The following is a 57,671-nucleotide window of genomic DNA, read 5'->3' as shown; positions in this document are numbered from 1 at the left end:
ACATGGTGAGGAAGTTGCCCCACGCTACATCACTTATTTGCTTTGCTAACTTACGGTTTTTTACCATTCCCTTAATATTTAGACTTTCTGCTGATATTCTTTGGTTCTCGGATACCAGTTTCAGACTAATTTTGTGTTGGTAATCTTGCCGTTGATTAGCCACTTTTTCATGAATTTTAGCTACAACTAATCTAGCTTTATTGCGATTACTAGAACCTTTGGTTTTTCTACTTAATCTCCTTTGTCTAATCTTGAGTCGGCGTAAAGATTGTTGAAAATACTTAGGGTTCTCAAACTTCTGACCTTTTGATGTAATTGCAAATTCCTTGAGTTCCAAATCTAAACCAATCTTGTCACCATTCAAAGGTGCATGAGGAATATCTTGCTCAGTTACTATTGATGCGTAATACTTCCCAGATGGTGTCTTGGATATGGTGATATTTTTTGGTGTTCCTAGTATCTCCCGATGAATCACCATCTTGATAGGTGTCAACTTAGGGAGCTTAAGAAACCCATTGGTATCTATAGAGAAGTGTTGTGGCACTCTGAACGATTGCCGATTACTTTTCTTTTTAAAGTTTGGGAATCCTCCTAACTTTTTAAAAAATCTGACAAATGCTGACTCTAATTCCTTAAGGGTTTGCTGTAGTGACTGAGAATTAACTTCTTTAAGCCATTCAAATTCTGATTTTAAACCTGTTAATAGTTTTGCCCATTCTTTGTAACGCAGAGACTTTTTAGACTCGGCGTAAATATCTGTTGTGAGTCTCAAAAAATGGTTGTACACAAATCTGGAACAACCAAAACACTTTGCCAAAAATGCTGATTGCTCTTTGTTTGGATACAGCCTGAATTTGTAAGCTTTGTTTCCCATAGTGCTTAATATACAATACTTATCCAATTTAAGTTAATTAGTTAAGTGCTACAGACTTTGGCTTTGCTTTCATGAGGCAGTGCGTTGCGGGGGTTCCCCCCGTTGTAGCAACTGCCGTCCCCCACACTCCGCTACGCTGCGTATGGGGTCTTCCCGCAAAGATGATAAACTAAACTGTCAATTTCTATAGCGAAAGGCAAAAGAAAAAACGCACCAAAACCTTTGGAAGGTACGTTACGCTGTCGCTAACACACCCTACTTGCTTGCCACGCCACTACGTATATTTTCAGAAATAAAACCTGATTTATTATAGATAATTACACAATGGGAATTTCAATTACAAACTCAGTTCCTTGTCCTAGTTGCGAATAACTGGAAAGTTTTCCATTATGCTTTTCAGTGACAATTTGATAGCTAATAGCTAAACCTAAACCAGTACCTTTACCAACAGGCTTTGTAGTGAAAAATGGATTAAATAACTTGGAGCGTACTGCTTCACTCATGCCAGAACCGTTATCTTTAATACTAATAGTAACAGTGTTACCTTTAGCCACCGTCGAAATTTGAATTACACTGGGCTGGGCTTGAATCTCCTCTAATGTTCGCTGGCGATCGCACTCCTCCAATGCATCAATGGCATTGCTGAGAATATTCATAAATACTTGATTCATTTGACCAGCGTAGCACCTTACTAAGGGTAACTTTCCGTACTCTTTAGTTACCTGGATTTCGGGACTATCTGGTTTTGCTTTTAAGCGGTTATTTAAAATTACGAGCGTATTATCTATGCCCTCATGAATATCAACTTCTTTCACCTCTGCTTCATCTAAGCGTGAGAAGTTTCGCAATGACAGTACAATTTCACGAATGCGGTTCGTTCCGATGCGCATCGACTGGAGTACCTTAGTTAAATCCTGTTCCAAAAAGTCAAAGTCAGTTTCGACAAGTTCTTCGGCTATTTCTGCTGGAGGTTCAGGCAAGTACTTTTGGTAGAGTTGCAACAAGCGTAATAAATCCTGAGTATACCCATCAATATGAGTGAGATTGCCATGAATAAAGTTAACTGGATTGTTAATTTCGTGGGCAACGCCTGCTACCATCTGACCAAGAGCTGACATTTTTTCACCCTGCACCATCTGCGCTTGGGTATGGTGCAACTGAGCTATTGTTGCTAAAAGTTCACTCGTACGTGTTTCTACCCGCTCCTCAAGATCCGCGTTAGCCTCTTCCAATTTTTGGTTCGCTGTTTCGAGCGCTGTAAAAGATTCTTGCAGTTGCCTAGCCATGTGGTTGAAGGATTTTCCCAGTATCTCCAACTCCTCAATTCCTTTTACTTCTACCGAACGATCTAAGTTTCCCGTGGCGATCGCCTGACTTGTCTGAATTAGACGTAAAATTGGTTGGGTAATCCAACGAGATGTGTAAATACCTGCAATAGATGCTACTCCTAAAGTTAGCAGGCATAAGAAAAATGTAGTGCGGGTATTGGCGTAGATTTGCCCCATGAAATCAGATTCCGGCACACTCACAACCACAAGCCAATCCAAACCGAAGCGATCGCGCCAAGGAGTAACTTTAACAAATTGGCGATCGCCCTTGAAATCAAATGTCAATTGCTGTTGGTTTTGAATCTTGTCAAAATCACCCAGCTTTTGCAGTAAATACTTGCTAGTTACTTGAATCAGGCGATCGGGGCTGTCAGTTGCAGCCAATCGTTTAGTTTTACCGTTAACAATCACATAGGGTTTTTGGGAACTAGAATTTGCAACTAATAACCCATTACGTTCAATAATAAAAACACTACCATTTTGACTAACGTGAATTTGGCGAAGAAAATCACTGATACTCGAAAGCAGTACATCAACGCCAAACACAGCAATCAACTTACCACTTTTTTCATAGATGGGATAACTGGCGGAAGCGGCGATATAATCAACCTCACCATCCCAAGTACTTATACCACTCCAAATTGGTTTACCAGCTTTTACTGTTTCTGTATACCAAGGTTGTTCAAAACTGTTGTAATCATATGTATTAACTAGCTTTGCCTTATTCCCTTGGGCATCCGTCACATAGGAAGAAACTTTAGAAACTCCTTTGACAGCTACAAGAGGATACAGTTCTATTGTGGTAGATTTGCTGCCCGGATAATTTGCAGAGCCTGCCCCTTGCCCTGTCACGAGAGTATAGCCGTTGTAAGCTAAATTTTTATAGAGCTGTGTCTGTTTCCAAAAGAATTTTCCTGCTCGCTCAAAGTCACGTAAATCGAGAATTCCCGTTTCTATAGCATCTGCGTTTAATTGATTAATTTGATGCGGCATTGCCAAATAGATATTCAAATGCTGATTTACCAAATCGCTGCTTTTATCTATCACCTGCTCGGCTAGATTGTTCACTGCCTTCTGTCCATTTTTGAATGATAAATATCCGACTAAACCAACCGAGATAGAAATTTGAGCGACGAAGGGAACTATTAATAGGGCGCGTAAAGGTATTTTTATAAAGCTTCTGGAAGTAAAGCATTTCATATTTTGTAAACTTAGTTATACAAATTAAACTAGTTGTACAAATCAAACTAGTTGTTAAAGTTAGTTTTCCCATATTCGTCAGTCAAAATTGATTTTGTAAAAACACAGTTCCCCAATTTCTCTAGAAGTCGGGTATATTACAGAGCTTTCATGTTTAGTTGACACAAGACACAGATAGCTTCAAAATTCGACACAATATAAATAACTAACTGTTTGCTTTCTAACCTTGACTCAACTCAACGAAGTGCCAAAGAACCTACAAGAAACTCACCTCAATCGTGCTCGTGCTAGTCTTAGACAAGCACTCTCTTGGTATGGCAATCTCCGTAAACCCGGACAAGCATCATCAAATCCACAGTTAGCGGGTTTAGTTAAACCGGAATTAGAAGTCTTAAATGCTACACTTAATAAACTAGACTATAATGTGATTCGGATTGCTGCCTTTGGTTTGGTTAGTCGTGGCAAGTCAGCAGTTTTGAATGCTTTAATAGGGCAAAAGCTTCTGCAAACAGGCCCCCTTCATGGCGTAACTCAGTATCCTCGTTCTATAAGTTGGAATCCTGCTGGCAAAGTACAAGTAGAACTAATTGATACACCTGGATTAGATGAAATTGCGGGAGAAGCGCGATCGCAAATGGCAAAAGAAGTCGCACGTCAGGCAGATTTAATTTTATTTGTCGTTGCTGGCGATATCACTCGCACTGAATATCAAGCTTTATGTGAATTGCGCTATAGCCAAAAGCCTCTAATTCTGGTGTTTAACAAAATAGACTTGTACCCAGATACAGATCGAGCAAAAATTTACCAAAATCTCCAACAACTTGGTGCGGGTAATCTGCAAGCAAAACCTCTACAACCTGATGAAATTGTTATGGTAGCGGCGGAGCCAGCACCCCTTGAAGTGCGGGTTGAGTATCCTGATGGCAAGGTGGCTTATGAATGGGAAGCACCATCGCCACAAATAGACGAACTCAAACAGACAATCCTGAAAATTCTCAACCGCGAAGGGCGATCGCTTTTAGCTTTAAACGCACTCGTACAAGCAAAAGAAGCCCAAGAGGCGATCGCGTCGAAAACTGTCGATATTCGTAATCGAGAAGCAGAAGACTTGATCTGGCAATTTACAAAGTACAAAGCTCTAGCTGTAGGATTAAATCCCATCGCTTTTTTAGATGTATTGGGCGGAACTGTAGCCGACTTGGCATTAATCCGCTCTCTTGCTCGGTTGTATGGCTTGCCCATGACTGGCTATGAAGCGAGTAAGCTTTTGAGAACAATCTTATTAAGTTCTGGTGGTTTGCTGCTCACAGAACTAGGCAGCAGTTTTATTCTAGGTTTAGGTAAAACTACAGCTGCTGTCGCCTCCGGTGATAATCCTAGCAATATTACCGCTTTTGCTGGCAGCGCGATCGCACAAGCTGGGATTGCCAGCTATGGAGCATACAGCGTCGGCAAGGCTGCCCAAGTCTATCTCGAAAAAGGTTGTAGCTGGGGGCAGTTGGGCGCTAGTACGGTAATTGCAGAAATTCTTGCCGAAGTGGAACCCAACACTATTTTGTACCGTCTGCGACAGGAATTGGGACAAAATTTGGGAATAATAGATGACTAACTTAACTTAAATATTCGCTTTAGCGCTAATTTTCCTTGAATATCGAAGTCAAACGCTTGTGGTTTCCTAACCACTCTCTGCAAACGTCTTCAGCAAGTCTTATTTCTTCGTCAGTTAAAAACTGTTCTGACATCTCAGATACCAAAATCTTAGCGACTTTAGCAGCTCTTTGATAATCTACGCCATACTTGACTAGTTCTGTGTGAAAAAACTTCTCTTTTTCGTTAGAAAACATTTTTAAATCAGTGACTAGGTTTGTTAAGGTTGATTAAGTTATGTGTATATTTTCTACAAATTATAAAGCGAGTGCTTCTAGCTGGGGGCAGATCGGTTAATAACTTAATCTTTTCTTTATTCCTTTTGGCGATCGCTTTATAATTGCCTCTCTCGTTTGAATCAGACCAAAAGATAATATCTCAGATCATAGTCAAACTATTTCTTGTTCGTCAAATCTGAAAATTTGGTTTTTATTTTTTAACCTTCAAAATAACATCAAAAATTACACTAGTTAAAGCAATAAAAATTAAAATTTTATTAATTATTTATAGTTTGTTCATATACAACCAATTTAAAAAAATAAATAGTTAATTATTACTATTTATTTAATTTATAAGTTAATTAGAGCTAATCACCTCATCCACAAATGATTATTTTGATTACTACTTTATTTTAAAAAGCCTATATAAACTAGAAGTGTAAGCTCATGAATTAATCTGAGCTTTCAGCCAACTTATATTGCATTATGCAAAACATAAAAACAATGGCAAAAAGTTTAGATGTAATCCAAACTTCTGTACCTTTTGATATTGAGCAAGCTATTGCCCAAGCCGTTGCTCAAGCCCATACAACCTGTGAAGTAAAAGGAAATCACTCTACTAACTGCGCTGTGGCTTGGGAAATTGTAGAGGAACTACAAGCCGAGAAATTTCATCAATTGATGACAGCAAAAAAGAAAACTGCACTAGAAATTTACTGCGAAACTCACCCAGATGCAGCTGAGTGTCGGATTTACGATGTTTAATTTTCTCTAATCTCAAGTACTGCTGATTTCGTAATTTCTTGAATAGTTTCTAAATTAGGTGATGAAGTTTCACTTTCCATTCCTAGCCACAAAAGATACTCAATATTTCCAGCTGGCCCGGTAATAGGTGAGTAAGTTAAACCTTTGAATTTCCACCCTAATTTTAGAGCGCTTTGCAACACCTGAAAAATAGCATCAGCATGATCTTTAGGATCGCGCACAACACCTTTTTTACCTACACGATTTTTGCCAACTTCAAACTGTGGCTTAACTAACAAAACCGCTTCACGGGGAGGTTGTAGTAAAAGCGACAGTGCAGGCAAAACTTTAGTTAAAGAAATAAACGACACATCTACCACTCCAAAATCAGCGTAAACTCCCCCTGTTTCTTCAGGGGGTACACCGTATAACTCTTCAGGCATAAGATGTCTTAAATTAGTGCGTTCTCGTAAAATTACTCGTGGATCGTTACGCAACTTCCAATCCACTTGCCCGTAGCCAACATCAACCCCATAAACTTGTTTTGCCCCAGCTTGCAACAAACAATCAGTAAAACCCCCTGTAGAAATACCGCCATCCAGGCAAATACGCCCTTTTACAGAAATAGTAAAAGTTTCTAACGCCTTGGCAAGCTTTTCTCCACCACGAGAAACAAAACGCGATCGCTCTTTGACTTGAATTTGAGCCGACGTTTCAACTTCTGTTCCTGGCTTATCCAACACCTGCTGATTCACAGTTACCTCACCCGCCTGAATTAACCGTTGTGCTTGCTGACGGGAAGTACACAACCCCAAATCTACTAACAAAGTATCTAATCGCTGCTTAACCAATTTTCTGTTCTACGAGTGTTTTTGCTTACTGTCTCATGTATTTTCTAATTATCACTTGTAGAAGGCAGAAAGCAGAGGGCAGAGGAGCCAGCGCGTTGCGGAGCCAGTGCGCCCTTGCGGGTTAAGCGCGTTGTAGCACCTGGCGTCGGGTTAAGCGCGTTGTAGACGCCCAGAGGGCGGCTTCCCGCAGGGTAGCACCTGGCGTCACCAAAAGACGACGGGGAAGCCCGTTCCTTTAAGGGGCGCTCAGAATCGTCGTCCGTCGTCTTGGGGCAAGGGGCATTCATGCATTGGCCAATGCCCAATTCCCAATTCACTTCGGCCCGCTTTCATCCCCCCGACTGAAGTCTGGGGGATGAGCTTAACTGGCGTCGGCTTAAGCGCGTCGAGTGCGACTGGCGTGGCAGAAGGAAGTATTATGTAGGGTGTGTTAAGGACTCAGTCCTAACGCACCGAAGCATTTAGAGCGTGTGTTACGCTTCGCTGGCACACCCTACCACATATTTCAAAAATAAAATCAAATACAAAATATAAGTCCTATAGGAATGAAGTAATTAATTTTTAGTATTAAAAAAAAGTAAACGCACCTTGTCAATCAAGCCAAAGTGCGATAGATCAATTTTTTTAGATCTGGAATTGACTACTGCAAAGTGACAGAAAGAACTAGATAAAAAGCAGATTATATTAAGCATTAAAACTTGCGTTCTCTTGCCTTTTGCCTTTTGCCCTCTGCCTCCTGCCTTCTTGCACTAAATATCCTGCTCGCTCAATTCTCTAGTCATATAGTCAAATGGCTCGTCTACAAAGCTAGTATCAGCAATACCAGCCGCTTGTGCTTGCTCCTTCGCAATATCCTTCATAATCTGAATACCACGGACTGTAGGGCCAATGGGAACCCCCAGAGAATTGTAGGTTTCCCGCAAACCTTGCAATACTCGCTCATCTAGCACATCCATACTACCAGCTACGATCGCATAGGTAGCATAGCGCAAGTAGTAGTCCATATCGCGCAAACAAGCTGCATACCGACGAGTAGTGTAGGCATTGCCGCCAGGACGAATCAACTCTGGCTGTTCTTCAAATAATTGAGAACCAGCCTGCTTGACAATTGCTGAGGCATTAGAATTGATAGCTCCTGCTGCTTGCACGCGCTTCGTGCCACTTTCAAAATAAGATTTGAGGCTGTCGATCGCATTCCGGTCAAAATAGCGCCCAGCAACGTCATAATTCTTAATTAAGCTTGTGACTGCGTCCCGCATTCCTTTTTCTCCCAATCTTTCCTATCTATGGTTTGATATTTATTTGACTGTTTTTAGTAAGCTGCTAATTTTTGTGCCAATAAATATTTTTTTTAAGAAACCCAGGCACAAAAACAATGTATGCGCTAATTAAGGATTCTAAGCCAAAGTTGTCCCTATGAGATGAACTGTCAAGTTTTGTAGAGTTGGTTAGCAAAGGTTAATATAAGCTGTAAACTTCAAAACCGTAACAAATAATACAAAATGCACCTATTTTATCTCCTTAGGATATTGCAGGGTGTCTCTAGATTTGGGTTTATCCGAATAGGGTCAGCGTGCATTAACATTGTGGTTTACTGTACTAAAACGGTACTAAAACGGTAGAGAAGGAGTAGCCATGACAACCCCACAAGAAGTCCTGAAACAAATTCGGGACAAAAATATTCAGATGATTGATCTGAAATTCATCGATATGCCAGGTATTTGGCAGCACCTGACAGTGTTCCACAACCAAATCGATGAAAGTAGCTTTACAGACGGTGTACCTTTTGACGGTTCCAGCATTCGGGGTTGGAAAGCCATCAACGAATCAGATATGGCAATGGTTCTCGATCCAAACACTGCCTGGATCGACCCTTTCATGCAGGAACCGACTCTCAGCATTATTTGCAGCATCAAAGAACCCCGTACAGGGGAGTGGTACAGTCGTTGTCCCCGCGTCATTGCCCAGAAAGCGATAGACTATCTGGTTTCTACAGGTGTTGGTGACACAGCGTTTTTCGGCCCGGAAGCGGAATTTTTCATCTTTGACGATGTCCGCTTTGATCAAAACTCTCACGAAGGCTACTACCATGTAGACTCAGTAGAAGGTCGTTGGAATTCCGGTAAAGCAGAAGGCCCTAACTTGGGTTACAAACCACGTTATAAAGAGGGTTACTTCCCAGTTGCTCCAACTGATACTCTGCAAGATATGCGGACGGAAATGCTGCTGACGATGGCAAACTGTGGAGTACCAATTGAAAAGCACCACCACGAAGTAGCAACTGGTGGGCAGTGTGAATTGGGTTTCCGCTTTGGTAAATTAATCGAAGCAGCTGATTGGTTGATGACATACAAATACGTCATCAAGAATGTAGCTAGTAAATATGGTAGAACCGTTACCTTTATGCCCAAACCAGTCTTCCAAGACAATGGTTCTGGGATGCACACCCACCAATCCATTTGGAAAGACGGGCAACCTTTATTTGCAGGCGATAAATATGCTGGCTTGAGCGAAACCGCACTGTACTACATCGGTGGTATTCTCAAACACGCACCTGCATTGTTGGCGATTACCAACCCTACCACCAACTCCTACAAGCGCCTCGTGCCTGGTTACGAAGCACCAGTAAACTTGGCTTACTCCCAAGGTAACCGTTCTGCTTCGATTCGTATCCCTCTGTCTGGCACTAACCCCAAAGCCAAGCGCTTAGAATTCCGTTGTCCTGATGCTACATCTAACCCTTACTTGGCATTTGCTGCCATGCTCTGTGCTGGCTTAGATGGTATCAAGAACAAAATCGAGCCTGGCGAACCTTTGGATAAAAACATTTATGAACTCTCCCCAGAAGAACTGGCGAAAGTTCCTTCTACTCCTGGTTCTCTAGAATTGGCATTAGAAGCGCTAGAGAACGATCATGCCTTCTTGACTGAACCAGGCGTATTTACAGAAGACTTCATTGAAACTTGGATTTCTTACAAGCTAGATAATGAAGTTAACCCCATGCGGTTACGTCCCCATCCCTATGAATTTTCTCTTTATTACGACTGTTAATTGGAAGGGGCTAGGGACTAGGGACTAGAGGCTAGTAGTTCATCGCATTAATTACGATGGTTGTATTAATTTCGTAGTAAGGACTTTAGTCCATGAGCGTGTGCATCGCTTACTACGAACACCTCAAAACAATGCGATAGCTTACTAGAAACTAACATTTTAACGCTGACGGCAAAACTAGTCCCAATCAATGCATAAATTTAGCCACCCACTAAGGGTGGCTTTTTTGGCTTTTTATTTGTTGGTCGTTGGTTGTTCATAACAACTACCACCTTTCAACTCCCAACTATCAAACTCTGACTATCTAGCTCATAGCCGCGTTGCTGCGATCATAAGTCATCCGAGCATTAGGATCTATTTTCCCTTGAATCGGATTCCAGTAATGGGATACTTCTCCAGGAAGACCGATTTCTTCGCCTGTGCGTTCTAACATCGACTGTTGACGATTTTTAATCAGTTGATAATGACGCATCATTAAAGCACGAGCTCTTTCTTGAGTAGACATAATCTAACTTCTCCCTGCTGTTCTAGTATATTTTTTCCTCTATCAATAATCTATCAAATCAATTCTGTATCAGTTGTTACGGATTGATACATTTTAACAAAAATTAATATTGTATATGATTGCGAGCCAGCACGAATGGAATAGTGGGGGTTGATAGCCTAATTAAAATCATTGAAAATCTTCCCATTTTGCCTAAAAGCAAATAATGAATAACATCCCTCTTGAGATTCGTTTCACTTAGGATATAAATCCTTCTTAAGGTGAATGATTTATCAGTAAAAAATATTAAATGTAGGTAAATAAAAGTAAATCAAAATTATATTATTTCTATCTCTGATATTTTTATTAAGCTGAATTCAAGAAGCTTGTCAGCATAGAAAATCTACTATCAAGTTTGTCACAAAATATTAAGCTGAGATTTGAGAAATTAATTTTTTCCTACGTTAACATTAGAAATAAGTTTTACAAAACTTCATAAAAGCAGATGACTGTTGCTTATCCACGGAAATTTCAGAACGCTTTGAGTGCGAGGGACATTTTGAAAGGAGTGATCGGCGATCGCGAACTCCATCTCATCACCCTCAACCGTTATCGTTATAGCGAACAACGCAGTTGCAAAGATCTCACAGAATTAATTGAAAAACTCGACGGCAAGCCAGTTGAACTGGTACGAGACTTGTCTCACCACATTAGTGACGAAGCTCGTCATGCTATGTGGTTAACTGATGTATTGGTTGAATTAGGAGCCAATGTTGGTAATCCTCCGGGAAATTCATACATAGATGAATTTGAACGGCTGCTTGATCACGAACAAAAAGATCCAGCCAAAGACCGTGACGATTTTGTAATTTCTGCCCTTGCTGCCATTAACGTCACAGAAAAACGCGGTTGTGAATATTTCTCTGCCCACATTTATGCTCTCAAGCAGGGGCCGCAGACAGAAGAAAATATTAAGATTCGCGAAACCATAGAAAAAATTTTGCCAGAGGAGGCAGGACATGTTCGCTGGGGCAATCGTTTGTTAGGGCAGCTGGCAGACAAAAGTCCAGAACATCGACAAAAAGTCGAACAAGCCAAGCGTAAATATACTGCGATTGAACAAGCAGCATTTGAAGCCGGCATGGATATCACGCTGGGGGCAGAACTTCGACGACTAGCTAATTTAGTAGAAGTAGCAAATACAATGCCGCTTTGGCAGCGCCCTCAATACCTAATAGAGCGCTTACCCAAAACTTTGCTAGCTCCTGAGTTACAGTTCACCAGAATTGAAGTAGCACAAAGAGTTTGGCAGCGAGATCCACAAGCTTTTATCGAAAAGTTTGTGCCAATGTTTTTGAATGGCTTAAAGCCTAAGGACTACAACCGTGAGAAAACAACTGCTTAAAACAGGCAGAACTAATATATTCTTTTGACAGTTCACAGGTGCTCAGAACCCTGACTTGTTTGAAAATTCGGGGTTCTACAGCCTCTAATAATTTGTGTGGTGGACTACTCAATAAGGGCTGACGCGGAGAAATTCTCTGCGTCTTTTTCATTTTTCAATCAAATCGTAATTAACCTAGATCCTGAAATATTTGTTTAGCAATTAATATTTTCTACTAGCAACCAGTTACCTGCTTGATTTAAACGTCCGTATATTTTAAGCGTTTGTTGGTTGTGGAGACTATTTTGTAATTGCTCATTTATAGGCGATCGCAAAGTTACAAGCTGCCAAGTTTGCCCTTGATATGGGGCTGGCGTAGTAATAGTAAATCTGTAATCTTGCGGAGCCAATTTGTGTAAAATTCCGCTAAAAGAGTTAGAGTATTTTTCTTGAAAGTACTGAGCAGGTAATGAATCAGGACAATTGCCACTCACTGGATAAGTCTCTGGGTTGTCTAGGTAATGTAGTTGCCATTGCAACCACTGAGGATGAAGAGGTGATAAGTTAAATAATGGAATAATTGCTGCGGGCGATCGCCGATCTCGTAGTAAAGCTTCCTGCAAGACTCTTACAGGTAAATCCCTCGGTTGACAATTCAACTCTACACAAATAGCAGCAGCCATTCCCACCGCTTGACCGATACCCATTACTACAGGTTGCAATCTCGTTGCTCCATTAGCAATATGAGATACAGAAATATTCTTTTCACATACCAATAAACCATCAGTCTCTACTGGAATGAGACAACGGTAGGGAATTGTAAAAGGAGTACCCGTCCAACGTCCACCCCAGCGAATGGATTTTGGTTGCAACTCAAACTTTATACCCGGATAATGATGGTCGTTAGCGTAATTACCAATAGCGATCACATCTTCTTTTAGCGCTGCAACTCTAGCTCCTGTTATTGGTAAAATATCTTGTTCTGTAACAGTTGTTAGCCCTACTAAGCGGCGACTTTCCCGGTAGTAAGGATAAAGTGCAAAAGCGCCTGTTTGATTTGAAATTTTGGGAAAAATATTATTTGCCAAACCAAAGCGACGACCTAATTGAGATTGAATATAACAGGCAAAATTTTGACTATGATAGAGGCATTCTGTTTCAAACTCACGTCGTGTCGTTTCTGACTCAATTAGTCGTGATACTCCTTCACCATAGTCATTACCACAAATAGGCCAATTCATCATAAACAGGCCCCCTGGTAATCGCCCATAATTTAAAAATGCCTCTGCACCATAGTTATCCCAAGCGCCAGCAAACAGTGACGGTTCGTAATTAGGTGCAGCCTGTATTTCTGGGGCAACAATCTCACCATAATCTTGTAACAAGACTACCCAAGTAGGAGCCTGCACGGGATATTTTGCTGTTAAAGCATTAAAACTAACTGGAGCGCTGGGTTCTCCCCACTCAGATTGTAATTCCCAACCCCAACGGTAAGGTATCTCAGCCAAAGCCAACAAATCCCCCAATTCCGTTCCATCAAGAATTACCTTAGCTTGAACGGTAAAATCTTTAAACTCAACAGCAGTTACACAATTTCCTTCCCGAACAACCGAGCGCGGTACTTGTCCAGAAATCCAAGTCAGATTCGGCAACTCTCGTACCCAATCTGCAAAAACCTCCGCACCAACACGCGGATCGTAGCTAAAAAAGCTTACCCAACTGTTATCTAATCCTCCTGATTGTCGCTGCTGCAACTCCCTTAAAAACTCACCCCATAAACCTGTTTGAAAAGCTTCTAGCTCATTGCCATCAGGTGCAGATACTCCAGCAGAAGTTAGCATTCCTCCTAACCACGGAAATTCACTCACGAGGATAGTTTTTGCTCCCCGCCGCGCTGCTTGAATAGCAGCAGCAGTTCCCCCTGCTCCGCCACCGACAACTAAGACATCAGCTGTGTATGTCTGATTCATCATCTCTTTTCTTTGTGCGTAAACCGTCAAAACATGACAATGCCGTATCAAATTGTACTAGACACTAACGTACTACTAGCTGGTCTATACTCCAGCCGTGGCGCATCCTACAAGCTGTTAATAATGCTTAACGATTCTCGTTGGCAGTTAAATATTTCTATCGCCTTAATCTTCGAGTACGAAGAAATTCTCAAACCGCAGAAAAATTTGGCATTTGAGTATTAACTCCTAAAGAATTCTTACAATATGTAGGAGAGATATCATGAGCAACTTAAACGTACAAATTCCCGATTCTTTATATAAACAAATTGAAGCCTTAGCAGCCAAAGAAAATATGTCCCTTGAACAACTTGTAGCGATCGCCCTACCGGCACAAGTTTCAGCATGGATGCCCAAAGATTATATAGAAGAAAAAGCAAAACGCGGTAGTTGGAATAAATTTCAGCAAGTTTTAAATAAAGTTCCTAATGTGGTTCTGAACTTTTGCAAAGATGCTCAATAAATTCTGGGTAATTCTCTAAGTCTTCGACTGACTGCAACGGTGGCATTTCAATCCAAGTAGCCTCTGCGTGTAACTTGTCTACATAGGCATAAAAGGCTTCTTGATCGTCTCGGTGAGCAAGCACGTAGGCGTGTAAATCTTTCCGGCTCATTGCTTTGAAGTCAGGCTTACTCATCCTACATACCTCCACTTTCCGTTAGGAAATATCTCAATAATATTTTCCTCACCCGCCAGAAAGAAGACGTTGCCTGTTCGCTCATCTATGCGAACTAGATTGATAGGTAAGTAAAGCTTGCTAAACCAAACACATAGTATTGAAGCACTGGGTTTTCTGCTCTGAAGTGGGAATATTCGACATTTTTTACCCAAATCAAGTGTTAGCCTTCTGCGATCGCCTTACTGATGGGAAGAGACAACCGCAGCCATAATCTACTCAAATGCTAACTTTTAGACAAGCAACCCTAGTTTTTTCTTCTCGAACTCTTCATGGGTAATGATTCCAGCATCTCTAGCGTTCTCAAGCTGCTTAATTTTTGTAGCAAGTTCGGATTGCTTCTCTATCGCAGCCTTCTTGCTTTCATACTCCTCTTGTGTCAAGACTCCCGCAGCAACAGCGGCATTGAGCTTAGAAATTTGAGCATCCAATTCTGAATTAGAAGACTCTCGCATCAATTCAGCCTTTTTCATCTCAAATTCACCCTGGCTTAAAATTCCTGCATCAAGTAAGCCCTTGAGTTTCATAAGTTTTTCTTCAGTATTAGCATTCTGCTTACTAGCTTGCATCTGTCCTTCCATTTCCAGCTTTTTGGTGTTGTAAGCAACTTCATCAATGAAGCCCTGTTCATAGGCATCTTGAAGCTGTTTTAGTTTCTCTTCCAAAGTACTTTGAGCCTTCATGACAACCAATTCTTGAGTAGACTTGGCTTTTTCACCAAACATTACCTTCTGATCGATGAAATTCCACAAATCACTCTCTATTTTCTTTGACCAGCCTGCTGTAAAGCCACTGATAAGCAGAGTAGCACCACCTGTCAAAACTGCTGCAATGCCGCCAGCAGCTAGATTTGATGCCCATTCACCAGTGCTAAGTTCCACAGAAAAATCATTCGTTTGTCCTTGAATCAAAACGTTGAATGCTCTGGATGCACCAACCGCCTTCCGCCACATCTCGGTTTTTGCAGCTTGCAAGAACCAAGCTCCGTCTGTTCTATTAGTTTGTGTCTGATAGCCCTGTTCAGTGAACCAGGTTTCAATATCTCTAAACAAAACATCTAGATCCCGATTTTTGTTTTGGTAAGTTTTTTTAGCCATATTTGTCCCTTATAAATACTTGCCATGTACGCAGAATTGTGAAATCCGCCTCTGCTTATGATTCCCTATGTCTAAACTGGATTAACTTTCTGACGAAAAATAACTGGTCTTTACTAAAAACAAAAAAATTATTTATTTCTTGTTTTTCGATTATTTCGTTTATGTAATATGTAATATGTTATTCTGGATAAGCTAGAAGTATTTTGTCTCTTAAAAGCATCATGTTAAGGCCGCCAACAGAGTCAGTAATGGCTAAACAGCAAGAAGTGGAATCCATCAGACAATTGGCACGCATACTGACACATGAAGGCTCCCAAGCAAAACTTGTAGGAGCTAACGGAGAAGAGATTTACATTCCTGAAAGTATTTGTCAAGTGCTGCGTCAAGTTGTCAATGCGATGGCATCTGGTAAGGCTATATCTATAGTCCCCGAAGAGCAGGAGATGACAACACAGCAAGCTGCTGACTTTCTCAATGTTTCACGTCCCTATTTAATCAAGTTATTAGAACAAGGGGAAATTCCTTACATCAAGGTGGGTTCCCATCGGCGTGTGCGCTTAGAGGATTTGAAGAAATACAAGCAACAGCGATCTCAAAAACGTAGCCAATTTTTAAAGCAATTAGTCGAACTTAGTGAAGAAGCAGGTTTGTACGAGGACGAGTAATTACAACAGTAAAATTACTATGCTCAAAGTTCTCTTAGATGCCTGCGTGTTATTTCCTATGTATCTACGCAATACTTTGTTATCGACAGCTGAAGCGGGTTTATATATACACTTATTGGTCACAGAAAATTTTAGATGAAGCATTGGGCAATCTTGTTGTGAAAGGGAAAATTTCTGCTGAGAAAGCTACAATCCTTGAAGAGCTAATGAAAGCAGCTTTTCCTGAAGCAATGATTCAAGTACCAGTAGGGCTTGAGCAAGCTATGACAAATCACCCTAAAGATCGTCATGTTCTTGCTGCTGCGGTAGTAGCGAGGGCTGATATTATTGTTACTAAAAATCTTACAGACTTTGATGCCCAAGCTTTAACTCCTTGGAATATTCAAGCACAGTTACCAGATAATTTTCTGAGTGACCTATTCGACCATTACCCTGAAGAGATGGTTCAAGTAGTGCGGAAACAGTCTCAAAAGTATCGAAGACACTCCCTGACTGTTACAGAATTACTTGCTTTATTAAATAAGCCCGATGGAGCGAATTTATCAAAATTTGTAAGTAAAATTCGAGAGCTTGGCTTTGATGATGTTTTATAGTCACAGCAGCATTACAAACAAAATATCTCAAAATTCATAGCTTAAAGAACGCCTGTAGTGTTAAATCTAAGATCGTTGAGCGGTGAGAGATCAACGTGAAAGCACAGGTATTTAGAGGCGTCAATCAACTTTCTTACGAAGAGATTCCCGAACCCACACTCCAAGCAGATGAAGTGCTGGTACAGGTGCGGGTAGTGGGGTTGTGTCAGTCGGATATTAAAAAAATTCGTTATCCCTTATATGAACCGCCGCGCATCTTTGGGCATGAAACTGCGGGAACCATTGCAGCAGTGGGTGCAGAGGTAAAAAATTGGCAAGTAGGGCAAAGAGTAGCAGTGATGCACCATATCCCTTGTATGCGTTGCGATTACTGCCTAAATGACAATTTCTCGATGTGCGATACCTATAAAAATATCTGCACTACAGCAGGATTTGCACCCAGTGGCGGCGGTTTTGCCGATTATGTGAAGGTTCCTGGTCATATTGTCCGCAATGGTGGGCTAATTCCCATTCCCGATAATATCAGTTTTGAAGAAGCAAGCTTTGTTGAACCAACGAATTGTTGTCTCAAGGCAGTGAAAAAAGCGCAAATTGCTCCTGGGCAAACGGTTTTGATTACTGGGGCGGGGCCAATTGGGTTAATGTTTGTGATGTTGGTAAAATATTTTGGGGCGAAAGCGATCGCTACCGATTTAATTCCCTCCCGCATTGAAAAAGCTTTGGCTGTGGGTGCGGAAGCGGCGTTTGATGCTCGTGATGCCGATTTACCAAACAAAATTAAAGCACTCACTAACGGTATGGGTGTAGATGTCACTCTGCTTGCCGTGCCTAGCGAAAAAGCTTTCTTTCAAGCCCTCGACTGTACTCGCAAAGGTGGGAAAATCCTCTTTTTTGCCGAGTTTCCCGATGAAGTGGAAATTCCTCTCAACCCAAATATTCTCTACCGTCGAGAAATAGACTTGATTGGCAGTTACAGTTCATCTTACCGCCTGCAAAGTCTATCGGCAGACATTGTCTTTAATCGCCGTATTAACGTGCAAGCATTAATTAGCGATCGCTATCCCTTGAAAGATTTATCTCAAGCTGTAGAGCAAGCGATCGCACCTACGCCGGATACGTACAAGATTTTGATTTATCCACAATAATCTAGGTATTGGGGATTGGGGATTGGGGATTAGGAAAAAACGCGGAAGGGGAAGGATTGTGACTCACGTCTTCTCCCCTTGTCTCCTTGTCTCCCCTACTCCTTGTCCTCTTACTAGCCCCTAACCTCTAGCCCCTATGCTCATAGTAGCCTTACTAGCTTTCTACCTCGCCTTCAACCTTGGCGCAAATGATGTTGCTAACGCAATGGGAACATCTGTAGGTTCCAAAGCTGTTACTCTCAAACAGGCATTGATAATTGCTGGTGTATTAGAATTTACAGGTGCAGTTCTGTTTGGGCATAAAGTCTCGGAAACTCTAGCAACAGAAATTGCTAATCCCAGCTTATTTGTCGATACGCCACAAATGTTAGTTATTGGCATGGTGACGGTGCTGATAAGTTGCGGTTTATGGTTGCAAATTGCTACCTCACGAGGTTTACCTGTTTCTTCTTCTCATGCTACCGTTGGCGCGATCGCTGGATTTAGTTGGGTAGCTTTTGGAATCAGTGCGATTGATTGGTCATCGATTGCACTCATCACTCTCGGCTGGATTGTCACACCATTAATCAGCGGTACAATTGCCGCTTTATTTTATAGTCAAATTAAACGCTGGATTTTAGAGCAACCGCATCAATTAAAACAATTAAATGAGTGGATTCCCTGGTTAAGTGTTATGTTACTAGGGATATTTGGCATTATTGTTTTACCATCTGTCACTCAACCAATCGCCAATTTTTTGATTGGGGAAGTAGGAATAAAAATACCTGCCCATGACATTCCATTATTTGTGGGAGGAATTGCAGCAGTTGGGCTAAGTCTTTACAGTTGGCGGCAGCTAGAGGGAGAGAAGGGGAAAGTAGCACAAAGCCAATCCAAATTTCAAAATCCTGTTGAAGGTTTATTTGGAAAATTTCAACTTTTGAGTGCTTGCTTTGTTGCCTTTGCCCACGGCTCTAACGATGTTGGCAATGCGATCGCCCCTCTAGCAGCGATCGCTTACATTAATGCTACTGGTAGCGTACCCATCAGTGGCATTACTATTCCCATCTGGATTTTAATTTTAGGCGGTGTTGGTATCGTTACCGGCTTGGCTATCTGGGGCAAAAAAGTTATTGCCACAATTGGGGAAAGTATTATTTCCCTGCAACCGAGTAGTGGATTTTGTGCCGAACTTGCAACCGCTACCACAATCTTACTCGCCTCCCGTCTAGGGCTACCTGTTTCCACTTCCCACGCTCTTGTCGGTGGTGTAGTTGGTATTGGATTGATACAAAATCCTCAGTCAGTTCAATTGAAAACTCTTCAAGGTATTGCTGCTGCTTGGCTTGTGACAGTTCCTGTTAGTGCCGGGTTAAGCGCTCTTATCTTCAGTATTGCCAGGATTTTAGATTGGTAAGACTTTGGGTTAGAGGTTTTACTGCTTTCGGAGCGGAGAATCTCGCGTTCTGAACCAAGCATTGCTAGACAATCTTAATCACTAAGTACAAAGGTAATTCTAGTGAATTCGGATTTGTGCTACTAAAGTACGGGCAAGTTACGCAAGTATTTCTTACCGATCATTATTTTTTTCAATCAGTCTTGATACTTTCACCAATATCGGAAATAACTGTATTCAAAAATACATTATTACTACCCAAGATTCATGTGATTGCAGCTCTTTTCTATAATTGCCATAAAAAGAAGAGCTATTTTTGATAGGAGCCAGTCCTGGTAGATTATTCAAGACGTAAGGATTAAAATAGTGAGTAATCTTTCAATAATCGCATGATAAAAATAATACTTTGAAATTCTTATATATCAAATTATAAAAATCATGGATTAATGTGATATTTTTTATCATAAAAAACAATCTAGAGTAATCGTTGATTTTAACTAAATGATTTATCTGACACAATACGGGAAATATTTAAGAAGCAAAAACGGCAACTAAGTGAATGAAAAGCTGCTTGACTGTTAAGGGTCAGAGGTAAAAAACCAATGGGGCGATTTGAGAAGCGATCGGAAAACTCACGAATACAAGGTGATCCATTTGGAGAAGCAGATACTGCTTTACGGGCTTTAACTGATGAATTGCAAATTATTCAGCGGACTTTACTCAAGTCTTTGCGGGAAGATGTCAAACAACTGCAAGGGGACAAAATCCGCCTCAGCGAGGATGTCAAACGTCTGCAACAAGAAAAAGAAGAACTGCTTCAGGGTTTGCAGGCAAGTGAAATGCAAGGATTATTGCGTCAGTTAGCTCAAGTTTTAGCAACTCATATTTCCTCGCAACTCCAATCCTCACTAGAAGCTTTCGCAAGCCAAGCTATTGAACCAAGTAGTGAGGGCAGTAATAACTCCATAACCGAAAACGAAGTCAGACAACTGCTTGGATCATTAGATGACAGTCTCACCATCACTTTTCACACTCTCCAACATGAGTTGAAGAATTATCAAAGCAGCCTTTCCCGACAATTGTCTCAGATGTCAATGCAACAACAACAAGGGGAAGAAATATTAGCAGAATTGGTGAATCGTTTACGCACAGAATTAGAAAAAACCACAACAGAATCTCTCCCAACTGTCATCCAAGCAGAATCAGCTATTGAGAATGAATTTTTTCAAAAAGGGCAGCAAGGTGGCTTTGAGGCTGTGACAAAGTTGCAGCAAGACACCATAATCATAGAACCTAATACTCCACAAACAAGTCTGTCATCCACACCTTCCACTGCTAGTTCTCTAGTACCAAGAAAGCTGCAAAAAATCGACAATATATCGCCTTCATCTTCTGCACTAACCATTACACCATCCCAATCGCCATCAGTACCAAAGCAAAAAGTTACACCTGCGCCAGCACCTACATCCTCAATGCCAGTGACAACAACATCGTTGTCAGTAATTGGTGTTTGCTTATTAGTTTTATCTACGGTGGTTTCATCGCTATATAACATAGCTATTAAAGTGATTTTTCATTCAGATACTCAGATATTTGGAGTATTTGATGTCAAGCAACTGTTACTGCCAACACTGGGTAATATCTTGCTAATTTTAACACTAAGGATGCTAGTAGTTGTACCAATGATGTTGGTGTTAGCTCCGATGCTACACTCCCAAGTATGGGAAGACTTGCAAAATTTGATCGAGTCCTCACAAAAAAAGCGCTACAAGACTCATAACAAATACAAGCAAGTATTGTTTTTATCCGTACTGAGTGGATGCTTTTTATTTTTATCACAAGTATTAATCTATTCTGCTGTTAGTCAACTGCCTACAGGGATGGCGATCGCCTTATTCTTTATTTATCCAGCAATTGGTGGGCTATTGGGGTGGTTTTTATTTCGCGATCGCCCTACTTCTGCCCGCTTGATTGCGATCGCTTGTATTTGCTTGGGGCAGATGTTGGTTTTAGGAGGCTCTACAAGTATCGGTTCAGATGTTACTGTTGGTGGAATTATAGCGATCGCCTCAGGAGTGGCTTTTGCCATCTACGTGATTCTGACTCGTATCTGTGCTGCAAAAATACACCCAGTAACTTTTACATTGATCAACTTCGCTACTATGCTCCTACTATCCTTCGTTAGTTTGATACTCACACTACCGACTAACTGGAGCCTCCAACTTCAATCCAACAATTTAATCGAATTGATCCTCAGCGCTTTTATCTTAGGTGTATTTACTCTGTGTGGTTATTTGTTTAATAACGTTGGTATTCGCAAAGTAGGAGCTTCGCGTTCAGCACTTTTAGGTGCAACAGTTCCTGCTTTAACCACGATTTTCGCTGCGTTGATTATTCAAGAATCTTTGCAACTAGTACAAGTCTTAGGAGTTGTGTTTGTCACTTGTGGTGTAGCCGCTTTTAGCTACGAAAAAATCCGAAACAATACCAAAACGTCTCAAACAACTAGCTAATCGAAATCTAAAGAAAAACTCAAATCCTCAGAAAAATCTTTGAGGAGAAACATAAAAATTGCACAAAGCTGAGATATGAATAGAGGTTTCAGCCACTTTAGAAAAAAAGTTTTAACCAAAAAAGCAAATTTGTAAATGTTTTTACATATGGGGTGAATGGAAATTGCTAAGATGACCAAAAATCTTTATAAAAGACTCAAGGTTTCTTCTGCGTTGAATCACCACCTTAAATTTGAGGACTATGACTTTCCCTCAAGATCATCCACCTTACAATCAAAACTTCACCATAATTTTGGCAATCCAAAACAGTTCGCGATACATATTGTGTTCTGTTATTGGCCAAAAGTATTAATGGCAAAGAGGTGGACAACTCGCAGTTTAGCGGGAATGGGAAATTTCTTGTTGTTGTATCCTCACACTTGACCAAATTGCTATGATTTTCTGACAAAAAAATTGCTTCTTCAGAAGCATTGTGAGCCTCCAATTACACACATTGCCCAAACACAGACGTTTGGGCAAAACTTGCTTACAACGCTACCAAAAGAAGAATTTGAATCAGGTAGACAATTCTGCCAAATTGCCAGAAAATACTGATTAAATCACTATTATGACTACCAATAATTCACATTGTTAAAGCATAATAGATCATCTGAGTAAAACATCGCTTTCAGTCGGGTGTATATCACATAATTTTTATTGACTGAAAACTGTAAACGTGCTAAACGGCTGTCTGTAATATGAGTAACGACGTAGATCTGATCAAACGCCTCGGCCCCAGTGCGATGGATCAGATCATGCTTTATCTGGCTTTTAGTGCCATGCGGACGAGTGGACACAGGCATGGGGCATTTTTAGATGCAGCCGCAACCGCAGCTAAGTGTGCTATTTATATGACCTATCTAGAGCAGGGACAAAACCTGCGCATGACAGGGCATTTGCATCACTTAGAACCGAAGCGGGTAAAAGCCATTGTCGAGGAAGTTAGACAGGCATTGACTGAGGGTAAATTGCTGAAGATGCTCGGTTCTCAAGAACCGCGTTATCTCATTCAATTTCCTTATGTTTGGATGGAAAAGTATCCTTGGCGTCCAGGACGTTCCCGCGTACCTGGTACAAGTCTAACTAGCGAAGAAAAAAGACAAATTGAGCAAAAATTACCGCCAAATTTGCCTGATGCTCAGTTGATTACTTCCTTTGAATTTCTAGAGCTAATAGAATTTCTGCACAAGCGATCGCAGGAAGACTTGCCAAAAGAACACCAAATGCCTTTGAGTGAAGCCCTAGCGGAGCATATTAAGCGCCGTCTGCTTTATTCTGGTACGGTAACTCGCATCGATTCTCCTTGGGGAATGCCCTTCTATGCTCTGACTCGTCCTTTTTATGCCCCAGTTGACGATCAAGAGCGTACTTACATTACAGTGGAAGATACAGCTCGCTACTTCCGTATGATGCGAGATTGGGCAGAAAAAAGACCTAATACCATGCGAGTTTTGGAAGAACTAGATATTCCACCAGAAAAGCTAGAGCAAGCGATGGAAGAATTGGATGAAATTACCCGTGCTTGGGCAGATAAATATCACAAAGACGGAGGAGAACCAACAATTTTACAGATGGTTGTTGGCAAAAAAGAAGACTAACTATCACATACAAAAAAGCTGTCTCTATATTTATATTGGGAAATTGATAGCAGTAAATACCAGTACTTTGAGTCCACCAACTGGTGGATTCAAAGCCAAGATTTTTTTCTAGAGAAAAAAGATACTGGTTTATAGAGCAATATCCCAATCAGATCCCCTTTAACCCTTCATATGACTGTTAGGATTTGGGGAAACTGACTTATTTTAGAAGGTAATAATTTTTAGTACTATCTGGGATTAAAATTCTCTGGTGGAACTGTACCTGGTTCTACCGGAGTTGTATTTGGATTTTCCGGGGGAACTGTATTTGGTTCTACCGGAGTTGGTACAGTTTCAAAACTTGGTTGAAATGGTGTATTTGTGGGGTTAGCAGGGACAAAAGATGGCAAAAAGCCAGTAACACCGAAATCGCTACCATCGATACAAGTATTTAAAGCCTGGGATGGATCTAAGTCATTTGCTAAACGCAAACCCACTACACACTGAGCAAAGCGCACTGGCAACAAACTGCGACTGCAATAATCTAATACTGCTGGGTTAGCTGTCTCCTTCGTATTCTGACTAATAGAAACGACGCATCTACGTAAATCATCAGGACGCCGTGCTTGGCGACAACGAGGAAGGGCATCCACCGCAGCAATTTGCGTCTGTCGTTCAATTCTAGTTACGCAAGAAGATAAATCTCTAGGACGCAAAGCAGCTGCACAAGCTTGTGAAGCTGGTTCTATAGCGATCCCCGCATTTACAAGTTGATCTGCACAAACACGATAATCCTGAGGATTTCCGTAAGACTCGTATGAAGCCATACTGGGAAGAGCCATTGCTACCCATCCCAGCATAGTCAACGTTGGTGCAGTTATAACAGTGCCAACAGCCCTCCAAGGGGCTAGTTTAGCTTTGAGCATAAATTTGTGTGGATACTTGCTGTTTTTTCTTTCTGGCATTTCCGTTCTGCTCCAGTCACCCAAGATTATGCTATCCGATCTTAAAAGTTTGCTTGCGCTCCTTCTATTAAGATAAATAGTATTTCGGCAAGAAGCTTTAGAGTATGCCAACCCGCCAATAAAACTGTAAAAGGGACTGGGGACTGGGGACTAGGGATTGGGGAATAGATCCTTCCCAACACCCAGCACCGAATCTCCAGCACCGGGAGTGCTGCGACCAGTTGAAGACATAAAATTTTGAGCTAGATTACAGTGGTGATGAATACCATCACTGATATAATTACTATTTGGAGTTTTCGCTACTCCAAAAATGCGTTGCTAACCTTGCCAATGCTTTTAAATCTTGAAGACTTTAACTATGCCTTAGATATAATGCGTAATGGCAACCTAAAATCTAAACCAAAAAGTACTGCAAAACTAATACTTGAGGTTTAAACAGTACGACGAGGCACGTCGAAACTGACTCTTAGTTTATAAGAGTGAACGCTTGGTAGACACTGTGTTGGGGAGGCAGTCAGTTACCCATTAGAAATTTTGAGTGGCAAAACCGCCCCTCAGAGCTTTAGAGGGTTTCCTCCGTTGCAGAAACTACCGTTGACTCTGCTCAACGGTCTAACCAGTGTTGTAGACAAAAGCAACTTTGACATGGTGTAGGCAACTGCATACAGTTTGAGTGCGCCCAATCGACCAAGAATCTCTGGCTCTTTTCGTCAGAGAATGTCACAATGAAAAATTTGGCAACATTTGAATCAGGATTAGATTAAGGAAACTCATGTCCCGATATAGAGGACCACGTCTTAGAATTGTACGTCGCCTGGGCGAATTGCCAGGATTAACTCGTAAAAGCGCTAGACGCTCTTACCCCCCCGGACAGCACGGACAAAACCGTAAAAAGCGCTCTGAGTACGCTATCCGTCTCGAAGAAAAGCAAAAACTTCGTCTCAACTATGGCTTAACAGAAAAGCAACTACTGCGTTACGTGCGCAAAGCCAGACGTGTGACTGGTTCTACCGGTCAAGTGCTGCTGCAATTGCTAGAAATGCGCCTGGATAACACAGTTTTTCGCTTGGGTATGGCTCCCACTATTCCAGCAGCCCGCCAACTAGTAAATCACGGTCACGTCACGGTTAATGGTCGTGTTGTTAATATTGCCAGTTACCAGTGCCGCCCTGGAGAAGTTATTGGCGTTAGAGACAAGGAAGCGTCCAAGAAGTTGGTGGAAGCTAACTTGCAATATCCCGGTTTGGCAAACCTGCCCAGTCATCTAGAGTTTGACAAAAATACTTTAGTTGGCAAAGTCAATGGCGTGGTTGAGCGCGAATGGGTAGCGCTGAGTGTTAATGAACTGCTCGTGGTGGAATACTACTCACGTCAAGCGTAATTATATGATTAATGGCTAACGGCTAATAGAAACAATTAACTATTAGCTATTAGCTTTTACCCGCCAATTTGAGACATAGTACGAGTATAGGCACCTGTTTTAGTACCTGAAAAGCGCTGTTTAAAATTAATTTCAGGCTTTAGTGCCAATAATTCCCTCACCTGCTCCCGTAAGTCGGCAGTACTTATACCCGCGCGGAGAGCAGTTTTTAAATCTATTTGCCCAGTTTCATTCAATAAACACGGACGCAACCAACCATCAGCAGAAAGGCGCATCCGGTTACACCGATCGCAAAAACACTCCGACATCTGACTGATAAATCCTAGTGTTCCCTTCGCTCCGGGAATCTGAAATACATCAGCAGGCCCACTACCACGTACTTGGCTTTCTGTCAAGCCCCAACGTTCGCGGATGCTTTGCCGTAACTCTTCCGAAGATATCCAACCGTGATCGCCAAATAATTGAGCATTACCAATTGGCATAAATTCAATAAATCGGACGTGCCATTGTTTATCAATGGTTAAAGCTGCAAGATCTAAAACTTCGTGGTCGTTGACATTGGGGATCACAACTACATTGAGTTTTAGCGGATCGAAGCCCACACGATAAGCTGCTTGAATTCCATTCCATACATCTTGCCAGCGCGATCGCCCGCGATTGCCAATAATTTGGTCAAAAATGTCAGGCTCAAGAGAATCCAAGCTGATATTAATGCGCCGTAAACCAGCATCATAAAGGCTTTGTGCCATCGGGGCGAGTAAAAAGCCGTTAGTCGTCATTGAGACATCTTGGGTTTGGGGAAAAGAAGCGATCGCCCTCACCAACTCCACCACACGCGGACGTAAAAGCGGTTCCCCTCCAGTTAGCCTAAACCGGGTAAATCCAACAGGAATAAACACCTCTTGAATGAGGGTGAGCATTTCCTCATCAGTCAATAAATTTTGCTTGAGAATATAATCTAGTTCTTCCCCCTCTGGCATACAGTATTGACAACGGAAATTACAGCGATCAATTAAACTAATCCGGAGATAATCTACCTGGTTCATGATTTAATAGATTTATCTTATTGTCTCTATAAATAAAGACATGACTTTGTCAAGATAAAATTTCTAGTTATTTTGTAAATTTTACTGACTTTCTTTTAAGCTAGCTTGAATTTGACTAGTTTGCTAATTTAACCTTGCTCAATAAAAATATGAATTATGCGATCGCTGCATACTTGTGAGCCTTCAACCTCAAATTTTGCTTATATTCTTTTGAACAAACGTGTATTAATCTGGCATGATCGTTCCATTCGTTTCTAATTTTTTATTGAATATATAAAGACCCGGTTTCTGATAGGAACCGGGTTTCTTGTCCCCCATTTGTGATTTTGCAACTTCAACCTATGTCAGCAACTCTTACTCCTCCAACCACCAAACCTCACCGTCCGCATTTTTCATCAGGCCCATGTGCCAAACGTCCTGGCTGGACTGTTTCTGCTTTGCAAGATGCTTTTGTCGGGCGCTCTCACCGTTCCGAAGGCGGGAAAGCCAAGCTCAAAGAAGTAATTGAGCTATCTAAGAAAATTTTGGGTGTACCCGCAGATTATCGCCTGGGTATCGTTCCTGCTTCTGATACAGGTGCAGTGGAAATGGCCCTGTGGTCAATGCTGGGAAAACTGCCCCTAGATATTTTGGCATGGGAAAGCTTTGGTCAGGAATGGGTAAAAGATGTAGTGGATGAACTTCAGTTACCCGATACTCGCATCCTGAAAGCAGCTTACGGGAGTTTGCCAGATTTAGAGCAAGTGGATTTTAGCCACGACGTAGTATTTTTGTGGAATGGAACTACTTCCGGCGTTCGCGTACCGAATGGCGATTGGATTGCCAGCGATCGCACTGGTTTAACTATCTGCGATGCCACATCAGCTGTTTTCGCAATGGATATACCCTGGGATAAGTTAGATGTAGTCACATATTCTTGGCAAAAAGTCTTGGGCGGAGAAGCCCAACATGGCGTAATAGTCCTTTCCCCTCGTGCCGTGGAACGATTAGAAACTTACAAACCACCGCGCCCCCTGCCCAAGTTATTTCGCATGGCACAAAAAGGCAAATTGATTGAAGGGATTTTTCAGGGAGATACTATCAATACCCCATCAATGTTGTGCGTAGAAGATGCATTAGATGGGCTAAAATGGGCAGAAAGTATTGGCGGACTTCCTGGTTTAATTAGCCGCAGCCAAGCCAACCTCGCAGCTATTGCTAAATGGGTGGAGCAAAGTACCTGGGCAGACTTTTTAGCCCAAAAGCCAGAAATTCGTTCTTGTACCTCAATTTGTCTTAAGATTGTTGATGCTTGGTTTACTGAGTTAAGCCCAGAACAGCAGGGACAATGTGCAAAAAAACTAGCTAAACTCCTGGAAAAGCAAGAAGTAGCTTATGATATTGCTGCTTATCGGGCAGCACCTCCTGGAATCAGAATTTGGGGTGGTGCGACAGTCGAAACCGCAGATATTGAAGCTTTGTTACCGTGGTTGGATTGGGCGTATGCTACTGTGAAAGCCGAAATGAAAGAAGCAGCATAAGTAATTCCTCTCAGCCAAAAGTTTACTTAGGTAAAGTAGGTAACTGGATACAGGTTACAGAAATAGGAAAATTAACTCATCTGTTTCCTGTATCCTAAGTAGAACAAGGTAAATAAATAAAGGTTTGTAGTTTAGACGCTCTTAAAAGCGGCTTCCCGTAGGGTGGAGTTTAGTCCTCCAACAAGGACTGAAGTCCTTACTAAGAACTGGATGCCAAAATTTTTACATTACTTCACATAGTTTGGTTTTCTCAAGTCGTTCTACTTATCTGCTGTAACCTAATTGATGGGTATCCTAGACAGAAATTGCTATTGTATCTGTTTTTTCTACAGAAATCTCTGAAATTTTCTAGGCAAGATATTGAGTTACCTTCTGCCACTGCCTTTTTCCAGCTAGCAGGGAGAACCTGACTAATGATCGTCCTCTACCAACACCCGCTATCACCATATGCACAAAAAACCAAAATCGCCTTACGCGAAAAGGGGATTGAGTTTGAACTCAAGACACCTGAGTTCAGTAGAGGCGGATTTGGAGGCAGCGAGTTCCTCCAAGCGAATCCTCGTGCAGAAATGCCAGCCCTTACTGACGGTGACATTAAAATATTCGACTCTACAATCATCCTTGAGTACATCGAAGACAAATGGAATGAGCCGCCACTATTGCCAAGCAATCCGGCAGAGCGAGCTCGTATCCGCATGATTGAAGATGTCATGGATACCTACTACGAGCCTATTAACTGGGGATTGGGTGAAATCAACTTCTTCGGTAGAGCGAAGGGTGAACTTGCCGAAACCATCGTTGGCAATGCCAAAGAGCAAGCAGCAAAGTGTCGCCAATGGCTAACAAAGCAGCTAGGTGATCGCGAATGGTTCAATGGCGATCATTTTGGCTGGAGCGATTTGTGTGTTGTTCCCCACATTAATTTGTCAGCGATCGCATTTGACATTGCACCAGAAGCAAACTCACCACTTGCCAATTGGTTCAAGCGCGTCAGTGTGCGTCCAAGTGTAGCTCAAACGTTACAGGAAGCAAAAGACTCCATTACTGGATTGGAGCAATTTTCGCACCTCGTTGAGCAGGGACTATTCAAACGTGAGTACCGCGATCATCGTCTTGAATGGATGATTCGTATGGGTGGACTTCAAGTTGTAGTTGCTGGTATAGAGAAAGACAACATCCGATTTAGTTACGATTTCTCTTGAAACATTGAAAAATCATAGAAATTGTTTTAGCTAATTATGGAGTTTCATCTTTTGCATCAATTCCAACAGCCTGGAGGTAAAGACTCAAAACCCTCGTTACTAGCTTTAACCTGGTAACAAGAACTAGAGCTTCTGGCTCTCTCAAAATAGGTAGGTTTTCAGTGCGTTAGAATAGACTTGATTCTGTAAGCCGGGAATTTCAATTTCAGGTGTTTTTAAGATTCAGAATTAGAGGGTGTTTTAGATAGAGTCTATATATTCTCGCCAACGAGTAATTAATCCATCGTTGAAATCAACTATAATGGCATCTTCGGCTTTTTGCTGCTTGCCTGTTTCTATATTTGTATCTTCCCAAGTCCACTCAACAGCTGCATGATTACCATCAGTAAGAATTTGTTGAATCTCAATTTTTACGTCTGAATGAGTTGCAGCAAATTCAGCCGTTACTTGTTGAATAGCAGTTTGTCCTACATAACTATAACCAGGAACAATAAACTTTCCATCTGGTGCAAATAACTGAGCAAAAGCATCAGCATTTCCTGTCATCCAAGCTTTGGCTGCTTGTTTAATGATAGAGTGAATTTCTTCTACTTTTATCACTGCTAAACTCTCCTTAGATATTGTTAGAGATAACAGAATATTTATGCTTTCAACAGACTTTTATAAACTGGCTATACAGAGTTAAAAAATGAGTTTTTTTATCAAAGCTTTTAATTAAGAGTTCTACTCAAAGTTTGTCTGACTTTAGTCTGGTTTAAGTTCTACTAATATTTAAGCGATCGCATCAATAAATTAAATAGCATCGTCAAATTACAATCTGTTGTGCGTCAAAGATTACGGATTGATTTGAACTGTTGTTATTTTGTCCCGACTCCGATAATGTGAGGGCTAACAATTGGCATTGGTGCTTGAAAATGTTCATAATTAAGACTAGTAAAACCAGCCTTTTCTAATCCTAACCAAGTTTCGCGATCAGGATGACAACCATCACCAATAATTTTCCAAACAGGGCGCACTGTTGTTTGTACTTTTTGCAGCAAAGTTCCTTGAGGAGCGGCGACGTGTTCAATAAATAAGAATTGTCCACCCGGCTTGAGAACTCGTAAAATTTCTTGTAGGGTTTCAGCTAAATTTGGTACTGAACATAAAACTAGGGTACTAACAACAGCATCTATGCTATTGTCTCCAGCTTCTATACTTTCAGCAGTTCCTGTACGAAGGTCAATATTATCTAAACCTAGCTTGTATGCTTCTTGTTTTAAATAGTTGTGCATATAGGGATTTGGCTCAATTCCTACCCAATTTATACTCTTAGGAAAATAAGGTAGATTAGCCCCAGTTCCTGGCCCTATCTCTAAAACTTTACCGTGAAGATTAGCAAATAAAGATTGCTTTTTTTCTCCAACAAATTTGTTATAAGTGCCGCTACCTTGAGCCATGATCCAGGCAAACAAACGCTTTCCACAGTTAGCACACATATTACTACCTCTATATTTTGTGCATTTTTTACCTTCTTAATTCACCGTAATTTATGTATATTCTCTTCCCAATTTGCTCCATCAAAAGGCACAATTTCAAAGTTAGACACTACATCGCCATCTAAACAACGAATATTGACATCAATACAGTCGGGATGACTGCGGGGAATATAAAAAGAGTGAATTCCACAGATACAGCAAAATTTGTGTTGGGCAACTCCTGTATTAAAAGTATAATTTGTCAATACATCTTCGCCTTTTAATAAAGTAAATTTAGCTTGCGGCACAATTAAATGTAAAAAGCCCTTTTTTCTACAGATTGAGCAGTTGCAATCATCGGCTTTGTGTTTATCGACTACTACTCGAAAGCGCACCGCACCACAGTGACACCCACCTTCATAAGTGGCTGATTCATTAATATTGGCTGCCATGTCATTTAAAAATTCAAGATTTTAGGCTTGTAAATTTGCTTGTTCTTGCAACCAGGAATCTACGGGTTGTCCATCTTTACGCCGCAATTCGATTTCCACTACCATTACTTCTTTAGAACCAGGAGGCGCAGGTTTTTGATGAAAAACAATATCATAATCCATTGGATTATGACCTCTTTCTTTCAACCATTCTTGTACTTTAGTTGTGGCAAAAAAACTTTGCCCCTGCTCAAACATACGAGTAATCTGCATTTGTAGGGACAAGGGATTTAAACGACCCATTTTTACCGCCTGTGTTAAGTAATATAAAGTGAGAGAGTTGTGTGACTTTGTCTTACTTTATGTTATCTCTGTTGCTAATTTTAATAGGTATATAAGTTGAAGGCAGAATTAGTTAAAACTGTGATTTGCTGGAATCGGCGATTGTACTTGTGTCTCAATTAATCCACAGAGAAACAAATTGGAAATCTTTGCCACTAAACAACCCGCGATCGCTCAACTTTAAATCGGGAATCACCAGCAGCGCCATGAACGAAAGCGTCATAAAAGGTGCTAAGAGTTGAGAACCGAGACGTTTTGCCCAAGCATCCATTTGAGCATACTGTTTTGCAACTAAGTAGCCGTCGGCATCACTCATTAGCCCAGCCACAGGTAAAGTCAGCACTTGGATAGTATTGCTTTGTGCTACAGCAATACCTCCTTTAGCATCAATCACCGCATTCACCGCCGCGCAGAGTTCCTCGTCAGTTGTACCAACAGCCACGATATTATGGGAATCATGAGCAACACTAGAAGCGATCGCTCCCCGTTTTAGTCCAAAATTCTGAATTAATCCTACGACTGGTGAAGTATTTTGGTAACGGTTGACAACGGTGATTTTGAGAACATCATGTTCTATATCTTTAGTCACTTCGCCATTTTGAATATGGGCAGGTAGATGCTTTTCAGTTGTGATTAACTGTCCGTCAACTGCTGTCATAACGCGCACAGTTGAGCCATCTTCGGGAATGCGAAAATCTGCCACTTGTTTGGGGGTTGCGAGAAAGTGATTTATCGGTGTAACAGGCATAGATGCCAGCATAGCTTGTCCCGCTTTTGCTGCTAAAATCCCTTTGCAATAGGTAGACAGTACAGTAAAATCTTGTAAGTTTTTTACCACAATAAAATCGGCAGGATCACCAACTTGCAGCAATCCCACATTCATTTTGTAGTGCCAGACAGGATTAACACAGGCAATTTGCAGTACACTCATGACATCATGATCTAATGCCACAGCACGCCGCACCAATTCATTGATATGTCCTTTGACTAAATCATCAGGATGCTTGTCATCACTACAAAACATACATTGATCTGGGTGAGAATCAATCAAGCTGTGTAGTGTATCAAAATTTTTAGCTGCTGAACCCTCACGAATGATAATTTTCATTCCAAATGCAAGTTTATCCAAGGCTTCTGGTAATGTGCAGCATTCGTGGTCGGTAGTAATTTTAGCATTAGCATAGTTGCGTGCTGCCTCACCACGCAATCCCGGTGCATGTCCATCAACCGGATGTCCAAATTCTTGGGCAATACGGATTTTTTCCATCACCTCAGTTGTGCGATTTAAAACGCCGGGAACGTTCATCACTTCGCTGAGGTAACAGATGCCATCCTGCTCAAATAGTTCGCGAATTTCTTTGGCTGTCAATTCTGCTCCTGCTGTTTCAAACCCAGTTGCAGGAACGCAGGAAGGCGCACCAAAAATAATCGTAAATGGTGTTTGGGCAGCATTGGCAAGCATAAAACGAATACCTGCTAACCCAAGAACATTGGCAATTTCGTGGGGATCGGAAACTGCTGCTACCGTACCATGTACCATTGCCAGACGAGCGAACTCAGTTGGTACGAGCATAGAACTTTCGATATGAACGTGGGCATCAATAAAACCAGGGAGGATATATTGCTCGTAGTATTGCCCATTTTCGTGGGCGATCGCTTGAATGTATCCGTTGTTGATCAAGACTGTTCCCGGAAATATGGTTTTGTGGAGAACGTCTAAAATGTTTCCAGAAATGCTAAAGCTTGCCATAATCTGCCTTCCGGCACAACAACGACTGATGAAGAGATTTTCTTGTAGCTAAAGTATTTTTCGTTATAGAAATAAACTAATACTATTTCACGAAAAGGCTGATATGGATGTACCCCACCGCCTACGGCACCTCCCCTTACTAAAGGGAGGTTGAGAGGGGTTGAATATGAATCACTCAAAAAGTGAAATAAACTAACAATCCTGCTGAGGCTCGATTGTAAACGTAAAACCTGACACCCTTATTACATCTTTAACACCTGCACTAGCTCCTTCAAGTTTCTTCACAATCCAAACACTTCCAGCTTGAGAGACTCGCCAAGTATCATCTCCAATGTCATTAACTAACCAGCCAAACTCAGCACCTGGTGGTTCTTCACAAGTCTGAGTCTTAGATACATAGACAGTCTTCCACGTCTGAACAGTTGCACCAACACGTGGACACCTCGCAAGCTCTGGGTTTCTCGGTGCGTGAATATCATTATTAACATCAATCGGACTACAAGTGCGTTGTACAGATTTTTGCTCTGGAACTTCCACTGTGTAAGTTTTACCTCTTACAGAGTTGCGAACTGCCTGGATCACGTCTTCACGTGATGGATCAGTTGAAATAGGTGGTGTAGGCTGATCAAATGATCCATTCCCCTGAGAACATCCACCAATAGCAATCATGCTAATAACAGCCATGCAACCAAGAGCTATAAGTTTTTTTTTAGTAAAATAGACTTTAGGACTTTTCATACTAAAGTTCCTTTGGAAGAAGCCTCTGCCCTACGACTACTAAGCAGTAAGTCTATCTATCTTTATTGGTTTATCTATTATCTTCTTCTGGTTCAGATCTAAAAGTAATGAAGAGCAGAAGTCAACTTCCCTAAACTATGTAAACCTGAAAGCTCCCAAGTTCACTTGATTTGGCATAATGTAGTTTTTACCTGTATAAATTCGATTTGGATCTACACCTGGGTTTAATTTCTGAAAGTCTTTCACAAATCGGCTTCGATCTTGATATCCAAACTGAGGAGCTAGTTTCCAAAGCGTATCACCACGATTCACTCGGAAACTAATGCTTGTTGGCGATCCAAGATAATCTGACACAAAAGGTTTTTTAGCAGTGCCAGTTAATCCTTCAATGGCTAATTGCTGTCTTAAAGGCATCTTGTAAGTTTTATCAGCAAAAATACGATTGGGATCTACACCTCGATTAAGCTTCTGGAAGTCTTGCACAAATTCATGGGGTTTATTGTAGCCAAATTTCGGAGCGAGTTTCCACAGTGTGTCACCGCTATCCACTCGATAGTTCGTATGGTTCCATGAATTCAGACGATCTGGAAAATCAGGTTTAACTGAAGTAAAAGTCCGTCTTATTGTTGTTGGCTCCGAAGTTCTAGGGAATGCAAGGATAGATTGAGGCAACTTTTCCCACGGAGGTGAAGTCTGGAGCATACGCATACGGTACTCTCGGAGCATACGCATCTCTTCAGCACCTGAGACAATAGTATTACTTGGCCAGAAGGCTTCTAATAAAATTCCAATAGGCCCACTTACAATTTTACCCACAGTCTTTCCAGCAGCCTGTTTCGCAAGCCAGCTTGCTCCCTTACCTGTGAACCCTTTCCCGACAGATGTCTCAACCACCGTAGTTAATGCAGTTTTGACATATCCTCTAGATTCCTTTGATAGTCGTCTTTGGAAGTTGTTCATATGTTTCCTCCCTAGTACCTCAGAAGCATTTTTCCTTGTCTATATCTTGTAAAATATTGGTAAGCAACCATTTTTACTACTCTTCTTCAGCAGGTAGAAAATCTTCCTCCTCAAGCTCATCCTCCCAATAAGCTCGCAACGCCTCGTCAAGGGAAGCAACATTGATATTGAGCTTGTCAGCCACCTCCACAAGAGTTTTATATTCCACGCCAAGCTTTTCACATACCTTATCAGCCATAGGATTTGACGCTGGAACAGGCATATTCAGCGTGTTCTGCAACCAGATTGAAACAGCTTTTTTTGCATCCTCATTGTTGAGTCCAGTAAACGAGAAATTCTGCGCTAATTCATCCAACATGAGCGCACCGTATTTGCGAAAATACTTCTGTACTTTGCCCTCATACTTCTGCTTCAACCCAGAGGCTGCTTCACAAATAACAGTCACCGCTATCCTAGCTTGATCAGCATCAAAGCCTGACTGTTGTAAGATTGCCATTATAGTTACCAGGACAGGATTTGAAGCATCCTGCTCGTTCTTTGCTGGATTCAAGCCAGCAAGAACGTCAACCTCTAACAAACGCCACTCAGATAACGCTCTGGTAACTTCTCTGGTTGTTTCAGGTGAAATCTCTGGCTCTGCGATTGTAGTTAATAAACAAAATACTAATTCATGCCAACGTTTAGTCTCCCAAGGCCAAAGATGTGGATCGATTAATGGTTCATAAGCTCTGTAGAGATCGAAAACGATTTCTTCTGGATCTCGTATCTTTTCAGTATCAACCGCTTGAGCTTGTTCATTGGTCAAATCGTTAGTCAACATTGTATACCTCCCAGATTCTTTCATCTTCAATTCACTTATCTGAATAGGAGGCTAGATTCCCTCATCATCACTCAAAAATCTGCGCTATTATCGCATTAAATTTTGTTTATGTCAGGTGATTGCCCAAAGGAAATAAATTGGCCGATTCATTTATGGATATGAACTTATATTCTTTTTAATTTGTTCTGATCAGCGACTAAAAATTTCTTTGCTTTGGTCTAGTAAGGTTGCAGTTTGCATATGCATCCTTTTCTTTTTCCTATTTAAAATGGATGATAAATATTCACATCTGCTTTCACAATTTCACAATACATAAGCAGCAACTCATCCACTGTTTAGTTATAGCTTTAGTGTAGAAAAATAATGTGAGGAACTTGTGATGAGTAATCCCTGCCATTTTAGGGTGTATGAGTGAATCTTAATGCTCAAATTAATTTTATAAACCAATAGCAGTAATTTATCGCTCAATTTCAAGGGCTAAAGCCCTGACTACAAACTTTCACAAGTGTCAGCAAAGCCTAATCCTCCTTGTGAAAGTTTTGGTGCCAAGAGTTCGGTAAACCTCCTAAGTCATAGTTAATGAGTAACACTCAAAGCTAATCTGTCTCAAGGAAAAGCCTGAAAAATTGCTGAGTACGGTAACCTGCAATATTAAACCTAGTTAGGCGATCGCTAAAATCAAAGCTAAAAGGCGAATTGAGGAGCCACCAGGATGCAAGTCACATACGATTCTGACAAGCGCAAATTGCTATCATCTCTGTGTCATGGGGCGATTTTCTTGAGCACAGCATTGTTGTCGATTGGGATTCCAATTGCCGTTAACTTAATTTCCGAAGATCCAGTTGTTAAAAGCAATGCCAAAGAATCAATTAATTTTCACTTCAATGTTTGGTTCTGGGCAACCTTAATTGGAGTTCCGATTGGGATTCTATCTTGGCTTACCTTCGGTATTGGCGGAATATTGTTTTTCCCCGTTGTTGCTCTTGGCTTTTTACTGCATTGGGGATTGACAATTTGGGCTTTGTTGCGTTGTTTTAGCCAACCCAATGAACCTGTTCGTTATCCGTTTATTTTTCGACTGTTCTGATTGTAACTACAACAAATCAAGGTGATTGTGAGAAAAGGGATTAATATCGTGTGCGTTGAAAGACTTATCGTTGATGCTGTAAGGGAAAGATTTTAGCGCTCGGCGATTAGCCAGACTTGATATGAAATAAATATCCCTTTTTATTGATTATGCGATCGCACTTCTGTTTATGAAGGAGAGCTTGACTAGCCTGCCTTTGCAGGCTAGTTTTTGGGAAGCTGCTGTAGAAACAACAAAATCTGAATAATCCTCTTTGCGGTAGACAGACAAAGTAACAAGTTTATATTTACTGTATAGCTGTGGTTATAAATATTAACTCGTAAATAACCTACTGCTAAATTGCTAATGCAATTATGGCGGGTATCGACAGCGAGGATTTTAGATGAATCTGTTTGATATTCCCATTATTGACCAACACGCCCATAACTTGTTACAACCAGAAATTGCTGACAGTTATCCTTATGCTGCCGCGTTTACCGAAGGCTATGCTCCAGAGATTGTTAACTCCCATGCCCGCAATACCTTTTTTTATAGACGTAGCCTACGAGAAATTGCAGTCTTACTTAACTGTGAACCACAAGAGGAAGCAATCCTAGCGCGTAGGAAAAGCTTGGGGCTAGAGAAGTTAACAAAACTTTATTTTAATGCTGCAAATTTAGAAGCAATTTTTTTGGATGATGGATTGCAACCAGGCTCTATCCAATCACTGTCATGGCATGAACAATTTGTTCCTGTTAAAAGAATTTTGCGACTTGAAGCATTGGCAGAAGAACTGATTGCCAAAAGCGATGACTTTAAGACATTTCTAGAAAAATTCAAGAGCGAAATCGATCCACCACCTGCTGGAGTTATAGGTTTCAAGAGCATTGCTTGCTACCGCACTGGTTTGGATATTCAACCTGTTTCTTTAGCAGCAGCAGCTTGTAATTTTTACGATTTCAAACAAAAATTAGAGTATCAACGATTACGTCTTGCTAACAAATACTTAATTGATTTTCTGCTGCAACAAGCGCTATCAATTGCTGCTAAATATCACCTACCAGTGCAATTCCACACTGGCTACGGCGATCCTGATTTAGATTTACGATTAGCAAATCCTCTTTACTTGCGTTCTTTGTTAGAGTCACCCCAGTATCGGGATGTTCCGATTATTCTACTTCATGCTTCTTATCCATATATGCGGGAAGCTGGATATTTGGCTTCTGTTTATCCTCAAGTCTACTTAGATTTTGGTTTAGCAGTACCTTTTTTAAGCGTATCGGGAATGCGTGTAGCAGTCAGACAATTATTGGAGTTAGCCCCTACCAGTAAAGTTATGTATTCATCTGATGCCCATTCAATTCCAGAATTGTATTATTTAGCAGCAAAGTGGGGGCGTCAAGTTCTGGCAGAAGTGTTAGAGGAAGCAATTCGGGATTCCGATTTAACTGCAAATGAAGCGGATGAGATTGCGGTTGCAATTTTGCGTGAGAATGCTCTTGCTCTTTATCAAAGTTAAGTGGTTAGCAAAATACAAAGTTATGGGTGGAGGCAAGGGAACAGCGAGGTTATAGATCCCCGACTTTTAAAAAAGTCGAGGATCTGAGCACCTGCGATTTGTCAGTACTTCAGTCAGTCTCAGATAGTGACTTTTGTGTATTTGTATCTTCTTTATTTTCCTTACTACGTTGAAAAATTTGACTATCAGTGTTTGAATTTTGTTGGAGTTCCTGGGTTGGAACTTCTATCGCAGGAGGATTTGACTGTCTAAACTCCCTGGTTTCTGGCACTGTTGGTACAACAACTGAATTGGATCTTTTTGCTGGTGATTGTGAAGGAAAGAATTTACCAGAAGATGGTGACTTATTTTCTGGGGATACGGAGGTAGGAGTTTGACGAGTGTCTCGAATTGTGCGCAGTTTTTCCAAAAGCGATGGTGATGAAGTGTTAGACGCAGCAGGTGTCGTTCCTTGTAATTTGAGGCGTTGAGTTTCTGTCGCTACCGGGGTGGTTTTGGCTGATTCTTCTGAATTATTTTGATTTGATTCTGAATTTACACTCCGACTGCGTCTACGCCGGGGAGAGCTAGAAACAGGTGTAGATTCTACTTTTGACTGGGCAGAATTAGCAGGCGAGGGTGTAGTGGTTTGCAATTCTATAAGAGGCTGTTCAAAAACCGGCTTTGGAGATGGCGGTTGAGGTTTAAATAACATATTAGTAATGCCAAAACCAACTGTTGCAGCAACAACAGCTACACCAGTACCAACAAATATTTTTGGCGATCGCCGCAGTTGATTGGCAATTCGATTCCGATTTACTGGAGGTACTGAAACCTGGTTTTTTATTGCAGCCCTTTTCGATAAATTTTCTTCGTGTTGCTGCACAGATAAATTAATTGTTGGTACCGTTTGAGTTACTGCTGTTTGCGGTAAAGGGATTTTTCCATCTCCAGGTAGCAGCTTTAGCCAATCTTCTACTGTCTGGGGACGAAATTTCGCTTCAATCGCCATGCCGCGCATCACCGCTTGATTAACAGCAGCGCTTAGGTGGGGTTGTAGTTCACGGGGAGTGGGCATCTGTTCGCGATCGCGCAGTAGTGCCGACATCGGAACTAGTCCTGTTAACAGGGAATATAATGTTGCTGCTAAACCATAAACATCGGTTGCAGGCGATCGCGGTGCTTGAGATAGATACTGTTCAATTGGAGAATAGCCCTCAGAAACTATCCCAGTATGAGTTTGTCTGACACCACTGTTAAATTCCCTGGCTATGCCAAAATCAATCAGCACAACCTCCTGAGTTCCTTGGCGAAGGATAATATTATCTGGTTTTACATCCCGGTGCAATAAACCGTTGTGATGCACTACTTGCAATGCTGCTCCGATCTGACGGATGTAATGAATTGCTGTCGCTTCAGGTAGCGGTATTACTGGCAGAACATATGCCTCTCCTAAGGTTTCGCCAGGAATGTATTCCATCACCATGTAAGGCAGCCCAGCTTCGATAAAGAAGTCACTAACCCGGACAATATTGGGGTGGATACATGTTGCTAAACGTCGGGCTTCGTCCTGAAATTGGCGCTCAAATTTTGCAAAATCAGGATGTTGCCGGAGCTTTTCGTTGAGGGTTTTAATCACCACTGCCTGATTTAAGTAGTGATGAGTGGCTTTGAAGGTAATACCAAAGCCTCCTCTACCAATTTCTTGGTTTAAGGTATATTTCCCACCCTGCAATGTTGTACCAGCTAGCATAGTGTTTTAGATTGGTATTTTTAATATGGGTTTGGGCTATCCATTTCTAGATTTTAGATTAGGGTAAACAATTAACCTCATAATACGAAATCTAAAATTTAAAATCTCAATTGCAAAAGCTGATTGATAAGTAAAATGCGATCAGTCATTTCTAAAAATGTTAGTATCACACAGAACATTTAATTTTTTACCGCCGCACCTCATCAACACTTGCTATTTATAACCTGTATTTTATATTACTCCTGTATTACAAGTAAAAATATTATCATAATAATTTCGCATAAATACTAATCTAATTTACTGGCGGTTAGTCTGTACTATGTTTATGTACTGAGGTGAGGTAATAGGGATGGTACTAACTCCCAAGTTCTTTCCTCTTGCCCCAAAAGACAGCAGATATTAAATTTTTGTTTCTTATGAGTAATGCGTCATCCTTCCCCTTAACATCTCAAACTCAAGGCACAACTTCTCGATTGCGATTATTGGCTTTAAGCAATGGCCATGGGGAGGATGCGATCGCAGTCCGTATTTTACATCAACTTCAGCAGCTACAAAATCCGCCCGTTTTATCTGCCTTGCCTTTAGTTGGTGAAGGATACGCTTACCAAAAATTAGATATTCCTCTGATTGGTTTAGTACGTACCATGCCTTCTGGCGGTTTTATTTACATGGATAAACGTCAATTGATGCGTGATATCAGGGGAGGTTTAGTGCAACTAACTTTTCATCAAATTCAAGCTATACGTGATTGGGTAAATTCTCAAAAAAAGTTAGGACACCAAAGCGCTATTTTAGCTGTTGGAGATATTGTACCGTTATCGCTGGCTTGGATTAGCGGTGCTAACTATGCTTTTGTTGGCACGGCAAAATCAGAATATCATGTGCGGGATGAAATTGGTTTACTAAAACGCAATAAGAAAACTGCGTGGTTAGAAAATTTTTCCGGTTCTATTTATCATCCTTGGGAACGTTGGTTCATGAGTCGCCGACGTTGTAGGGCTGTGTTTCCTAGAGATTCATTAACTACACAAATCTTAAAAAAGTGGTCTATTCCCGCTTTTGATTTAGGCAATCCAATGATGGATAGTTTAGAACCGTCTTTTCCTACTGCCAGATTTTATGGTGCTGAGATTGAAAAGCAAGAATTAGCTAGGCCATTAATTGTAACTCTCTTACCTGGTTCCCGTCCTCCAGAAGCGTATGCTAACTGGCAGAAAATTTTGATTGCTGTATCCGCATTGATAGAACTTTCTCAAGAACGAAATTTTCAAGTGCGTGCTTCTAAAAATTTGGTGTTTTTAGGTGCGATCGCACCCAGTTTACACTTTGAAAGTATGCGCCAAATTCTCCAATCTTACGGCTTTTGTCCTTGCTCAGAATCTCCAGTTCAAATTCTTGATTCTAATGCTGCGATATTTAAGCAAAAAAATACCCACCTTATTTTGACACAAAGTGCTTACAACGATTGCCTACATTTAGCAGATATAGCGATCGCGATGGCAGGTACGGCTACAGAACAGTTTGTAGGTTTAGGAAAGCCAGCAATTACCATTCCTGGCAACGGCCCACAATTTACCTTTGCCTTTGCGGAAGCCCAAAGTCGCCTTTTGGGAGCAAGTGTGATACTGGTAGAGCAACCACAAGAAGTTGCACAAGTCGTGCGATCGCTTTTTGCCAATCCAGATCAACTGCACTGTATTGCCGAAAATGGGCTGCGACGGATGGGAAAACCAGGTGCAGCACAACGTATTGCAGACTGTTTAATCAAGAGGTTGGCTTGAGTTGAGAAGTTATACTAAAGCCTCACTACAAATAACCATTGGAATTGGCTGAGATAATCCTGGCAAACTATTGTTATTCAACCATTCATGCATATTATGTTGGCGGTAAATTTGCACCAATTGATTAAACAAATCCTGGCTGGTTGAACCGTTGCGCCGCAATATATTTAACTCTCGGTTAATTGCTTGAGTGACAGAACTCCGAAATGCCCGCTCTAAAATATTGACATGAGCTTTTACTTCTTCATCTGCTAATGATTTAAAAAATATTCTCAGTTCACGTAAAATATACCTTTGACCTTGAGTTAAACGCTGGTTGTATTCTCGTTCTGCTTGACGATGCTTGACTTCTTCAGCAAATTGACGTTTGACACCCATCACAGTAGAATTATGGTCTTTAGGAAGTGTTGCAGTATCTGTGGTGGAATCAGATTTAATTGCACCTAAGATCCGGGGAATCTCTCGTGAAATCACATTTCCTTTGCTGTCTAACAAAAACAACTGTTGGTAGCCTTTGATATCAGGGCGAGTCGGATCTGAAGCTTCACAAAAAATAAAAGTTCCCTTTTGCATTGAGAATTTAGCTGTTCGGATACCATGTGGTAAATTAGCAATTCGCTCAAATTCCTCAGGCTCATCTTTTTGTAACTTTCTAAGAATTTCCTCAGCTTCATTTAAATCCAAAAATTCATCTTCTTCTGGTTCAAAGAGGCTCAACTGTTTACCCTTTTGTTCGTAAATGGCATACATAGCTTCTTCGTTGAGTTGCTCTGTAGTGTCAAGAATAGCAGCATCTTCACCGATAGTGTCGTGAATTTCTTGAATTCTGTTCTTCAGTTTTTGCTTCAATCCTAAATTACTTTCAATACCCAATTCTGGTAAAAAGTTGTATCCATAAATGACATCTTTCTCACTGCCAATTCTATCAATTCGACCAAAACGCTGAATCAACTTAACTGGGTTCCAGTGTAAGTCATAATTTATAATTAAGTCGCCATCTTGTAAATTTAAACCCTCTGCCAAAATATCGGTTGCAATCAGCGTATTTATTTCTGATTCTCCCTGCTTAAATTTGTATTCTTTATTCGCTTTTGGTGCAAACCTTCCTACTAAACGCGCTTTATTTTTGTTATTGCCGCTATAAATTACATCAATATCATCTCGTTTATATTGTAGTTTTAAGTTTTCGTACAAATACTTAGCCGTATCTGCATACTGAGTAAAAATCAACTGTTTCTTATTTTTAAGAGTAGGCTTAGATAACCATTTGAGGAGAGTTTGTAATTTTGCATCCTGCTCAGGGGTAATTGGTTCAACTAATGCCAAAATATTTTTGAGTAGCTTAATATCATGTTCAAGATGTTGTTGTAATTTCTCGGCATCAAAATCTGCTAAGTCATATTTACCAGAAAACTGATATAGTGCATCCATCAAGTCTTGTTCTTCAGACTGATTATAATCTTCTGAAAGTAGAGTTTGTGCTTCCTCTCCTGCGGGAACAAATCCTTGTGACAAAGCTCTTAAGAACCTTTCGTGTACTATTAGCAATTTTTTGATAGTTTCTTTAAAAGCATAAACACTTGACTCAAAGCGCTTAAATAATAGCACCCGCATTAATCCTCGCAAATTGGCACCAGCACGTTGTAAAGTGTTATAAGGTTCTTGCTTTTGTTTGTCTTTCAAAACATAATTCCACAATCCATAGCGAGCATAGCTGAGTTCGTTTGTTGGTGGTTTGATTAATTGGCGCTTGCGAGACTTCCCCATGTATTGATGTAATTCTTGGTATAGCCCCTGATACGTATCTTCAATGCTGTACTCAATAGTTTCTAATTCTCGTTTGGGGAAAAAGCGATGTTTACCGCCGACAATAACATAAGCACGTCGCGTTCCATTAACATAATCCCGAAAGTTAGTTGGATCTACTGCTTGTTGGGTTTGGGCATCGTAGCCATAAAAACGTAAGATATGGTTGCGGGTACGGCGAATCAGGATATGAGATAGTAATTCTGGTAATTTCTTTATGCCCTTTTCCACTAACTGGAAGTACTCTTTTAAATCTGGTGGATCTATTGGTAAATCAGTTTTATCGTCTTGATGGAATAGTTTTAGTTGATGGTAGATATCCCAAGCACTCTTATTACGTGGAGTTGCTGTTAATAAGCAACAACGTTTACCTGCGGCTAAAAATGCTTGTACTACTTTATATCGCTGGGTAGTATGATTTCTTAGATTGTGGCTTTCGTCTATTAAAATAAAATCTCTATCTTTATATTTAAAATCATCTAATAAAAACTTGACCCCACTTTCTTCGTCTTCTTTCAACATTCCCATAGACAGAATACGGGCATTTAGCTGGTAGACTTCGTTATAACTGTCCCACATTTCTATCAGTGGTGCCGGACAAATAATTAAAGGACGGGCGCGTTCTGTTTGTTCAAAACGTTTAACTATTGCAGCACCAATAAAGCTTTTACCAAGCCCGACGACATCAGAGACAAATGCACCACCATAGTCTCTAATATTTTGCACAGCATTATTGACAGCAACTTTTTGAAAATCTGCTAATTGCTTAGTTATTTCATCTTCTAAAATTAAGTTTTTTAGCTCTGTATCTTCTAATCTATCTTTGACTAAACAATAAAGAGTTTTCATGTAAACATCATAGGGACGAACTGAGGAAACCGCCCAAGATTGTTTCATTTCTCGCATCAAAGCTTCATTAAAATCTTCCGCCTCATTCCAAATTTCCTCAAACCAATTAGTTAATTCTGCATGATTATCATTGCCATGAATTACCACATTAAGTTCAGTATTATGGGTAATACCAGAAAGGGTAAGATTAGACGATCCAACAATAGCAATACCTTTTTCTGTACGTTCTAACGCCCTACCTTTGCCATCATAAACAGTAGCGTAATCAAAAATATAGGCTTTGGCGTGTAAAGTTCCTTTAGTGTAAACTCGCACACACAATCTTTTTTCTTCAATCATCTCCACTAAACTTTTTACCAGCATCTCGGCTTCATCCGTCTGATCCATGAGTTCGATACTAGAACGGATATTAGCTGCTGTTTCGCTGGCTATTTGTTTAACTTCTGTTCGTTTGGGGTAGTTTTGGGCTTCAATTTTATCAGCAATTAATTCTAAACGTCGGTATCCTTGAGCAATTTGTTCTATGGTTTCGTGGTTGCTTGTGTTGCCAATTAATAAGCGTAATTCTTTAATGTTATTGAGACGTTCTGCAATCGCGGTAAAGCCGGAAAGAAAGAAGTAACCTACTGCAAAATTTGCTGCTTGTGATGAGTCTAGAATGCAGTTTATTTCGTCTACTAATTTTTTGGTACGATTATCTATAATATCGTGTGTAGGCATAAAGTTTATATAGGAATTGCAAGAATAATATGAGCGATTCAGAACAGGTTGAAAAGTTAATTGAATCTAATGCTAAAGCAATTCAGGCATTAACTGATTTAGCTAGTGGCATTTTGCCGAGAATAGATGAAATGCAAAGGCAAATGGTTAATATACAGCGCCAAATAATTGATAATCAGATAAGAATTGATGACAATACAGCAGATATTAAAGAGTTAGCCTTGGAGAATCAGAGAATTTTAAAATATTTGGAATCTTTGAACAGGTAATTTCTCATTACTATGCTCTGCATGGTGATGAAAACTAGAGGCTATGCCTCATGAGAAGGAGGTGGAACATACCATTTATAGTTTCAAGATGTTAAGACTTCACTGAGGATGACAACAGGTAAACCCGGAACATTACGAAAGCCTTTATCATTAGTAAGAAATTGGTTACAATTAACAGATAAGGCTGTGGCTGCATGGATAGCATCTGGTGTTTTGAGGTTAGTAGTAGCCCGAAGATTTGCAGCTTGTCGAAGTATAGATTGACTAATTGGAATTAGTCGCATTTCCGAGGAAAGCAAAAGCTGTTCATAGTTAACTACTAAAGCTGTATTACCCTTTTTTAAAGGAACAACTAGTGTTTCCAATAAAATGAGTTCGCTACTGGCAATTTCAATTTCCCCTAATTGAAATTTTATCCATAGAGGTCTTAACAGTGAGTAATAATCAGGGTTACTTTCAATCGTATAAATAATTACTGAAGTATCAACATAGATAGTCCCTGATGCAGGAAGTGTTAGTCCCATGACTCTCGTTCCTGTTGAAGTTGCTTATCTATATCCTCAGTAGTTCTGAATGACGAGGGTTGGTTACGAATTTTTTCTATCAACTCTACGACAGAACGTCGTTTGCTTTCAAGTTTTTCTGGCAAAATAACAAATACGTCAACGTTATCACCCTCTTTCGCGTCAGGAATTTCAATTTCTATTTTGTTTCCTGATAAAACTTTAGTTGTGATGTGTAAAGCTGGTTGCATATTTTTTCACCTTATACTGTTAGGACATCTTCGTAAATATCCGGCATTTTTAGGGTTAACCCTACGGAATTTAATTCTAGATTATCGCTCTTGCCTAAAGTTTGCATTGACCATTTTTCTTGATTCTCTTTACGATAAACTTCTACTTTTATTTCATCTTGAAAAACTAATACATATTCCTGTAAGCTATCCAAATTTCGGTAATTAACAAGTTTTTCTCGTCTGTCTGTTACTTCTGTACTGGGTGATAATACTTCCACAATTAAGCAGGGATAATTTAAGAAAAAGCGATCTTGGTCTTGAGAATCGCAGGTAACCATAACATCAGGATAGTAAAATATACTTTTATTTTGATTGGCTAATTCTATCCTGACTTTCATGTCAGACATAAAGACACTACAGGAACCACCCCGCAAATGAGAACGTAGCCTGCTAGCGATATTAAGGGTAATGATATTGTGTTCCTTGCTACCGCCAGACATAGCAAAAATTTGACCGCCAAGATATTCATGGCGAATCTCGCTAGATTCTTCGGCTTTGAGGTACTCTTCAACAGTTAAGTAGGTTAATGGTACAGACATGGAATTGAATTTAGGATGGGATGATGAATTGATGTTTTTTTACTTCTATCACAATCCATAAAGGGCGGCGACGCGATCATCTATTTCTTTCTCCCATGTTTCGCAGTTAATGCCTTTAGCGTCTAAGCATTTTTGGACTAGTTTGGATATTGCCTCGCGTTCTGTAGATGAAGCGTTGGGGATGGGAATTTTATTCATGTAAATGCTCCTTAACTCTAAACTTTTGCCTAACAGTTTAGAGCAAATACTTTTAAGGTATTCCCACACATAAGATGAGTTAAGTACTCCAAGAAGATAGAGGTCTTCTATAGGAATTATAAATACTTTGTTATTTATAAATAAACCATCATAATCTATTGCGAACCGTGATTCTTTGCATATCTCAGGATAGATAATTTTAGGCTTTTCAAATTCTTGATAGTAAGCAATATCATCTTGAATCTCATACCATTCATATCTACCCGGTTTACGTCCTATAGATTGTTGGCTATTGATTTTAGGCGTTAATTCTTTTTGCCACTGACTTAAATGAGCTTTGATAGCAGGATAAGCATCAATATCAATTCCTCTGCGTGTAAAAATTAACCATTTATTTTGATTATTAATTTTCCATTTACGAACATCATCACCTATAGCTAAAGGTTTAATAATTTCTGTACTTTTAGGATCTTGGGCTATAAGTTCTGCTCGTTTTTTTGTATCAATGATGAATGCCTTGTTAAAGCCAGTTTTAACTCCCCAATAAATTTTACTATTAATATACTCACTTAATGGCACAGATGCTAATTCCATTTTATAAAGCAGATTGGCAGATTTTACATCAATAACTTTCCAGTTGTAACCTCTAAAAGCTTCATTTTGTAAAATATTTCCATTCTTATTAATAATTTCTTTTACGTTAGGATAGGGAGCTTCCAAAGAAGTAACTTGTGTAAATATGCTTGGTGGAATATTAGATATTTTACTTTCTTTTTGAGCAAGAAAAATCATAACTAATACAGCTGCACTTTTAAAAACTGGTAGTTCACCAAAATCAGTAACGTTACTTACATAACAAGTATCACCAATATGCTTACGCAACTTTTCCCCATACTTAGCGCGAAACCACTTATTAGAAGAAATAAACGCTAACATCCCGCCTGCTTTTAAAAGCTGTAAAGCACGAGCATAAAAGAAACAATATAAATCAGATGTACCAGTATAAACAGCCGGATAAACCTTTTGTAGCGTTGGCTTCAAGTGCTTAATCAATTCCTGTCTTACATAAGGCGGATTAGCTACTTGAATATCAAACCCACCATCAGCAAAGACTTCTGCAAACTCTACAGCCCAATCAAAACCCTGTACTTTTGTACTTCCATGCGTTATCAAAGCAATTTGAGTTTTGAACTCATTTATTTCTTCTTCTAACTTTTGCTTTCTACCTCCTTCGTGCGCCCTCATATAATCAGCTTTAGTTTGCCGATACTGCCGTATCAGTTCATCTCTCATTACACCTATTGCTGTAGGGCTGGGTGCAATCAGACTATCTCCTTGTTCAATCTTATATTTCAAATTTGGTAATGGCGGTGGATCATCTCCTTCATATTCCACAGCTAGTGATAACCATAACCTTAATCGCGCAATATTGACTGCAAAAATATCAATATCTACACCATAAAGATTATTTTCAATAATTTCTAATTTACGTTGATATACAGTTTTAGAATCAAGCCCTTTTGTAGCAAATAAGCATTGACGCAAGTCTAGTAACTCATGAAGCATCCCTAGCAAATAAGCTCCACTTCCACAGGCTAAATCGCAGGTTTTGACTTTACGCAATGCTTCTAAAATTGCCTCTGGATTCCCGATAATACCTGGATTGTGTTCATCGACAAATTGAGCGATCGCCTCGGCTGACTCTCCTGATACCTGAGTTTGTAAATACCCCTTCAAAGCTTCCCGACACATGAAAGAAACAATCGGTTTAGGAGTATAGTAACTTCCAGATTCATGCCTACCTGTTACCAGTTCTTCAAATACTTTTCCTAGCATTTCCGGATCAACCGCTACCTCTACATCTAGTGGTGTACTCTCGGTAACAGTGAAAGCAAAGCGTTGAAATAAGTTATGAAGAATACTATCTATACAACCATCTGGAACAATAATGTTAGAATTTTTATCATCTTCATCTTGTTCAAAGAGTCCACCATTTAGATAGGGTACAGTGCCAATTATTCTTTTGAAAAAGCCACCATTATTGATACCAGCTATATCATATTGTTGTGGATTATTTAATCCAGTAAAAAAAAGATGTGATAATCTATCTCGATAAAAGTTTTTATTTAATGTATTATCTTCATCAAGGTAAGCTTCCCATAAAGCTGATAAATAATTAGCTTTCTCTTGGTACTTCAGCCAACCTTTTTTTTGAATAAAAGCAATGAACATCAAACGGTTAAATAGCTTTTGTGTAAATAGCCGTTTACGTTCATTAACTTCAATCCCTTGAATTAATCCTTCAACTTTCTCAAAGATTTGACGGTATTGTCTAAAAAATTCTTGGGTGACAGCTTCAACATCAAACGCTTCATCATGGCGTGTTTGAATATCTAAAGGTGATGCATCTGAACGAAGAAGTTCCAGATCCAATAGACTTATTCTTTCTGTTGCTGTGCGTAATTGTTCCCCTACTCCAACAGTAATCCGCCGAAAAAGTTTTCGTTTTTGAGGTAAATTCTCATATTTAATATTGAGAAAATGCCACTGTGCTTGTGATTGATTAGAAAATATAAAAAGAGAGTAAGGATGGTGTTCTAAGAAATTATCAACTATTTTTCTTTCCCCTTGTCTTGATAAGTTTTCTGATTTTAAACGCGCATAAATGATGTGAAATGCATTATTAGTTCCACCAGAAGCTAATAGTAAAGGAGTTTCCGCAAGTTCATTATTAACTGCTTCAGCTAATTTTCGACGAGAAAGCACTTGATTAACTCGTTCGTAATTTAATTGACTCCAAAGTAAATTTTTAAGAGCATCCAAACTTTTCAAATTTTGGAGTGATTTCAAGATAGATTGTTGTAATTCTATTGCAGGCATAAATAACCAGTGTAGTTTCAGTTATTTTTTCCAAAAAAGTGCAGCAAATTATGACTGATACCAGTTCACTTTTTGAGTGATTCATATTCAACCCCTCCCAACCTCCCCTTACTAAGGGGAGGTGCCGTAGGCGGTGAGGTACATCCATATCAGCCTTTTCGTGAAATAGTATGAAATGTTTCTACATCACAGTTGCTACGAAATATTTAAGGTATGAAAAATTGGCTCTTTTATCTTTTAAGTAAAATAACCAAATAAAATATGACAAGTGTCTTGTAAGATCCCCAACTTTTTAGAAAAGTCGCGGATCTATATTTTTTTGATATATTTAATGAGTTTAGGAAGAGAATACTTATACCGATTCAAAAAATGTTTGCAACACATCCTGATGTAGAGATGTGCCATGGCACGTCTCTACAATGTCTATTTGTCGCATTCTTTTTTTTCAAATTGGTATTATGAAGTAAATTTAAAGCTTTAAATCCAATGTATTTTACCTATGTTATATATGCCACAGCGATATTACTGAGGAGAAAAATAGGCATATTCACATCAAAACTCCTATTAATAGCTAGGAGGCAGCTTATTTATCCACACGCGGAAGTTGGATTTCAAAGATTGAACCTTTATCCAACACACTATTTGCAGTAATTTGCCCTCCGTGTGCTTGAATAATTTGCTGGGCGATCGCCAATCCCAAACCAAAGCCTCCTGTTTGACGCGATCGCACTGTGTCTACACGATAAAACCTTTCAAAAATATGGGGTAAATCCTCGGCTGGAATGCCAATGCCGTTGTCTTCTACTTGGATAATAGCTCGATAACCGCGCAGCAAAAGTCGTAACTTGACAGTGCCACCACTAGGGGTGTATTTGAAGGCATTAGTAAGCAAGTTGCTAACAGCTTGTCTTAACAAATCTGCGTCTGCTTTCAAATACAAGGGTTGTTCGGAAAGGTAAAATGTAAAATCGAGTTTTTTGGCAATAGCTTGTTTTTGGTATTCATCAACAAGCGATCGCATCAGTTCAACAAGATTAATATTTTTAAAAGTTGTAATATCAAAAGGCCCCTCATGACGAGCTAAAAACAGCAAATTGCTAATCAAAGTACTCATCGATTTAGCAATTTCTTCTATTTTTTCCAAGCGAAAACGTTGCTCTGATTCATCATGTGGTGGCATCAATGCAACTTGTGCATTGCTCAAAACAGCAGCAACAGGAGCGCGTAATTCATGGGAAGCATCAGCAGTAAAGCGCTGTAGTTGCTCATAGGCACGACGAGTTGGCTGCATAGCCAGCCCCCCCAAAAACCAACCCGTAATACCGATCGCACCTAAAGTTACTGGTACACCTAGTGTCAAAAATAATCTAATTCTGTCTACACTTTCACGTAATGGTGTTAAGGGAGCAGCAATTTGTAGGTAGCCAATTAACGCATTGTTTTGTATTACTGGTAACGTTAATTCTCGCAGCCATACTTTATTACTACTTGTATTGATTTGGTTACCATTAATTTTAATGGTGTGAAAACCAGGGGCGATTGTTAATCGTTTAGAAGGGTTTGCACCGCTAAATCCTACTAATTTTTTCTTGGCATTGTACCAACGAATATATACTACCTGGCTACTTGGTGATAATCCATTGCCAAGAATAGGAATATCATCTTTATTGATCTGCGATCGCTCTGCCCAAAGACGATACCGTGCATTTGCTGCAATTGATTTGCTTGTTGAGTAAAGTTCTTCATCAAAAACCTGAAGTTGCTCTTCTACTCCCAAGTAATAAGCTATGGCAGCAAAGACAATAAGGATACTCCCCATTGACAATGCAAATAAATAACCCAAGTTACGACGGCTACGAGCAAAAGCAAACATAATTAGTCATTAGTCATTGGTTAGTAGGGGCGGGTTTTATTGATTAACTTTGGGTTAGAATCGACAATTTATCTTTTAAACCCGCCCGTACAGTAGTTAGTAGTTAGTTGTTCTCTCCCCATCTCCCTCATCTCCCCCATCTCCCCACTCCCTCACTCTTCGCTTTTTTCTGGAATGCCCAGACGATAGCCCATGCCGTAGACGTTTTCTAGCCAATCTTTGGCTCCCACTGCTTGTAGTCGCTGTCGTAGTCTACGTACTAGTGTTGTGACAGCGTTACTTTCTGGTTCTGTTCCCCATTCCCAAAGAGCTTGTTCAATTTGATTGTGAGACAAAACCTGATGCGGATGACGCATTAAGTATTCCATCAATTGAAATTCGCGTCCAGATAGTTGAACAAGTACCTGATTTCGCTCAATTGTCAGGTTATTCAAGTTTAAATGTAAATCTCCTAAGGAAAGAGTATCTCCCTGCCAAAGCGGGGAACGCCTAGCTAAGGCTCTTACCCGCGCCAATAATTCCACAATATCTACTGGTTTGACTAAATAATCATCTGCACCTGCATCCAAACCCGTTACCTTATCTAGGGTAGTATCTTTTGCAGTAAGCATCAGCACCGGAGCGGTTTTGCCTAAGCCTCGATATTCCTGGCACAGTTGAACCCCGCTCACTTTAGGAAGCATCCAGTCTAAGATTAATAAGTCATAATCTTTCTGAGATAAAAGCCATTGCGCGGTTTCTCCATCTTCTACGGCATCAACGGTATGTCCTGCTTTTGACAGTGCCGATCGCAGTGGTTCTAATTGGGCTATATCGTCTTCTACCAGTAAAATCAACATAGAGCGATCGCTGCATTTATTTTTCTTTATCTTAGATGGGCTGACACTAACTTGTTTCTCCAGTTTGTTATGATCCAATCCCGTTGGTTTAAAATCTTACATTCTTTAGGATTAGAATTTTGGTTACCCTTGCCACTACTTGGATTAGCTTTTTGGGTAGGGAGTGGATTTGTTATGGATTGGGTGATCAGTCGCTCTAATCAAACCACAAAATACCTAAAAGTTGATTCTCAATCAACTAAGCAGCCTAACATAATTATTATGTCAATCAAGGCAGAAATAAACAAAAGTCAAGGTATTTCTAAAGTAAAAGTTAAGACAGTTTCCTCGGTACTCCAAGCATTAGAGTTTGAGTTTCCAATCACAGAATTAACTCTACTGGAAGCAGCTATTAGCCAAGAATTAAGATTGCCTATTGAAAATGTAAGAGAATTAATGCAAAATAAAAATATAGAAAAATCAGAATAGTTATTTTCAAGAATTACATAAAGAAAAATATTTTCAACAATAATTGAATATTAAACAATTCAGAATAAATCATCTATGAAAATGGAAATTAAGGATTGCAGTAATCAAAATTTATATAAGATATAAAATATTAAAAAATTACTCAAATTTGAAGTGAGATAATTATAAACAATAACGAGAAAAATATATATAATTATCCTACTAGATATTTATGTAATTAGATAGATAAGATTTTTATGCCATTAGAAATATGAATAATGACATGATTTTATATTAAATAGCAGCCAGAAAGAACTAAGTTAGTCGTTGGTGAGTACTGATTTATCGTTATCACCACTGATATCATGTCCGGTTAATCAAACTGAATAAAAATGTTTACTCATAGTGAGGACTAAAGTCCTTACTGCAAACTATTTATTATGGCTGATTTGGCGGACATCATATGACTACTAATTGTAAAGACACTTCGGTTCCGAAGCATCTTTATCCAATGACTAATGACTATCATCTTATGCAACTTACAGGTAAAGTAGCGCTCATCACAGGAGCAGGTTCCGGTATCGCTAAGGCAACAGCAAAGCTATTTGCAAAAGAAGGTGCCAAAATAGGAGCGCTGGGACGTTCTCAAGACGAATTAGAAGAAGCTGTCACTGAAATTAATAATAATCATGGCGAAGCAATACCTATTGTTGCCGATATTTCGCACCCAGAGGAAATGCAAAAAGCGATTCAGACAATTATTGACAAGTGGGGACATTTAGATATTGTCTTTGCCAACGCTGGTATTAATGGGGTTTGGGCTCCCATAGAAGAATTGACACCTGAAGATTGGGATCAAACTATCAATGTCAATCTTAAAGGGACTTTTTTGACAGTTAAATATGCCGTGCCTTACTTGAAAAAACAAGGTGGTTCAGTAATTATCACATCATCGATTAACGGTACGCGCACCTTTAGTAACACTGGAGCAACAGCTTATTCTTGTACCAAAGCTGCTCAAGTTGCTTTCACCAAAATGGTAGCTTTAGAACTGGCAAAACACCGCATTCGTGTAAATGTGATTTGTCCTGGTGCGATTGAAACAAATATTGACGAAAATACTGATAGGCAGGATCTAGAAAAAGTGCAAGAACCAGTTGAGTTTCCTGAAGGCGAAATTCCGTTAACTGATGGTAAACCTGGAACATCACAGCAGGTAGCCCAATTAGTATTGTTTTTGGCGTCGGATGCTTCCAGTCATATCACTGGTACTGAAGTTTGGATTGATGGGGGAGAATCGTTGTTGAAAGCTTGATATTGTTAGTAGGGGCGAGTTTCGTTGATTATATGAACGGCTAAAACCGATGATTTATCTTCTAAACCCGCACGGCAGTCGCACTCGACGCGCTTAACCCGACGCCAGGTGACGCCAGTCGCTACAACGCGCTTAACCCGACGCCAGGTGACGCCAGGTGCTACCCTGCGGGAAGCCGCCCTCTGGGCGTCTACAACGCGGGGAACCCGCAAGGGCGCACTGGCTCCTTTATGCCGGGGAACCCTTTCGCCAGTCGCTACAAGTCGGCAAAGCCGCAAGGGCGCGCTGGCTCACCACCGCACTGGCTCCGCAAGGGCGCGCTGCCTCCCGTACAGTAGGTAGTAGGTAGAGACGCGCTGTTTGAAGCATCTGTACATTAGTTGTTGGTTGTTTACCACTAACTACCAACCTCTATGCACTATCCACTAACAGTCACCACGAAAAATACATTTATACAAAGCGATCGCTGGACATGAGCGTATCATCTCTTCACTTTTCACTGCATTCTGTCTATAGTGCGATACTGAATTGCTTCAGCGAGATGATGGACTTGTAGGTTGTCATCTCCTGCCAAGTCTGCAATTGTCCGCGCCACTTTGAGAATGCGATCGCTTGCCCTTGCCGACAGCCCTAATTTTTTAATTGCCCCTTCTAATAAATTCTTACCAGCATCATCTAACTTGCACCATTTTTGTAGATGACGGCTCTGCATTTGGGCATTACAACGCAGATTTGGTTGGGATTGAAAGCGTTCACAAGCGCGATCGCGTGCCTTTTGTACCCTTTCTCTAACTACTGTTGATGATTCTCCTGTGGGCTTTTGGATAATTTCCTCTGGTTTTAGGCGATTTACTGCAACTTGCAAATCAATCCTATCCATTAAAGGGCCGGAAAGCTTCGCCCAATATTGCTCTCTCTGGCGTGGCGAACAGGTACACTGTTGGATCGTATCGCCATAATAACCGCAAGGACAAGGATTGGTAGAAGCCACCAAAGTAAACTGGGCAGGAAACATTACCGATTGTCTAGTACGGGAAATCGTCACAAAGCCATCTTCTAAAGGTTGGCGCAAAAATTCTAAAACATCACGTTTAAATTCTGTTAACTCATCTAAGAAAAGTACACCCAAATGTGCTAGAGAAATTTCTCCAGGACGGGGAAAGCTACCACCACCAACAAGAGAAGGGCCTGATGCTGAGTGATGCGGGCTGCGAAAAGGGCGATCGCATACCAAGGAGCCTCTATTTTTCAGTAAACCAGCTACCGAATGAATGCGAGTTACTTCCAAGGCTTCTGAAAAAGACAATACTGGCAAAATTCCGGGTAAACGCCTTGCCAGCATAGTTTTACCACTCCCTGGCGGGCCGACAAAAACTAAATTATGCCCTCCAGCAGCAGCAATTTCTAAAGCACGACGAGCATGAGCTTGTCCTTTCACATCCTGCAAATCTACACTTTGTAGATACGCTGTATGCAATCTCTCTTCAGTACTATCTAATTGCACAGGCTTGTAACGCCCTGGATTATTCAAAAAATCAGCTACATCTGACAGATTTTTAAAAGCATAAACAGCCAATCCTTGCACCAGAGCAGCTTCTTGAGCATTATCAGCAGGAACAACCATACTTGTAATTCCCATTTTTTGAGCAGCCGCAGCAATAGCCAATACCCCAGCTACTGCGCGCAAACTCCCATCCAGAGAAACTTCGCCTAAAAAAAGATAATTTTCCAACAACTCAGCATTAACTTGCTCAGAAGCTGCCAATATTCCTACACTTATAGGCAAATCAAAACACGGCCCTTCCTTGCGTAAATCAGCAGGTGTTAAATTAATCACAATTTTTCGCATCGGAAAGGCAAAACCTGCATTTTTTAAAGTTGCCTTCACCCTCTCCTTGGATTCTTGCACAGCGCTGTCAGGCAAGCCCAAAACAACTATTCCCGGCAAACCGCCCGAAATATCGACTTCCACACCCACTTTAATGGCGTCGATACCCACAATCGATGCACTCCAGACTCTGGCAAGCATTAGCTGAAATTTTTGTAATCACACTAAACATGACAAAATCTCTAGCAGATGCAAAGGTAAATTGGCATGAGTGAAACTACAGAGACAATTTTTAGCAAAATCATTCGTCGAGAAATTCCAGCCAATATTATCTATGAGGATGAATTAGCGCTGGCATTTAAAGACATTAATCCCCAAGCACCCGTTCATATCCTCGTTATTCCCAAGAAACCTATTCCCAAACTCGCTGATGCTGATGCTGATGATGCTGCCCTTTTAGGCCATCTTCTACTAACTGCAAAACACGTTGCCGAACAAGCTGGGCTATCAGATGGCTATCGCGTTGTGATTAACACGGGTGCTGATGGTGGTCAAACAGTTTACCATTTACATCTGCATATTTTAGGGGGAAGACATATGGCATGGCCTCCTGGTTAATACACAAAATAGATCTGGTATGGAACTTTTTGGATTTTGCGAAAAGCTTTGAGCGGAGTTTTCCTCCGCTCAAAGCTTTTCAAGACGGATTTTGGATTTTAGAAAATGGAATTGGAAATTGCTGTAATCTATCTGGATTTTATTAATACATCTGCCCTTAATCATTTTTTAAATTGGTATAAAATTTCTTAAAATATGAAATCCATAGATAATATTCTATTTAATTTAGTTATTTTTTTGCCTGAATACTATAAATAAAAACTAATCAAAAGCCTTTACAAAACTCAACCTTTCCTCTAAGATTAGGACACGCGTAAGTAGATTAACTTACGCTCAAGATTTTCAAAAAATCTAGCACTCATAAAATAATGACCACAACCCTACAAAGACGCACAAGCGCCAACGCATGGGAGCGGTTTTGTGAGTGGATCACCAGCACAGACAACCGTCTATACATAGGTTGGTTCGGCGTGTTGATGATCCCAACTCTGTTAGCCGCAACAACTTGCTTCA

Annotated in this window: 54 protein-coding genes and 1 pseudogene (1 of these 55 running past the window's edge); 23 read left to right on the top strand and 32 right to left on the bottom strand. The window is 40.4% G+C overall.

The window, feature by feature from the left end; translation table 11 throughout:
* Together tnpB and QUB80_RS26205 are read right to left on the bottom strand one after the other, a co-directional pair.
* On the bottom strand, positions 1 to 874 hold the 5' portion of the coding sequence (gene tnpB, locus QUB80_RS26210) for an IS200/IS605 family element RNA-guided endonuclease TnpB (RefSeq protein ID WP_289792417.1). The gene continues 281 nt to the left of window position 1, outside the view; 874 of the gene's 1,155 nt are visible here — the first part of the coding sequence; it begins with the start codon at positions 872 to 874; its stop codon lies beyond the left edge, outside the window.
* Positions 875 to 1,191: 317 nt separating this feature from the next.
* On the bottom strand, positions 1,192 to 3,402 hold the full coding sequence (locus QUB80_RS26205) for an ATP-binding protein (RefSeq protein WP_289792416.1): 2,211 nt from the start codon (positions 3,400 to 3,402) through the stop codon (positions 1,192 to 1,194).
* A 226-nt stretch (positions 3,403 to 3,628) separates the two neighbouring features.
* On the opposite strand from QUB80_RS26205, the gene QUB80_RS26200 reads away from it, so the two are divergent.
* Complete coding sequence (locus QUB80_RS26200; protein ID WP_289792415.1) at positions 3,629 to 5,011, top strand: GTP-binding protein; 1,383 nt, start codon at positions 3,629 to 3,631, stop codon at positions 5,009 to 5,011.
* Positions 5,012 to 5,036: 25 nt separating this feature from the next.
* Here the strand turns inward: QUB80_RS26200 and QUB80_RS26195 are convergent, their stop codons facing one another.
* A complete protein-coding gene (locus QUB80_RS26195; RefSeq protein WP_289792414.1) occupies positions 5,037 to 5,246 on the bottom strand; it encodes a hypothetical protein in 210 nt (69 codons plus the stop codon).
* A 525-nt stretch (positions 5,247 to 5,771) separates the two neighbouring features.
* Here QUB80_RS26195 and QUB80_RS26190 point away from each other — a divergent pair.
* Positions 5,772 to 6,032: a Calvin cycle protein CP12 gene (locus QUB80_RS26190; RefSeq protein ID WP_289792413.1), complete on the top strand. Its 261-nt coding sequence runs from the start codon at positions 5,772 to 5,774 to the stop codon at positions 6,030 to 6,032.
* Here QUB80_RS26190 and QUB80_RS26185 read toward each other — a convergent pair.
* Together QUB80_RS26185 and apcB are read right to left on the bottom strand one after the other, a co-directional pair.
* Complete coding sequence (locus QUB80_RS26185; RefSeq protein ID WP_289792412.1) at positions 6,029 to 6,862, bottom strand: TlyA family RNA methyltransferase; 834 nt, start codon at positions 6,860 to 6,862, stop codon at positions 6,029 to 6,031. The two genes, QUB80_RS26190 and QUB80_RS26185, sit on opposite strands and share 4 nt — an antisense overlap.
* Before the next feature lie 749 nt (positions 6,863 to 7,611).
* Positions 7,612 to 8,121 carry an allophycocyanin subunit beta gene (gene apcB / locus QUB80_RS26180; RefSeq protein ID WP_289792411.1) on the bottom strand — a complete coding sequence of 170 codons (510 nt, stop codon included), beginning with the start codon at positions 8,119 to 8,121 and terminating at the stop codon, positions 7,612 to 7,614.
* A 376-nt stretch (positions 8,122 to 8,497) separates the two neighbouring features.
* Here apcB and glnA point away from each other — a divergent pair, with 376 nt between their 5' ends.
* Positions 8,498 to 9,913, top strand: a complete 1,416-nt coding sequence (gene glnA / locus QUB80_RS26175; RefSeq protein WP_289792410.1) for a type I glutamate--ammonia ligase — start codon at positions 8,498 to 8,500, stop codon at positions 9,911 to 9,913.
* 304 nt (positions 9,914 to 10,217) lie between these two features.
* On the opposite strand, the gene gifA is transcribed toward glnA, so the two are convergent.
* Positions 10,218 to 10,418 (bottom strand): glutamine synthetase inactivation factor IF7A, encoded by a 201-nt coding sequence (gene gifA, locus QUB80_RS26170; protein WP_016873337.1) that lies wholly within the window; start codon positions 10,416 to 10,418, stop codon positions 10,218 to 10,220.
* A gap of 484 nt (positions 10,419 to 10,902) precedes the next feature.
* Between gifA and QUB80_RS26165 the strand changes: the two genes are divergently transcribed.
* Entirely contained in the window at positions 10,903 to 11,802 is a 900-nt protein-coding gene (locus QUB80_RS26165) for a ferritin-like domain-containing protein (RefSeq protein ID WP_289792409.1), read from the top strand.
* Positions 11,803 to 11,996: 194 nt separating this feature from the next.
* On the opposite strand, the gene QUB80_RS26160 is transcribed toward QUB80_RS26165, so the two are convergent.
* On the bottom strand, positions 11,997 to 13,754 hold the full coding sequence (locus tag QUB80_RS26160) for an FAD-dependent oxidoreductase (RefSeq protein ID WP_289792408.1): 1,758 nt from the start codon (positions 13,752 to 13,754) through the stop codon (positions 11,997 to 11,999).
* A 36-nt stretch (positions 13,755 to 13,790) separates the two neighbouring features.
* Here QUB80_RS26160 and QUB80_RS26155 point away from each other — a divergent pair, with 36 nt between their 5' ends.
* Positions 13,791 to 13,976 (top strand): PIN domain-containing protein, encoded by a 186-nt coding sequence (locus tag QUB80_RS26155; protein WP_289792407.1) that lies wholly within the window; start codon positions 13,791 to 13,793, stop codon positions 13,974 to 13,976.
* A gap of 37 nt (positions 13,977 to 14,013) precedes the next feature.
* Complete coding sequence (locus tag QUB80_RS26150) at positions 14,014 to 14,253, top strand: hypothetical protein (RefSeq protein WP_289792406.1); 240 nt, start codon at positions 14,014 to 14,016, stop codon at positions 14,251 to 14,253.
* Here QUB80_RS26150 and QUB80_RS26145 read toward each other — a convergent pair.
* The 3 genes from QUB80_RS26145 to QUB80_RS26140 all read right to left on the bottom strand — a co-directional run bounded on the left by QUB80_RS26145 (position 14,216) and on the right by QUB80_RS26140 (position 15,564).
* On the bottom strand, positions 14,216 to 14,428 hold the full coding sequence (locus QUB80_RS26145) for a DUF6887 family protein (RefSeq protein WP_289792405.1): 213 nt from the start codon (positions 14,426 to 14,428) through the stop codon (positions 14,216 to 14,218). The genes QUB80_RS26150 and QUB80_RS26145 overlap by 38 nt on opposite strands.
* Positions 14,425 to 14,622, bottom strand: coding sequence for a DUF6888 family protein (locus QUB80_RS35315; protein ID WP_502875330.1), 198 nt, complete (start codon positions 14,620 to 14,622; stop codon positions 14,425 to 14,427). Before QUB80_RS35315 ends, QUB80_RS26145 begins: the two co-directional genes overlap by 4 nt.
* A gap of 78 nt (positions 14,623 to 14,700) precedes the next feature.
* Complete coding sequence (locus QUB80_RS26140) at positions 14,701 to 15,564, bottom strand: SHOCT domain-containing protein (RefSeq protein WP_289792404.1); 864 nt, start codon at positions 15,562 to 15,564, stop codon at positions 14,701 to 14,703.
* A gap of 248 nt (positions 15,565 to 15,812) precedes the next feature.
* Here QUB80_RS26140 and QUB80_RS26135 point away from each other — a divergent pair, with 248 nt between their 5' ends.
* From QUB80_RS26135 to hetR, 6 genes are all read left to right on the top strand, one after another.
* On the top strand, positions 15,813 to 16,229 hold the full coding sequence (locus QUB80_RS26135; protein ID WP_289792403.1) for a helix-turn-helix domain-containing protein: 417 nt from the start codon (positions 15,813 to 15,815) through the stop codon (positions 16,227 to 16,229).
* Positions 16,230 to 16,387: 158 nt separating this feature from the next.
* Positions 16,388 to 16,822: a VapC50 family PIN domain-containing toxin gene (locus tag QUB80_RS26130; protein WP_289792402.1), complete on the top strand. Its 435-nt coding sequence runs from the start codon at positions 16,388 to 16,390 to the stop codon at positions 16,820 to 16,822.
* A gap of 95 nt (positions 16,823 to 16,917) precedes the next feature.
* Positions 16,918 to 17,967 (top strand): zinc-dependent dehydrogenase, encoded by a 1,050-nt coding sequence (locus tag QUB80_RS26125; protein WP_289792401.1) that lies wholly within the window; start codon positions 16,918 to 16,920, stop codon positions 17,965 to 17,967.
* A gap of 136 nt (positions 17,968 to 18,103) precedes the next feature.
* Complete coding sequence (locus QUB80_RS26120) at positions 18,104 to 19,363, top strand: inorganic phosphate transporter (RefSeq protein WP_289792400.1); 1,260 nt, start codon at positions 18,104 to 18,106, stop codon at positions 19,361 to 19,363.
* Between the two features lie 581 nt (positions 19,364 to 19,944).
* On the top strand, positions 19,945 to 21,855 hold the full coding sequence (locus QUB80_RS26115) for a DMT family transporter (protein WP_289792399.1): 1,911 nt from the start codon (positions 19,945 to 19,947) through the stop codon (positions 21,853 to 21,855).
* A 737-nt stretch (positions 21,856 to 22,592) separates the two neighbouring features.
* Positions 22,593 to 23,492 carry a heterocyst differentiation master regulator HetR gene (hetR, locus tag QUB80_RS26110; protein WP_289792398.1) on the top strand — a complete coding sequence of 300 codons (900 nt, stop codon included), beginning with the start codon at positions 22,593 to 22,595 and terminating at the stop codon, positions 23,490 to 23,492.
* A 227-nt stretch (positions 23,493 to 23,719) separates the two neighbouring features.
* Here the strand turns inward: hetR and QUB80_RS26105 are convergent, their stop codons facing one another.
* Positions 23,720 to 24,436, bottom strand: a complete 717-nt coding sequence (locus QUB80_RS26105) for a hypothetical protein (protein WP_289792397.1) — start codon at positions 24,434 to 24,436, stop codon at positions 23,720 to 23,722.
* 772 nt (positions 24,437 to 25,208) lie between these two features.
* Here QUB80_RS26105 and rpsD point away from each other — a divergent pair.
* Positions 25,209 to 25,817, top strand: a complete 609-nt coding sequence (gene rpsD / locus QUB80_RS26100; RefSeq protein WP_289792396.1) for a 30S ribosomal protein S4 — start codon at positions 25,209 to 25,211, stop codon at positions 25,815 to 25,817.
* 56 nt (positions 25,818 to 25,873) lie between these two features.
* Here the strand turns inward: rpsD and moaA are convergent, their stop codons facing one another.
* Positions 25,874 to 26,863 carry a GTP 3',8-cyclase MoaA gene (moaA, locus tag QUB80_RS26095; protein ID WP_289792395.1) on the bottom strand — a complete coding sequence of 330 codons (990 nt, stop codon included), beginning with the start codon at positions 26,861 to 26,863 and terminating at the stop codon, positions 25,874 to 25,876.
* Positions 26,864 to 27,204: 341 nt separating this feature from the next.
* Here moaA and QUB80_RS26090 point away from each other — a divergent pair, with 341 nt between their 5' ends.
* Positions 27,205 to 28,383, top strand: a complete 1,179-nt coding sequence (locus QUB80_RS26090; protein WP_289792394.1) for a phosphoserine transaminase — start codon at positions 27,205 to 27,207, stop codon at positions 28,381 to 28,383.
* Positions 28,384 to 28,796: 413 nt separating this feature from the next.
* Positions 28,797 to 29,585, top strand: coding sequence for a glutathione S-transferase family protein (locus tag QUB80_RS26085; RefSeq protein WP_289792393.1), 789 nt, complete (start codon positions 28,797 to 28,799; stop codon positions 29,583 to 29,585).
* 240 nt (positions 29,586 to 29,825) lie between these two features.
* Here QUB80_RS26085 and QUB80_RS26080 read toward each other — a convergent pair whose 3' ends face one another.
* The 9 genes from QUB80_RS26080 to QUB80_RS26040 all read right to left on the bottom strand — a co-directional run bounded on the left by QUB80_RS26080 (position 29,826) and on the right by QUB80_RS26040 (position 36,083).
* The gene (locus QUB80_RS26080; protein WP_289792392.1) at positions 29,826 to 30,185 is read right to left on the bottom strand and encodes a nuclear transport factor 2 family protein; all 360 of its coding nucleotides are present in this window, start codon (positions 30,183 to 30,185) and stop codon (positions 29,826 to 29,828) included.
* Positions 30,186 to 30,442: 257 nt separating this feature from the next.
* Positions 30,443 to 31,063, bottom strand: coding sequence for a class I SAM-dependent methyltransferase (locus tag QUB80_RS26075; protein ID WP_289792391.1), 621 nt, complete (start codon positions 31,061 to 31,063; stop codon positions 30,443 to 30,445).
* A 41-nt stretch (positions 31,064 to 31,104) separates the two neighbouring features.
* The gene (locus tag QUB80_RS26070) at positions 31,105 to 31,494 is read right to left on the bottom strand and encodes a GFA family protein (protein ID WP_289792390.1); all 390 of its coding nucleotides are present in this window, start codon (positions 31,492 to 31,494) and stop codon (positions 31,105 to 31,107) included.
* Positions 31,495 to 31,515: 21 nt separating this feature from the next.
* A complete protein-coding gene (locus QUB80_RS26065; RefSeq protein WP_289792389.1) occupies positions 31,516 to 31,776 on the bottom strand; it encodes a hypothetical protein in 261 nt (86 codons plus the stop codon).
* A 154-nt stretch (positions 31,777 to 31,930) separates the two neighbouring features.
* Entirely contained in the window at positions 31,931 to 33,565 is a 1,635-nt protein-coding gene (gene ade / locus QUB80_RS26060; protein ID WP_289792388.1) for an adenine deaminase, read from the bottom strand.
* On the bottom strand, positions 33,532 to 33,744 hold the full coding sequence (locus QUB80_RS26055) for a hypothetical protein (RefSeq protein WP_289792387.1): 213 nt from the start codon (positions 33,742 to 33,744) through the stop codon (positions 33,532 to 33,534). The genes ade and QUB80_RS26055 overlap by 34 nt, the downstream gene beginning before the upstream one ends.
* A 13-nt stretch (positions 33,745 to 33,757) precedes the next feature.
* Entirely contained in the window at positions 33,758 to 34,303 is a 546-nt protein-coding gene (locus QUB80_RS26050) for a hypothetical protein (protein WP_289792386.1), read from the bottom strand.
* Positions 34,304 to 34,438: 135 nt separating this feature from the next.
* Positions 34,439 to 35,263: a LysM peptidoglycan-binding domain-containing protein gene (locus tag QUB80_RS26045; RefSeq protein ID WP_289792385.1), complete on the bottom strand. Its 825-nt coding sequence runs from the start codon at positions 35,261 to 35,263 to the stop codon at positions 34,439 to 34,441.
* Between the two features lie 76 nt (positions 35,264 to 35,339).
* Positions 35,340 to 36,083: a hypothetical protein gene (locus QUB80_RS26040; protein ID WP_289792384.1), complete on the bottom strand. Its 744-nt coding sequence runs from the start codon at positions 36,081 to 36,083 to the stop codon at positions 35,340 to 35,342.
* 712 nt (positions 36,084 to 36,795) lie between these two features.
* Here QUB80_RS26040 and QUB80_RS26035 point away from each other — a divergent pair.
* Positions 36,796 to 37,170, top strand: a complete 375-nt coding sequence (locus tag QUB80_RS26035) for a DUF4870 domain-containing protein (protein ID WP_289792383.1) — start codon at positions 36,796 to 36,798, stop codon at positions 37,168 to 37,170.
* A gap of 382 nt (positions 37,171 to 37,552) precedes the next feature.
* Positions 37,553 to 38,668: an amidohydrolase family protein gene (locus QUB80_RS26030; protein ID WP_289792382.1), complete on the top strand. Its 1,116-nt coding sequence runs from the start codon at positions 37,553 to 37,555 to the stop codon at positions 38,666 to 38,668.
* Between the two features lie 109 nt (positions 38,669 to 38,777).
* On the opposite strand, the gene QUB80_RS26025 is transcribed toward QUB80_RS26030, so the two are convergent.
* Positions 38,778 to 40,400 carry a serine/threonine protein kinase gene (locus QUB80_RS26025; RefSeq protein ID WP_289792381.1) on the bottom strand — a complete coding sequence of 541 codons (1,623 nt, stop codon included), beginning with the start codon at positions 40,398 to 40,400 and terminating at the stop codon, positions 38,778 to 38,780.
* Between the two features lie 416 nt (positions 40,401 to 40,816).
* Between QUB80_RS26025 and QUB80_RS26020 the strand changes: the two genes are divergently transcribed.
* On the top strand, positions 40,817 to 42,181 hold the full coding sequence (locus QUB80_RS26020; RefSeq protein ID WP_289792380.1) for a lipid-A-disaccharide synthase-related protein: 1,365 nt from the start codon (positions 40,817 to 40,819) through the stop codon (positions 42,179 to 42,181).
* A gap of 9 nt (positions 42,182 to 42,190) precedes the next feature.
* Here QUB80_RS26020 and QUB80_RS26015 read toward each other — a convergent pair whose 3' ends face one another.
* Complete coding sequence (locus QUB80_RS26015) at positions 42,191 to 45,556, bottom strand: helicase-related protein (RefSeq protein WP_289792379.1); 3,366 nt, start codon at positions 45,554 to 45,556, stop codon at positions 42,191 to 42,193.
* Positions 45,557 to 45,585: 29 nt separating this feature from the next.
* On the opposite strand from QUB80_RS26015, the gene QUB80_RS26010 reads away from it, so the two are divergent.
* Positions 45,586 to 45,825, top strand: a complete 240-nt coding sequence (locus tag QUB80_RS26010; RefSeq protein ID WP_289792378.1) for a hypothetical protein — start codon at positions 45,586 to 45,588, stop codon at positions 45,823 to 45,825.
* A gap of 83 nt (positions 45,826 to 45,908) precedes the next feature.
* Here QUB80_RS26010 and QUB80_RS26005 read toward each other — a convergent pair whose 3' ends face one another.
* The 6 genes from QUB80_RS26005 to rppA form a co-directional block, all read right to left on the bottom strand.
* Positions 45,909 to 46,349, bottom strand: a complete 441-nt coding sequence (locus QUB80_RS26005) for a type II toxin-antitoxin system VapC family toxin (protein WP_289792377.1) — start codon at positions 46,347 to 46,349, stop codon at positions 45,909 to 45,911.
* Positions 46,340 to 46,579, bottom strand: coding sequence for a hypothetical protein (locus QUB80_RS26000; RefSeq protein WP_289792376.1), 240 nt, complete (start codon positions 46,577 to 46,579; stop codon positions 46,340 to 46,342). The genes QUB80_RS26005 and QUB80_RS26000 overlap by 10 nt, the downstream gene beginning before the upstream one ends.
* 11 nt (positions 46,580 to 46,590) lie before the next feature.
* Complete coding sequence (locus tag QUB80_RS25995; RefSeq protein ID WP_289792375.1) at positions 46,591 to 47,160, bottom strand: Uma2 family endonuclease; 570 nt, start codon at positions 47,158 to 47,160, stop codon at positions 46,591 to 46,593.
* A 48-nt stretch (positions 47,161 to 47,208) separates the two neighbouring features.
* Entirely contained in the window at positions 47,209 to 50,238 is a 3,030-nt protein-coding gene (locus QUB80_RS25990) for an Eco57I restriction-modification methylase domain-containing protein (protein ID WP_289792374.1), read from the bottom strand.
* A 583-nt stretch (positions 50,239 to 50,821) separates the two neighbouring features.
* Positions 50,822 to 52,111, bottom strand: a complete 1,290-nt coding sequence (locus QUB80_RS25985) for a sensor histidine kinase (protein WP_289792373.1) — start codon at positions 52,109 to 52,111, stop codon at positions 50,822 to 50,824.
* A 152-nt stretch (positions 52,112 to 52,263) separates the two neighbouring features.
* Positions 52,264 to 52,950, bottom strand: coding sequence for a two-component system response regulator RppA (gene rppA, locus QUB80_RS25980; protein WP_289792570.1), 687 nt, complete (start codon positions 52,948 to 52,950; stop codon positions 52,264 to 52,266).
* A 69-nt stretch (positions 52,951 to 53,019) separates the two neighbouring features.
* On the opposite strand from rppA, the gene QUB80_RS25975 reads away from it, so the two are divergent.
* Both QUB80_RS25975 and QUB80_RS25970 read left to right on the top strand, forming a co-directional pair.
* Positions 53,020 to 53,418, top strand: coding sequence for a hypothetical protein (locus QUB80_RS25975; RefSeq protein ID WP_289792372.1), 399 nt, complete (start codon positions 53,020 to 53,022; stop codon positions 53,416 to 53,418).
* Between the two features lie 511 nt (positions 53,419 to 53,929).
* A complete protein-coding gene (locus QUB80_RS25970) occupies positions 53,930 to 54,712 on the top strand; it encodes an SDR family oxidoreductase (protein ID WP_336622351.1) in 783 nt (260 codons plus the stop codon).
* Between the two features lie 5 nt (positions 54,713 to 54,717).
* Here QUB80_RS25970 and QUB80_RS25965 read toward each other — a convergent pair whose 3' ends face one another.
* The 3 genes from QUB80_RS25965 to QUB80_RS25955 all read right to left on the bottom strand — a co-directional run bounded on the left by QUB80_RS25965 (position 54,718) and on the right by QUB80_RS25955 (position 56,741).
* Positions 54,718 to 54,924, bottom strand: coding sequence for a hypothetical protein (locus tag QUB80_RS25965; RefSeq protein WP_289792370.1), 207 nt, complete (start codon positions 54,922 to 54,924; stop codon positions 54,718 to 54,720).
* Between the two features lie 16 nt (positions 54,925 to 54,940).
* Positions 54,941 to 55,081: a hypothetical protein gene (locus QUB80_RS25960; RefSeq protein ID WP_289792369.1), complete on the bottom strand. Its 141-nt coding sequence runs from the start codon at positions 55,079 to 55,081 to the stop codon at positions 54,941 to 54,943.
* A 127-nt stretch (positions 55,082 to 55,208) separates the two neighbouring features.
* On the bottom strand, positions 55,209 to 56,741 hold the full coding sequence (locus QUB80_RS25955; RefSeq protein WP_289792368.1) for a YifB family Mg chelatase-like AAA ATPase: 1,533 nt from the start codon (positions 56,739 to 56,741) through the stop codon (positions 55,209 to 55,211).
* Positions 56,742 to 56,807: 66 nt separating this feature from the next.
* Here QUB80_RS25955 and QUB80_RS25950 point away from each other — a divergent pair, with 66 nt between their 5' ends.
* Together QUB80_RS25950 and QUB80_RS25945 are read left to right on the top strand one after the other, a co-directional pair.
* A complete protein-coding gene (locus QUB80_RS25950) occupies positions 56,808 to 57,158 on the top strand; it encodes a histidine triad nucleotide-binding protein (protein ID WP_289792367.1) in 351 nt (116 codons plus the stop codon).
* Positions 57,159 to 57,526: 368 nt separating this feature from the next.
* Positions 57,527 to 57,671 (top strand): annotated as a pseudogene (locus tag QUB80_RS25945) (photosystem II q(b) protein); the annotation flags it as partial.

The sequence above is a fragment of the Chlorogloeopsis sp. ULAP01 genome, assembly GCF_030381805.1.
Taxonomy (GTDB): domain Bacteria; phylum Cyanobacteriota; class Cyanobacteriia; order Cyanobacteriales; family Nostocaceae; genus Chlorogloeopsis.
This window is presented reverse-complemented; position numbering and strand designations above follow the sequence as displayed.

Excerpts from the sequence above, each read along its gene's own strand:
- QUB80_RS26010 (WP_289792378.1), top strand. The coding sequence starts at position 45,586 with ATGAGCGATTCAGAACAGGTTGAAAAGTTAATTGAATCTAATGCTAAA.
- QUB80_RS26085 (WP_289792393.1), top strand. The coding sequence starts at position 28,797 with ATGATCGTCCTCTACCAACACCCGCTATCACCATATGCACAAAAAACC.
- QUB80_RS25950 (WP_289792367.1), top strand. The coding sequence starts at position 56,808 with ATGAGTGAAACTACAGAGACAATTTTTAGCAAAATCATTCGTCGAGAA.
- QUB80_RS26195 (WP_289792414.1), bottom strand. The coding sequence starts at position 5,246 with ATGTTTTCTAACGAAAAAGAGAAGTTTTTTCACACAGAACTAGTCAAG.
- QUB80_RS25975 (WP_289792372.1), top strand. The coding sequence starts at position 53,020 with ATGATCCAATCCCGTTGGTTTAAAATCTTACATTCTTTAGGATTAGAA.
- QUB80_RS26020 (WP_289792380.1), top strand. The coding sequence starts at position 40,817 with ATGAGTAATGCGTCATCCTTCCCCTTAACATCTCAAACTCAAGGCACA.
- QUB80_RS26105 (WP_289792397.1), bottom strand. The coding sequence starts at position 24,436 with ATGCCAGAAAGAAAAAACAGCAAGTATCCACACAAATTTATGCTCAAA.
- ade (WP_289792388.1), bottom strand. The coding sequence starts at position 33,565 with ATGGCAAGCTTTAGCATTTCTGGAAACATTTTAGACGTTCTCCACAAA.
- QUB80_RS26035 (WP_289792383.1), top strand. The coding sequence starts at position 36,796 with ATGCAAGTCACATACGATTCTGACAAGCGCAAATTGCTATCATCTCTG.
- QUB80_RS26070 (WP_289792390.1), bottom strand. The coding sequence starts at position 31,494 with ATGGCAGCCAATATTAATGAATCAGCCACTTATGAAGGTGGGTGTCAC.
- QUB80_RS26040 (WP_289792384.1), bottom strand. The coding sequence starts at position 36,083 with ATGTTGACTAACGATTTGACCAATGAACAAGCTCAAGCGGTTGATACT.
- QUB80_RS26025 (WP_289792381.1), bottom strand. The coding sequence starts at position 40,400 with ATGCTAGCTGGTACAACATTGCAGGGTGGGAAATATACCTTAAACCAA.
- rppA (WP_289792570.1), bottom strand. The coding sequence starts at position 52,950 with ATGTTGATTTTACTGGTAGAAGACGATATAGCCCAATTAGAACCACTG.
- QUB80_RS26115 (WP_289792399.1), top strand. The coding sequence starts at position 19,945 with ATGGGGCGATTTGAGAAGCGATCGGAAAACTCACGAATACAAGGTGAT.
- QUB80_RS26050 (WP_289792386.1), bottom strand. The coding sequence starts at position 34,303 with ATGAAAAGTCCTAAAGTCTATTTTACTAAAAAAAAACTTATAGCTCTT.
- QUB80_RS25960 (WP_289792369.1), bottom strand. The coding sequence starts at position 55,081 with ATGCTTCAAACAGCGCGTCTCTACCTACTACCTACTGTACGGGAGGCA.
- QUB80_RS26045 (WP_289792385.1), bottom strand. The coding sequence starts at position 35,263 with ATGAACAACTTCCAAAGACGACTATCAAAGGAATCTAGAGGATATGTC.
- QUB80_RS26075 (WP_289792391.1), bottom strand. The coding sequence starts at position 31,063 with ATGTGTGCTAACTGTGGAAAGCGTTTGTTTGCCTGGATCATGGCTCAA.
- QUB80_RS26065 (WP_289792389.1), bottom strand. The coding sequence starts at position 31,776 with ATGGGTCGTTTAAATCCCTTGTCCCTACAAATGCAGATTACTCGTATG.
- QUB80_RS26000 (WP_289792376.1), bottom strand. The coding sequence starts at position 46,579 with ATGCAACCAGCTTTACACATCACAACTAAAGTTTTATCAGGAAACAAA.
- glnA (WP_289792410.1), top strand. The coding sequence starts at position 8,498 with ATGACAACCCCACAAGAAGTCCTGAAACAAATTCGGGACAAAAATATT.
- rpsD (WP_289792396.1), top strand. The coding sequence starts at position 25,209 with ATGTCCCGATATAGAGGACCACGTCTTAGAATTGTACGTCGCCTGGGC.
- QUB80_RS26090 (WP_289792394.1), top strand. The coding sequence starts at position 27,205 with ATGTCAGCAACTCTTACTCCTCCAACCACCAAACCTCACCGTCCGCAT.
- QUB80_RS26165 (WP_289792409.1), top strand. The coding sequence starts at position 10,903 with ATGACTGTTGCTTATCCACGGAAATTTCAGAACGCTTTGAGTGCGAGG.
- QUB80_RS26135 (WP_289792403.1), top strand. The coding sequence starts at position 15,813 with ATGGCTAAACAGCAAGAAGTGGAATCCATCAGACAATTGGCACGCATA.
- QUB80_RS26030 (WP_289792382.1), top strand. The coding sequence starts at position 37,553 with ATGAATCTGTTTGATATTCCCATTATTGACCAACACGCCCATAACTTG.
- gifA (WP_016873337.1), bottom strand. The coding sequence starts at position 10,418 with ATGTCTACTCAAGAAAGAGCTCGTGCTTTAATGATGCGTCATTATCAA.
- QUB80_RS25985 (WP_289792373.1), bottom strand. The coding sequence starts at position 52,111 with ATGTTTGCTTTTGCTCGTAGCCGTCGTAACTTGGGTTATTTATTTGCA.
- QUB80_RS26005 (WP_289792377.1), bottom strand. The coding sequence starts at position 46,349 with ATGGGACTAACACTTCCTGCATCAGGGACTATCTATGTTGATACTTCA.
- moaA (WP_289792395.1), bottom strand. The coding sequence starts at position 26,863 with ATGAACCAGGTAGATTATCTCCGGATTAGTTTAATTGATCGCTGTAAT.
- QUB80_RS26120 (WP_289792400.1), top strand. The coding sequence starts at position 18,104 with ATGCTCATAGTAGCCTTACTAGCTTTCTACCTCGCCTTCAACCTTGGC.
- QUB80_RS25970 (WP_336622351.1), top strand. The coding sequence starts at position 53,930 with ATGCAACTTACAGGTAAAGTAGCGCTCATCACAGGAGCAGGTTCCGGT.
- QUB80_RS26140 (WP_289792404.1), bottom strand. The coding sequence starts at position 15,564 with ATGGCTAAAAAAACTTACCAAAACAAAAATCGGGATCTAGATGTTTTG.
- QUB80_RS26150 (WP_289792406.1), top strand. The coding sequence starts at position 14,014 with ATGAGCAACTTAAACGTACAAATTCCCGATTCTTTATATAAACAAATT.
- QUB80_RS26160 (WP_289792408.1), bottom strand. The coding sequence starts at position 13,754 with ATGATGAATCAGACATACACAGCTGATGTCTTAGTTGTCGGTGGCGGA.
- QUB80_RS26205 (WP_289792416.1), bottom strand. The coding sequence starts at position 3,402 with ATGAAATGCTTTACTTCCAGAAGCTTTATAAAAATACCTTTACGCGCC.
- hetR (WP_289792398.1), top strand. The coding sequence starts at position 22,593 with ATGAGTAACGACGTAGATCTGATCAAACGCCTCGGCCCCAGTGCGATG.
- QUB80_RS25990 (WP_289792374.1), bottom strand. The coding sequence starts at position 50,238 with ATGCCTGCAATAGAATTACAACAATCTATCTTGAAATCACTCCAAAAT.
- QUB80_RS26190 (WP_289792413.1), top strand. The coding sequence starts at position 5,772 with ATGGCAAAAAGTTTAGATGTAATCCAAACTTCTGTACCTTTTGATATT.
- QUB80_RS25955 (WP_289792368.1), bottom strand. The coding sequence starts at position 56,741 with ATGCTTGCCAGAGTCTGGAGTGCATCGATTGTGGGTATCGACGCCATT.
- QUB80_RS25995 (WP_289792375.1), bottom strand. The coding sequence starts at position 47,160 with ATGTCTGTACCATTAACCTACTTAACTGTTGAAGAGTACCTCAAAGCC.
- apcB (WP_289792411.1), bottom strand. The coding sequence starts at position 8,121 with ATGCGGGACGCAGTCACAAGCTTAATTAAGAATTATGACGTTGCTGGG.
- QUB80_RS26145 (WP_289792405.1), bottom strand. The coding sequence starts at position 14,428 with ATGAGTAAGCCTGACTTCAAAGCAATGAGCCGGAAAGATTTACACGCC.
- QUB80_RS26015 (WP_289792379.1), bottom strand. The coding sequence starts at position 45,556 with ATGCCTACACACGATATTATAGATAATCGTACCAAAAAATTAGTAGAC.
- QUB80_RS26155 (WP_289792407.1), top strand. The coding sequence starts at position 13,791 with ATGCCGTATCAAATTGTACTAGACACTAACGTACTACTAGCTGGTCTA.